Source organism: Lactobacillus sp. WILCCON 0058 (assembly GCF_057198005.1).
Genome location: NZ_JBUBHM010000001.1, coordinates 287,108 through 342,366, shown reverse-complemented (window position 1 = coordinate 342,366; position 55,259 = coordinate 287,108). Strand labels below are relative to the sequence as shown.

General features: G+C 47.9%; 57 protein-coding genes, 1 pseudogene and 1 riboswitch (1 of these 59 cut by a window edge). Of the genes and pseudogenes, 28 read left to right on the top strand and 30 right to left on the bottom strand.

Annotated features, from left to right (window positions below):
• Nucleotides 1–146: 146 nt before the first annotated feature.
• Together ACYVUU_RS01630 and ACYVUU_RS01625 are read left to right on the top strand one after the other, a co-directional pair.
• Nucleotides 147–917 (top strand): NUDIX hydrolase, encoded by a 771-nt coding sequence (locus tag ACYVUU_RS01630; protein WP_439776022.1) that lies wholly within the window; start codon nucleotides 147–149, stop codon nucleotides 915–917.
• Nucleotides 918–999: 82 nt separating this feature from the next.
• Nucleotides 1,000–1,266 (top strand): DUF1294 domain-containing protein, encoded by a 267-nt coding sequence (locus ACYVUU_RS01625; protein ID WP_484499776.1) that lies wholly within the window; start codon nucleotides 1,000–1,002, stop codon nucleotides 1,264–1,266.
• Here the strand turns inward: ACYVUU_RS01625 and ACYVUU_RS01620 are convergent.
• Entirely contained in the window at nucleotides 1,259–2,134 is an 876-nt protein-coding gene (locus tag ACYVUU_RS01620; protein ID WP_484499775.1) for a hypothetical protein, read from the bottom strand. The genes ACYVUU_RS01625 and ACYVUU_RS01620 overlap by 8 nt on opposite strands.
• A 251-nt stretch (nucleotides 2,135–2,385) precedes the next feature.
• On the opposite strand from ACYVUU_RS01620, the gene ACYVUU_RS01615 reads away from it, so the two are divergent.
• Together ACYVUU_RS01615 and ACYVUU_RS01610 are read left to right on the top strand one after the other, a co-directional pair.
• Nucleotides 2,386–2,940 (top strand): cysteine hydrolase family protein, encoded by a 555-nt coding sequence (locus ACYVUU_RS01615; protein WP_484499774.1) that lies wholly within the window; start codon nucleotides 2,386–2,388, stop codon nucleotides 2,938–2,940.
• A 68-nt stretch (nucleotides 2,941–3,008) separates the two neighbouring features.
• Complete coding sequence (locus ACYVUU_RS01610) at nucleotides 3,009–4,445, top strand: nicotinate phosphoribosyltransferase (protein WP_439776018.1); 1,437 nt, start codon at nucleotides 3,009–3,011, stop codon at nucleotides 4,443–4,445.
• Between the two features lie 70 nt (nucleotides 4,446–4,515).
• Here the strand turns inward: ACYVUU_RS01610 and mscL are convergent, their stop codons facing one another.
• The 7 genes from mscL to mmuM all read right to left on the bottom strand — a co-directional run bounded on the left by mscL (nucleotide 4,516) and on the right by mmuM (nucleotide 9,476).
• Complete coding sequence (gene mscL / locus ACYVUU_RS01605; protein ID WP_484499773.1) at nucleotides 4,516–4,992, bottom strand: large conductance mechanosensitive channel protein MscL; 477 nt, start codon at nucleotides 4,990–4,992, stop codon at nucleotides 4,516–4,518.
• Nucleotides 4,993–5,076: 84 nt separating this feature from the next.
• Nucleotides 5,077–5,907, bottom strand: coding sequence for a Cof-type HAD-IIB family hydrolase (locus tag ACYVUU_RS01600; protein WP_484499772.1), 831 nt, complete (start codon nucleotides 5,905–5,907; stop codon nucleotides 5,077–5,079).
• Nucleotides 5,908–6,012: 105 nt separating this feature from the next.
• Nucleotides 6,013–7,020, bottom strand: a complete 1,008-nt coding sequence (locus ACYVUU_RS01595) for an asparaginase (protein ID WP_484499771.1) — start codon at nucleotides 7,018–7,020, stop codon at nucleotides 6,013–6,015.
• The gene (locus tag ACYVUU_RS01590) at nucleotides 7,010–7,462 is read right to left on the bottom strand and encodes a MarR family winged helix-turn-helix transcriptional regulator (protein WP_439776014.1); all 453 of its coding nucleotides are present in this window, start codon (nucleotides 7,460–7,462) and stop codon (nucleotides 7,010–7,012) included. Before ACYVUU_RS01590 ends, ACYVUU_RS01595 begins: the two co-directional genes overlap by 11 nt.
• Before the next feature lie 61 nt (nucleotides 7,463–7,523).
• Nucleotides 7,524–7,787 (bottom strand): chorismate mutase, encoded by a 264-nt coding sequence (locus tag ACYVUU_RS01585; protein WP_484499770.1) that lies wholly within the window; start codon nucleotides 7,785–7,787, stop codon nucleotides 7,524–7,526.
• Between the two features lie 239 nt (nucleotides 7,788–8,026).
• Nucleotides 8,027–8,488: a YbaK/EbsC family protein gene (locus ACYVUU_RS01580; protein WP_439776012.1), complete on the bottom strand. Its 462-nt coding sequence runs from the start codon at nucleotides 8,486–8,488 to the stop codon at nucleotides 8,027–8,029.
• A gap of 55 nt (nucleotides 8,489–8,543) precedes the next feature.
• Complete coding sequence (mmuM, locus tag ACYVUU_RS01575) at nucleotides 8,544–9,476, bottom strand: homocysteine S-methyltransferase (RefSeq protein WP_484499769.1); 933 nt, start codon at nucleotides 9,474–9,476, stop codon at nucleotides 8,544–8,546.
• A gap of 78 nt (nucleotides 9,477–9,554) precedes the next feature.
• Here mmuM and ACYVUU_RS01570 point away from each other — a divergent pair, with 78 nt between their 5' ends.
• From ACYVUU_RS01570 to ACYVUU_RS01560, 3 genes and pseudogenes are all read left to right on the top strand, one after another.
• On the top strand, nucleotides 9,555–10,949 hold the full coding sequence (locus tag ACYVUU_RS01570) for an amino acid permease (protein ID WP_484499768.1): 1,395 nt from the start codon (nucleotides 9,555–9,557) through the stop codon (nucleotides 10,947–10,949).
• A gap of 150 nt (nucleotides 10,950–11,099) precedes the next feature.
• A complete protein-coding gene (locus tag ACYVUU_RS01565) occupies nucleotides 11,100–12,065 on the top strand; it encodes an ATP-binding protein (protein WP_484499767.1) in 966 nt (321 codons plus the stop codon).
• Between the two features lie 94 nt (nucleotides 12,066–12,159).
• Nucleotides 12,160–13,425, top strand: a pseudogene (locus ACYVUU_RS01560) (carboxylate--amine ligase).
• Nucleotides 13,426–13,504: 79 nt separating this feature from the next.
• On the opposite strand, the gene ACYVUU_RS01555 reads toward ACYVUU_RS01560, so the two are convergent.
• The 3 genes from ACYVUU_RS01555 to ACYVUU_RS01545 form a co-directional block, all read right to left on the bottom strand.
• The gene (locus ACYVUU_RS01555) at nucleotides 13,505–14,269 is read right to left on the bottom strand and encodes a nucleoside phosphorylase (protein WP_484499766.1); all 765 of its coding nucleotides are present in this window, start codon (nucleotides 14,267–14,269) and stop codon (nucleotides 13,505–13,507) included.
• A gap of 120 nt (nucleotides 14,270–14,389) precedes the next feature.
• Nucleotides 14,390–15,277 carry a mucin-binding protein gene (locus ACYVUU_RS01550; protein WP_484499765.1) on the bottom strand — a complete coding sequence of 296 codons (888 nt, stop codon included), beginning with the start codon at nucleotides 15,275–15,277 and terminating at the stop codon, nucleotides 14,390–14,392.
• A gap of 788 nt (nucleotides 15,278–16,065) precedes the next feature.
• On the bottom strand, nucleotides 16,066–16,911 hold the full coding sequence (locus ACYVUU_RS01545; protein WP_439776005.1) for a helix-turn-helix domain-containing protein: 846 nt from the start codon (nucleotides 16,909–16,911) through the stop codon (nucleotides 16,066–16,068).
• A 94-nt stretch (nucleotides 16,912–17,005) separates the two neighbouring features.
• Here ACYVUU_RS01545 and ACYVUU_RS01540 point away from each other — a divergent pair, with 94 nt between their 5' ends.
• Both ACYVUU_RS01540 and ACYVUU_RS01535 read left to right on the top strand, forming a co-directional pair.
• Nucleotides 17,006–18,238 (top strand): MFS transporter, encoded by a 1,233-nt coding sequence (locus tag ACYVUU_RS01540; protein ID WP_439776004.1) that lies wholly within the window; start codon nucleotides 17,006–17,008, stop codon nucleotides 18,236–18,238.
• 158 nt (nucleotides 18,239–18,396) lie between these two features.
• Entirely contained in the window at nucleotides 18,397–19,350 is a 954-nt protein-coding gene (locus ACYVUU_RS01535) for an Rpn family recombination-promoting nuclease/putative transposase (protein ID WP_484499275.1), read from the top strand.
• A gap of 49 nt (nucleotides 19,351–19,399) precedes the next feature.
• Here the strand turns inward: ACYVUU_RS01535 and ACYVUU_RS01530 are convergent, their stop codons facing one another.
• Nucleotides 19,400–20,872 carry a glycoside hydrolase family 1 protein gene (locus ACYVUU_RS01530; RefSeq protein WP_484499276.1) on the bottom strand — a complete coding sequence of 491 codons (1,473 nt, stop codon included), beginning with the start codon at nucleotides 20,870–20,872 and terminating at the stop codon, nucleotides 19,400–19,402.
• A 138-nt stretch (nucleotides 20,873–21,010) separates the two neighbouring features.
• Here ACYVUU_RS01530 and ACYVUU_RS01525 point away from each other — a divergent pair, with 138 nt between their 5' ends.
• Nucleotides 21,011–21,853, top strand: a complete 843-nt coding sequence (locus tag ACYVUU_RS01525; RefSeq protein WP_439775287.1) for a helix-turn-helix domain-containing protein — start codon at nucleotides 21,011–21,013, stop codon at nucleotides 21,851–21,853.
• 34 nt (nucleotides 21,854–21,887) lie between these two features.
• Here the strand turns inward: ACYVUU_RS01525 and ACYVUU_RS01520 are convergent, their stop codons facing one another.
• The 3 genes from ACYVUU_RS01520 to guaB form a co-directional block, all read right to left on the bottom strand.
• Nucleotides 21,888–23,498, bottom strand: coding sequence for an ATP-binding cassette domain-containing protein (locus ACYVUU_RS01520; RefSeq protein WP_484499764.1), 1,611 nt, complete (start codon nucleotides 23,496–23,498; stop codon nucleotides 21,888–21,890).
• Nucleotides 23,499–23,647: 149 nt separating this feature from the next.
• Entirely contained in the window at nucleotides 23,648–25,201 is a 1,554-nt protein-coding gene (gene guaA / locus ACYVUU_RS01515; protein WP_416724746.1) for a glutamine-hydrolyzing GMP synthase, read from the bottom strand.
• Nucleotides 25,201–26,358, bottom strand: coding sequence for an IMP dehydrogenase (guaB, locus tag ACYVUU_RS01510; RefSeq protein WP_484499763.1), 1,158 nt, complete (start codon nucleotides 26,356–26,358; stop codon nucleotides 25,201–25,203). The genes guaA and guaB overlap by 1 nt, the downstream gene beginning before the upstream one ends.
• A 189-nt stretch (nucleotides 26,359–26,547) precedes the next feature.
• Nucleotides 26,548–26,645: riboswitch (purine riboswitch) on the top strand.
• 73 nt (nucleotides 26,646–26,718) lie between these two features.
• On the opposite strand from guaB, the gene ACYVUU_RS01505 reads away from it, so the two are divergent.
• Both ACYVUU_RS01505 and ACYVUU_RS01500 read left to right on the top strand, forming a co-directional pair.
• The gene (locus tag ACYVUU_RS01505; protein WP_484499762.1) at nucleotides 26,719–27,288 is read left to right on the top strand and encodes a xanthine phosphoribosyltransferase; all 570 of its coding nucleotides are present in this window, start codon (nucleotides 26,719–26,721) and stop codon (nucleotides 27,286–27,288) included.
• A 29-nt stretch (nucleotides 27,289–27,317) separates the two neighbouring features.
• Entirely contained in the window at nucleotides 27,318–28,610 is a 1,293-nt protein-coding gene (locus ACYVUU_RS01500) for a nucleobase:cation symporter-2 family protein (RefSeq protein ID WP_484499761.1), read from the top strand.
• Between the two features lie 65 nt (nucleotides 28,611–28,675).
• Here the strand turns inward: ACYVUU_RS01500 and ACYVUU_RS01495 are convergent, their stop codons facing one another.
• The 3 genes from ACYVUU_RS01495 to ACYVUU_RS01485 form a co-directional block, all read right to left on the bottom strand.
• Nucleotides 28,676–29,035, bottom strand: a complete 360-nt coding sequence (locus ACYVUU_RS01495) for a hypothetical protein (RefSeq protein ID WP_484499760.1) — start codon at nucleotides 29,033–29,035, stop codon at nucleotides 28,676–28,678.
• Nucleotides 29,028–30,335 (bottom strand): Y-family DNA polymerase, encoded by a 1,308-nt coding sequence (locus tag ACYVUU_RS01490; protein ID WP_484499759.1) that lies wholly within the window; start codon nucleotides 30,333–30,335, stop codon nucleotides 29,028–29,030. The genes ACYVUU_RS01495 and ACYVUU_RS01490 overlap by 8 nt, the downstream gene beginning before the upstream one ends.
• A gap of 140 nt (nucleotides 30,336–30,475) precedes the next feature.
• Entirely contained in the window at nucleotides 30,476–31,468 is a 993-nt protein-coding gene (locus tag ACYVUU_RS01485; protein ID WP_439775280.1) for a GMP reductase, read from the bottom strand.
• A gap of 185 nt (nucleotides 31,469–31,653) precedes the next feature.
• On the opposite strand from ACYVUU_RS01485, the gene ACYVUU_RS01480 reads away from it, so the two are divergent.
• The 4 genes from ACYVUU_RS01480 (at nucleotide 31,654) to ACYVUU_RS01465 (ending at nucleotide 34,542) form a co-directional block, all read left to right on the top strand.
• Nucleotides 31,654–32,943 (top strand): adenylosuccinate synthase, encoded by a 1,290-nt coding sequence (locus tag ACYVUU_RS01480; protein ID WP_484499758.1) that lies wholly within the window; start codon nucleotides 31,654–31,656, stop codon nucleotides 32,941–32,943.
• Nucleotides 32,944–33,078: 135 nt separating this feature from the next.
• Complete coding sequence (locus ACYVUU_RS01475) at nucleotides 33,079–33,549, top strand: hypothetical protein (protein ID WP_439775278.1); 471 nt, start codon at nucleotides 33,079–33,081, stop codon at nucleotides 33,547–33,549.
• A gap of 168 nt (nucleotides 33,550–33,717) precedes the next feature.
• Nucleotides 33,718–34,278: a hypothetical protein gene (locus ACYVUU_RS01470; protein WP_484499757.1), complete on the top strand. Its 561-nt coding sequence runs from the start codon at nucleotides 33,718–33,720 to the stop codon at nucleotides 34,276–34,278.
• Between the two features lie 54 nt (nucleotides 34,279–34,332).
• On the top strand, nucleotides 34,333–34,542 hold the full coding sequence (locus tag ACYVUU_RS01465; RefSeq protein ID WP_484499756.1) for a hypothetical protein: 210 nt from the start codon (nucleotides 34,333–34,335) through the stop codon (nucleotides 34,540–34,542).
• Nucleotides 34,543–34,584: 42 nt separating this feature from the next.
• On the opposite strand, the gene greA is transcribed toward ACYVUU_RS01465, so the two are convergent.
• Nucleotides 34,585–35,049: a transcription elongation factor GreA gene (greA, locus tag ACYVUU_RS01460; RefSeq protein WP_484499755.1), complete on the bottom strand. Its 465-nt coding sequence runs from the start codon at nucleotides 35,047–35,049 to the stop codon at nucleotides 34,585–34,587.
• 232 nt (nucleotides 35,050–35,281) lie between these two features.
• On the opposite strand from greA, the gene ACYVUU_RS01455 reads away from it, so the two are divergent.
• The 9 genes from ACYVUU_RS01455 to ACYVUU_RS01415 all read left to right on the top strand — a co-directional run bounded on the left by ACYVUU_RS01455 (nucleotide 35,282) and on the right by ACYVUU_RS01415 (nucleotide 40,268).
• Nucleotides 35,282–35,707, top strand: a complete 426-nt coding sequence (locus tag ACYVUU_RS01455) for an Hsp20/alpha crystallin family protein (RefSeq protein ID WP_484499754.1) — start codon at nucleotides 35,282–35,284, stop codon at nucleotides 35,705–35,707.
• A gap of 206 nt (nucleotides 35,708–35,913) precedes the next feature.
• A complete protein-coding gene (locus tag ACYVUU_RS01450) occupies nucleotides 35,914–36,072 on the top strand; it encodes a bacteriocin (RefSeq protein WP_484499753.1) in 159 nt (52 codons plus the stop codon).
• A gap of 7 nt (nucleotides 36,073–36,079) precedes the next feature.
• Entirely contained in the window at nucleotides 36,080–36,337 is a 258-nt protein-coding gene (locus tag ACYVUU_RS01445; RefSeq protein ID WP_484499752.1) for a glycosyltransferase, read from the top strand.
• A 6-nt stretch (nucleotides 36,338–36,343) separates the two neighbouring features.
• A complete protein-coding gene (locus ACYVUU_RS01440; RefSeq protein ID WP_484499751.1) occupies nucleotides 36,344–37,270 on the top strand; it encodes a glycosyltransferase family protein in 927 nt (308 codons plus the stop codon).
• A 16-nt stretch (nucleotides 37,271–37,286) separates the two neighbouring features.
• Nucleotides 37,287–37,508 (top strand): hypothetical protein, encoded by a 222-nt coding sequence (locus ACYVUU_RS01435; RefSeq protein ID WP_439775271.1) that lies wholly within the window; start codon nucleotides 37,287–37,289, stop codon nucleotides 37,506–37,508.
• Between the two features lie 73 nt (nucleotides 37,509–37,581).
• A complete protein-coding gene (locus ACYVUU_RS01430; protein ID WP_484499750.1) occupies nucleotides 37,582–37,749 on the top strand; it encodes a bacteriocin in 168 nt (55 codons plus the stop codon).
• A 10-nt stretch (nucleotides 37,750–37,759) separates the two neighbouring features.
• Nucleotides 37,760–39,112 (top strand): GHKL domain-containing protein, encoded by a 1,353-nt coding sequence (locus tag ACYVUU_RS01425; RefSeq protein ID WP_484499749.1) that lies wholly within the window; start codon nucleotides 37,760–37,762, stop codon nucleotides 39,110–39,112.
• A gap of 2 nt (nucleotides 39,113–39,114) precedes the next feature.
• Nucleotides 39,115–39,876, top strand: coding sequence for a LytR/AlgR family response regulator transcription factor (locus tag ACYVUU_RS01420; RefSeq protein ID WP_439775269.1), 762 nt, complete (start codon nucleotides 39,115–39,117; stop codon nucleotides 39,874–39,876).
• On the top strand, nucleotides 39,873–40,268 hold the full coding sequence (locus tag ACYVUU_RS01415; RefSeq protein WP_484499748.1) for a cysteine peptidase family C39 domain-containing protein: 396 nt from the start codon (nucleotides 39,873–39,875) through the stop codon (nucleotides 40,266–40,268). Before ACYVUU_RS01420 ends, ACYVUU_RS01415 begins: the two co-directional genes overlap by 4 nt.
• Nucleotides 40,269–40,331: 63 nt before the next feature.
• Here the strand turns inward: ACYVUU_RS01415 and ACYVUU_RS01410 are convergent, their stop codons facing one another.
• Nucleotides 40,332–40,562, bottom strand: a complete 231-nt coding sequence (locus ACYVUU_RS01410; RefSeq protein WP_484499575.1) for a hypothetical protein — start codon at nucleotides 40,560–40,562, stop codon at nucleotides 40,332–40,334.
• Complete coding sequence (locus tag ACYVUU_RS01405; RefSeq protein ID WP_484499605.1) at nucleotides 40,528–42,279, bottom strand: IS1634 family transposase; 1,752 nt, start codon at nucleotides 42,277–42,279, stop codon at nucleotides 40,528–40,530. The genes ACYVUU_RS01410 and ACYVUU_RS01405 overlap by 35 nt, the downstream gene beginning before the upstream one ends.
• Before the next feature lie 134 nt (nucleotides 42,280–42,413).
• Here ACYVUU_RS01405 and ACYVUU_RS01400 point away from each other — a divergent pair, with 134 nt between their 5' ends.
• Together ACYVUU_RS01400 and ACYVUU_RS01395 are read left to right on the top strand one after the other, a co-directional pair.
• Complete coding sequence (locus ACYVUU_RS01400; protein WP_484499747.1) at nucleotides 42,414–44,228, top strand: peptide cleavage/export ABC transporter; 1,815 nt, start codon at nucleotides 42,414–42,416, stop codon at nucleotides 44,226–44,228.
• Between the two features lie 115 nt (nucleotides 44,229–44,343).
• Nucleotides 44,344–45,654: a C1 family peptidase gene (locus ACYVUU_RS01395; protein WP_484499746.1), complete on the top strand. Its 1,311-nt coding sequence runs from the start codon at nucleotides 44,344–44,346 to the stop codon at nucleotides 45,652–45,654.
• A 63-nt stretch (nucleotides 45,655–45,717) separates the two neighbouring features.
• On the opposite strand, the gene ACYVUU_RS01390 is transcribed toward ACYVUU_RS01395, so the two are convergent.
• Entirely contained in the window at nucleotides 45,718–46,083 is a 366-nt protein-coding gene (locus ACYVUU_RS01390; protein WP_439775267.1) for a type II toxin-antitoxin system PemK/MazF family toxin, read from the bottom strand.
• Entirely contained in the window at nucleotides 46,076–46,258 is a 183-nt protein-coding gene (locus ACYVUU_RS01385; RefSeq protein WP_484499744.1) for a hypothetical protein, read from the bottom strand. The genes ACYVUU_RS01390 and ACYVUU_RS01385 overlap by 8 nt, the downstream gene beginning before the upstream one ends.
• Nucleotides 46,259–46,395: 137 nt before the next feature.
• Here ACYVUU_RS01385 and ACYVUU_RS01380 point away from each other — a divergent pair, with 137 nt between their 5' ends.
• Nucleotides 46,396–47,709, top strand: coding sequence for a C1 family peptidase (locus ACYVUU_RS01380; RefSeq protein ID WP_484499743.1), 1,314 nt, complete (start codon nucleotides 46,396–46,398; stop codon nucleotides 47,707–47,709).
• A gap of 69 nt (nucleotides 47,710–47,778) precedes the next feature.
• Here the strand turns inward: ACYVUU_RS01380 and ACYVUU_RS01375 are convergent, their stop codons facing one another.
• The 7 genes from ACYVUU_RS01375 to ACYVUU_RS01345 all read right to left on the bottom strand — a co-directional run.
• On the bottom strand, nucleotides 47,779–48,462 hold the full coding sequence (locus ACYVUU_RS01375; protein ID WP_484499742.1) for a DUF975 family protein: 684 nt from the start codon (nucleotides 48,460–48,462) through the stop codon (nucleotides 47,779–47,781).
• Between the two features lie 169 nt (nucleotides 48,463–48,631).
• Nucleotides 48,632–49,585 (bottom strand): ABC transporter ATP-binding protein, encoded by a 954-nt coding sequence (locus tag ACYVUU_RS01370; RefSeq protein ID WP_439775261.1) that lies wholly within the window; start codon nucleotides 49,583–49,585, stop codon nucleotides 48,632–48,634.
• A 14-nt stretch (nucleotides 49,586–49,599) separates the two neighbouring features.
• A complete protein-coding gene (locus tag ACYVUU_RS01365; protein ID WP_484499741.1) occupies nucleotides 49,600–50,643 on the bottom strand; it encodes an ABC transporter ATP-binding protein in 1,044 nt (347 codons plus the stop codon).
• A 13-nt stretch (nucleotides 50,644–50,656) separates the two neighbouring features.
• Nucleotides 50,657–51,688, bottom strand: coding sequence for an ABC transporter permease (locus ACYVUU_RS01360; protein ID WP_439775260.1), 1,032 nt, complete (start codon nucleotides 51,686–51,688; stop codon nucleotides 50,657–50,659).
• A 21-nt stretch (nucleotides 51,689–51,709) separates the two neighbouring features.
• Nucleotides 51,710–52,630, bottom strand: a complete 921-nt coding sequence (opp3b, locus tag ACYVUU_RS01355; protein WP_484499740.1) for an oligopeptide ABC transporter permease — start codon at nucleotides 52,628–52,630, stop codon at nucleotides 51,710–51,712.
• 424 nt (nucleotides 52,631–53,054) lie between these two features.
• Nucleotides 53,055–54,701, bottom strand: a complete 1,647-nt coding sequence (locus ACYVUU_RS01350) for a peptide ABC transporter substrate-binding protein (RefSeq protein ID WP_484499739.1) — start codon at nucleotides 54,699–54,701, stop codon at nucleotides 53,055–53,057.
• Between the two features lie 231 nt (nucleotides 54,702–54,932).
• Nucleotides 54,933–55,259, bottom strand: the end of a protein-coding gene (locus tag ACYVUU_RS01345) for a peptide ABC transporter substrate-binding protein (protein ID WP_484499738.1). 1,308 nt of this gene lie beyond the right edge of the window; 327 of the gene's 1,635 nt are visible here — the last part of the coding sequence; its start codon lies off the right edge, out of view; it ends in the stop codon at nucleotides 54,933–54,935.

Here is a 55,259-nt window from a genome sequence, read left to right as displayed (position 1 = left end):
TTACATTCTAGCACTGTTTGTAATCAGTGGAAGAGGAAAGTTGATTATTCTTTCAAAAAGCTGCACATCTTTTCATTCCTCTTCCACATCCAGTTAATCCTCCCAGCAATGATATAATAGTAATAAAACTGAAAGGAGCCGTTTTGATGCCTGAATTAGAAAAGATAGTCGAACGCCCCTTGATCACCATCACCAACCTGATCTGGAGCTTTAACAAGGAAACCCACCGGGTTCAGCTGCTTTTAGTCAAGCGCAAGGACGAACCTTTCGTGGACCGCTGGGCCCTGCCGGAAACCCTTCTTCGGGAAAACGAAAGTGCCGACCAGGCTGCCGTGCGCTTGATCAAAGAAAAAATCGGCCTTGACCTGCCGGAATCTTCCACCGAGCAACTGGCCACCTTTACCTCACCCCACCGGACGCCTGGCGAGCGGGCCCTGGCCCTAACCTACATGACCTACCTGCCCGCCATGCCAAACCTGCGGCCCGGTTACGGAGCCAGCGATGTTGCCTGGTTCGCCTTTGAAAATTTCGGCCACAAGTATGAGCTTTTTTCCGCTGACAAGGACCTGACCTTTGAATTAGCGGAAAATTCCCACGCCCTGGCCTTTGACCATGACGAAATCATCGCCGTGGCCATCCAGCGCATCCGCAACAAACTGGACTACCAGCCCAGCATCCTGCAGATCCTTGGCCCCGAATTCACCCTCCGCGAAGCCCGCGAGGTCTACGCCCCCTTCTTCCAGACTACAGTCGATGAGATCGACAACTCCAACTTCCGCAAAACCCACGGCTCCCTCTTTACCGAGCTGGGCGTGCAAAAAAATTACCACAAGAGCGGGCGGCCCCCAAAGATCTATCGCCTTAAAGAAACGCAAAACAATATCCTCTGGGGCAAGGCTAACGACAAGCAAGGCTAACTGCCTTGCTTTTATTTTGCAAAAAGCCACCCTGCCTAAGCAAGGTGGCCTCTAATTCTATTAAAAATAACTAGGAGACGACATGAATCACTTTTGGCAAAGCAGCCTGCTGCTTATCAACTTAATCGCCTTTGCCCTCTACGGCATCGACAAGGCTAAAGCCCGGATGCACGCCTGGCGCATCCCCGAACGGCTGCTGCTTACTTGCGGCCTGCTGGCCCCTGCCGGGTCCGGCCTGGGCATGCTGCTCTTTCACCACAAAGTCCGCAAGTCCTACTTCTATTTAGCAGTCCTTACCGGCTTTATCCTCTGGGCTATTGCTACTTATCTGCTTTTAAAGCTTAGCTAAGGCTCTTAAGCATCTTAAAGGCGGTCTCCGTGCTGTGGGCCTTGAGCTGGTAAACGCTGGATCCTTTGGCCCAGGTGATTACCGTGTTCAAAGAACCCAGGCTTTCACCAACATCAACCTGTACGCTGGACTTTGCCGTCACATCCGGCAGGCCATATTGCTGGTAGAGCGATAGCAGCTTTTGCGCCGTTGGCAGCGGCTTTTGCCCCTGGACATTGCTTGCCCGGACGACAAAGGACCACTGGCCCTGGTTGAACTGCAGATAAGTCGACCCAGCCGCCCCTTCTTCTGTCCCAGTCACGTTACCAGCAATCTTAACTACCGGCAGGCCGGTCTTGGGCTCTTGGTAATTGATTAAGTTGCTGGCGTCAGCCACATTCTTATTTTCCGTTAAAACGGCATATGGCTTTTCACTGGCAATCCGGCTGTCGTTTAAGGCCAGCGGGCTATTTCCGACGCTGTAGTAGACAACATTCTGGCTGCTTGAGCTGGTGTAGCGGATATTCAAGTTGCTGCTGCCCTGGCCTAAGCCGTCAGCCGCGGGCAAAAGCATCCCCGGCAGCTTGACCCTTAATTGACTAGTTAAAGTCCCTATCCGGTTTGTGTCTGTACTTGTACTTTGACTTTGGCTGCTGGAAGCCGCGGACTTAGAACTGGCCTGGCTTGAGGAGGATTTTGCTGAACTAACGGCAGAACTGGCCGCAGATTTAGCCGCCGACTTAGAGCTGGCCTTATTTCCCGCCTTCTTCTCGCTCTTAGCCTGGCTGGATTGACTGGACTGCTGCTCACTTTGACTTTGGCCCGCGCAACCGGCAAGCAAGCTTGTCGCCAGCAGAAGCAGGGCCAAATTTTTCCTGTTCTTCTTCATTTTTTACACTCTTTCTTTATCAATAATTATCCTGCTTTTCACCCCTAATTATAGATCTTAGCCCGGCTTTTATAAAGAAAGTTCCGTTTTCCCCGGTTAAAAATTGTTTATTCCTCGTAAATTGTCTGAGAAAACTTGCAAAATAATCTTTTATGGAGTAAAGTTTACGTCAAGCGAGTAAAAGTTTATTTTACTTTTTATTTTTATCCTGTTTTAGGTAAGTTATACTTTTAACAAAAAGGAAGAAAAAGATGGAAAATGAAGCACTCTTGATCATTGACTATACCAATGACTTTGTAGATGACAAAGGCGCCTTGACCTGCGGGGCACCTGCTCAAGCCCTGGCTGACCAGATCGTCAGCTTGGCCGACCAGTTTTTGTCCGCCGGCAAGTGGGTCATCCTGCCAACCGACAAGCACTTTAAGGGCAACCCCTACCACCCGGAAACCAAGCTCTTCCCGCCGCACAACCTGCCAAATACTTGGGGCCGGGAGTTCTACGGTCCCCTGCAAACTTGGTATAATAAACATCAAGACGACGAGCACGTCCTTGTCTTGGACAAGTCACGCTACTCTGCCTTCTGTGCTACCGGCCTGGACCTGTTCCTCCGTGAGCGCAAGGTCAGCCGGGTTCACCTGGCCGGGGTCTGCACGGACATCTGCGTCCTGCACACCGCCATGGACGCCTACAACCATGGCTACGACATCACGGTGCACGAAAAGGCAGTTGCCGCTTTAAACGACGCGGGACAGGAATGGGCACTGAACCACTTCAAGTCCTGCCTGGGCGCTGAAGTCGTCGACTAACCTTTACCGTTTAAGTTTTTATTTTTACTTTTAACAGTTATATTTTTGAGAAAGCAGATTTTTACACTATGTCTTTATCACACGCGTTAATTACCGACCTGTACGAATTCTCAATGGCAAACGGCTACTTTGAAACCCTGCCAAGAGATACCGAAGCCGTCTTCGACGTCTTTTACCGGACTGTTCCGGACAACGGCAGCTTCGTCGTCTCCGCCGGCCTGGAACAAGTCGTTGAACAGCTGCGGGGCTTCCACTACACCAAGGAAGACATCGACTACTTGAAGTCCCTCAAGCTCTTCAGCGATGAATTCATTTCCTACCTGGAAACCATGACCTTCGACTGCGTCGTTTACGCGATTCCAGAAGGCACCCCGGTCTTCCCACGGGTGCCAATCCTGACGGTCAAGGGGCCGCTGATTCAATGTCAATTGCTGGAAACCTTCGTTTTGAACTTGATCAACCACCAGTCCTTGATCGCCACCAAGTCCCGCCGGATCAACCTGGCTGCCGCTGGCCGGCCAGTCATGGAATTTGGTGCCCGCCGGGCCCAAGGGCCAGACGCTTCCGTTCTTGGCGCCAGAGCTGCCGTTATCGGCGGCTGCGGGTCAACCAGCAACGTCTTGTCAGCAGCCAAGTACAACATTCCAGTTGCCGGCACCATGGCCCACGCCTGGGTTCAAAGCTACCCAACTGAACTTGAAGCCTTCGAAAAGTGGGCTGAAGTCTACCCGGACAACGCCCTGCTTTTGGTCGACACTTACGACGTCTTAACCAGCGGCGTACCTAACGCCATCAAGGTCTTCAAGCAGCTCCGTGCCAAGGGTCACAAGAAGTTCGGCATCCGGATCGACTCCGGCGACATCGCTAAGTTGTCCCGCAAGGCCCGCAAGATGATGGACGACGCCGGTTTCCCGGAAGCAACCATCACTGCTTCCAACGCCTTGAACGAAAACGTCATCCACTCGCTTCTCCAAGAAGGCGCGCCGCTTGACAGCTTCGGCGTTGGTGAACAATTGATCACCAGCTCTAGCTCACCAGTTCTGAGCGGGGTCTTCAAGCTGGCCGCTTTGAAGATTGGCGACGGGGAATGGCAGCCAAAGATCAAGCTGTCCAACTCCAAGGAAAAGGTTACCCTGCCTGGTGAAAAGAAGGCCTACCGCCTCTACCACAAGGGGACCAAGAACGCCTTCGCGGACGTCATCGCCCTGGCTGATGAAGAATTGCCAGAAGAATTCACCGGCATTAACATGGACCCAATGATGACTGAAACTGAAGCTGACTTGAAGGACTTCGACGCCGTCCTCTTGACCCAGGTCGTTGTCGGCCCAAAGGCCAAGTCAATCGAAACCGACACCTTCAAGATCCAAAAGCACATGTACGAAAAGCTGGCTGAACTGCCAGAAGAAACCCAAAGACTGCTTAACCCGGACCGCTACCCGGTCTACTTGACTCCTGCCCTGGCTGACCTACAGGCCAAGATGATCAAGGACCACAAGCTTAAGTAAGTCACCAGTTCAATTGAATAAGCAAAAAACGAAGTTGCTCGAGCAGCTTCGTTTTCTTTTGCCTTTTATTTTATTGTTCAGCCAGTTTTTCTTCCAATTGTGACGTACACATCGGACAACGGCTGGCTTCGATATCGATCTCGCTCTTGCAGTAAGGGCAGACCTTGGTCGTTGCTTCTTCTTCAGCTTCCTCTTCCTTCTTGATCAAGGACCCGGCCTGGTTGAAGGCCTTGACGATCAAGAACAGGACGAAGGCCATCATCAAGAAGTTGATGACCGCGGTCAAGAACTTCCCGTAAGCCAGGGTCACCCCGGCAAATTTCAGCGAGAACTGGTCAAAATTCATCCCGCCGACCAGACCTAAAAGAGGACTGATGATGTCACTTACCAGGGACTTGACGATGGTGGTGAAAGCACCGCCGATGATGATACCGACGGCCATATCCATCACGTTGCCCTTAGAGATAAAGGCCTTGAACTCCCCGAAGAAGCCCTTGGTAGATTCGACAGCCTGCTGGCCGTCTGGCAAATTAATTCGCTTTGGCATTTTTACTCCCAAATATAATTTAGCACTTATATTAATTAGCGAACCAATTATAGCATTCTTAGGGAACAATTAACAGTTATTTTCTTACTCATAATCCGGCAAAACCCAGCGGTCAATTGCTTCAGCTACCGCCCCCTGGTCGAAAGTCTTCTCTGTTATTTTATCGCAGTCTGCCCGCATTTCCGGGCTGACATTGGCCACCCCAACGCCGGTGCCGGCTGCCTTGATCATGGCCAGGTCGTTGAAGCTGTCTCCGATCGCCATGGTCTCATCCAGTGAATAGCCCAGCTCCTGGCACAAGGTCTTGAGGCCCAGTCCCTTGTTCACTTTCGGCGGGTTGAATTCCAGATAGCGGTTGGAGGAAAAACTCATCTCACTGACCTTTTCAAAATCCGCCAGGTCTCCCCGCAATTTTTTCAAGCGGGGAAAATCAGTGTCGACGTAGAGGATCTTGGCGAAACGAGCCCCGCTTGCCCGCAAGGCCGTCAAGTCCCCGCCCGGCAAAGAAGCGAAGTCTGCCCGGCCCTGGCAAAAATCGATCTCTTCTTGCGTAAGCCGGTAGCCATAAACCTGGTCCTCAGTGTAGATATGCATCCCCAGGCCTAATTCCTGTCCCCGCTTGAAGATTTCCTCGACCAAATCCCCGTCCATCCCGGTGAAGGAGATCAGGCGCGGCCCCTTGTTTTCAAAAACCGCCCCGCCGTTGTAACAAATCGTGTACTGGCCGGCCTGGCCCGTCTGGCCCAGTTCTTCCAAGGTCTGCTTTAATGAGTAAAAGCCCCGGCCTGTAGCAGGCACGAACTTGATGCCCAGTTCCTGGCACTTTTTAATAGCCCGCAGGTTTTCCTCCACTACCCGGTTGCCCGGCCCAAGCAAGGTCTCATCTAAGTCGCTGGCAATCAATTTGATCATCATTTTTCCTCCTGACTCATCATCTTTCTACCACCATGATAGCGTTTTTAAGAGCGGAAAGAAAAGCAAAATGGAAAAGAAAAAAATAAAAAGCTGCTTTACAGCAGCTTAATCGGTGATGGTTACCTCACCGGCAATATCCTTGTTGAAAAATGCCCGGACGTCGTCTAAGTCCATCCCCTGGCCCAGGGCCCACATCAGCTTTGTCACGGCACTTTCACTGGTCATGTCCCGGCCGCTGATCGCCCCTTCTAGCATGGCTGCCCGGCCAACCTCGTACTTGGTCAGGTCAGTCCGTTCGTACAGGCACTGGCTGCAGGCCACCACGGGCACTCCCCGCTTGATGATCTCGCCAATCGCCTTAACCATGTTCCGCCGCATGTAGTTCATGCCGCCGAGGCCATAGGCTTCGATAACGATCCCCTTGACCCCGCTGTCAACCATGGCGGACAAAACGGCCGGGTCAAAGCCTGGGAAAAGCTTGATCATGGCCACGTGGGTTTCCACCTTGGTGTTCAAAGTGCAGATGGCGTGCTCACTTGGCACGTATTCAAAGTCCTTGTGCTTAATGTCGATGCCGTCTGAGGTCACCATGGCTACCGGGTCGACATTGATGCTCTTGAAGGCGTCAAAACCGGTCGTCCGGATCTTAACGCAGCGGCAGCCCCGCATGATCTGCCGGTTAAAGGCAATATAGATCCCCGGCTTGCAGGTTGCCGCCGCGGCAAAAGCAACCCGGAGGTTGTCTGGCGCGTCGCTTAAGATGGCCTGCATGGGCACCTGGCTCCCGGTTAAAACGACCGGCAGGTCAATCCCCTGCAGCATAAATGTGAGCATAGACGCCGTGTAAGCCATGGTGTCAGTCCCGTGGGAGACGACAATGCCATCAAAGCCCCGGCGCAATTTGTAAATCTGTTCGGCGATAAAAGCCCACTCTTCCGGCTGGATATTGGAAGAGTCCAAAGACAAAATGTCCTTGACCTCGACTTCATAAGGCAGACCGCCCAGGGTATGGAGCAGCTCCGCCCCTGACTGGCCTGGAATCAGCCCCTCTTCTGACGCTACGGACGCGATTGTCCCCCCAGTCGACAGCAGCAAAATTTTCTTATTGGTCATCTTTTTCCTCACTTGCTTCGCGGTCTTCCTCGGCCAAAAGCTCATACAAACGGTCCAGGTACTTTTCCAGCTGGCTTAATTCCTGCCGGCTGTAGAGCCGCTCCACCTTTTCCTGCAGCTTGTGCATCCCTTTTTTAGCGCTCATGCAGATCTGCCGGCCTTCCTCGGTCAAGCAGACGATCTTCACCCGCTTGTCGCATTCAGCCAGGTGGCTTCTGACGTAGCCCTTGCCTTCCAGGCGGCCGACAATCCCGGCCATGGTGGCCTGGGCCACTTCAAAGTGGTTTTCCAGCTGCTTTAAGGGCGCCTGGCGGCCTTCACATTTGTCCAGATAAACCAGGCAGTGAAACTGTGAGAAGGTCAAGCCCAGCTTCTTGAGCTCGCAGTTGCCCCTTTTTGCCATCAAATCATTGATCTTCTTGACTCTTAACCCTAAATCCATCGTTTACTCGGCTCCTAATCTACCAACGATACCTAAGAGCCTATTTTACCATTTTTGCCGGTTAAAAGTCCTCTTCCAGCCGCTTGGCCTGGTCCATGATCTCCTGGTAGACCGCCCTTAAGGCTGCTTCATATTCCGGCCGCTGGGCCAGGCCCGTCACCTTGTCTAAAACCTGCGCTTCTCTTTTCGGGTCAAAAACCGCCTGCCCCTTTTCCCGCTTGAGCCGGCCAACTTCCATGACCAGGTCGTATCTTTTGACCAGAGCCTTGACCAGGTCTTGATCCGCCTGGTCGATTTGCTCTCGCAGCTTGCTTAAATCTGCCATCGTTTTTCCTCAAAAGTCCCCTATTTTCCAAGTATTTTTAAAAAAAGCACCCTTAGTACTTTACGAGATAAAATGAAAGTATTATCATAAAGATGAAAAAATTACGATTAGGTTGAGCGTCACACCAAACGCTGAACTTTATCTGTGGTAAATTGTTATTGTTATCAGTGTAATTTTTCACATCACAGAGAACGCGAACCAGCCGGTTCGCGTTTTTTGTTTCTCTGTTTCTTTGTCTTTTAAGCTGTCTTGGTCACGTCCACCCAGGCCGTGTAGTCGGAGTATTTTTCCAGAGCCGGGATAGTCAAGCGGACAGCGCTGTTGCTTGAGCCAGCTGCCGGGTAGACCTCAGCGTGGCGCTTGAGGGACTCGTCCAAGTAGACCTTGACGCCTGGCTTAACGGCAAAGGGGCAAACCCCGCCTGGAGCGTGGCCGATATAGTCTTCCACCTGGTCAAAAGGAATCATCTTGGCCTTCTTGTGGAAGGTGGCCTTGTACTTGTGGTTGTCAGTCCTGGCTTCCCCCGCCATAACGACTAAGATCGGGGCATCGTCGACCAAAAAGGACAGGGTCTTGGCGATCTGGTCCGGTTCGGTATCCAGAGCCTGGGCGGCCAAAGCCACGGTGGCTGAAGACTCGGGAAGTTCAATTACCTTAACGTCAGTATCTTTGAAAAAATCTTTTACTCTTTCAACTGCCATTGTTTAACCTGCTTTCTCTGCTCAAAAAGCTGATGAATCTAAGATTAGAAATATTTTAAAAAGCAGTATAAACCTTTTTGACCGCGGCGGCAAGCCCGGCGATATCTTCCGGCATCGTCGTGCAGCATCCCCCGACCAGTTTTGCCCCGGCAGCCAGCCAGTCACTCCCTGCCTGGCCAAAGTCCGCGGCTTCTGGCGGATAGACCCACTTTTTAACAGAAGGATCGTATTCCGCCCCGGAATTAGGGTAAACGACGATTGGCAATTTGGAAGCGCGGAGATTTTTCACCACATCGACAGTCCAGGCCAGCTTGAAGCAGTTGGCTCCGGCCGCGAAGACTTGAGGATAGCTGCCAACTTCCTGGACCGCTTCAGCTAAAGGCAGGCCCTCGCTGATAGTGGCCGGGTCTTTTAAGGAAAAGCTGACGTAGACCGGCAGGCCCGGGTAATTAGCCGCCAGATAGTCCAGAATGGCTCTGACTTCGCTCAGCTTGGGCTGGGTCTCAATGGCCAGGCAGTCCACCCCGCCGGCAACCAGTTCTTCAATTCGCGGGGCATGGAAGTCCACGTATTTCTCATGGCTTAAGCCGTAGTCCCCCCGGTATTCACTGCCGTCAGCCAGGTAGGCCCCGTAAGGGCCGACTGAACCGGCCACGTAGTTATGGATGCCGGTCTCTTTCTCAAAGTCGTCTCTGGCTTTAATGGCTATGGCAGCTGACTTCCTGATTAGGGCGCGAGCCGCGTCCTCACTTAATCCGTGCTTCATGAAGGCCGGCAGGCTGGCCTGGTAGCTGTCGGTGATCGTAACCCGGGCACCGGCCTTGAAGTACTCCTGGTGGACCCGGTAGACCAGGTCGGGGTTGTCCTGTAGGGCCCGGGCGGTCCAGAGGTCAGAATTGGTGTCTTCGCCCCAGGCTTCTAAGGGCGTGGACATGGACCCATCCAAAGTCACCGGGCCTTGGGCCAGAAGAGTTGGTAAATCTGCCATCGTTTTTTCCTCCATCATGTGCTATCATGTTACTGTTTATTTTAATAAAAAACTAATCTGTTTTGAAGAGGTATTTTTATGGCTCAACAAGAAAAAGTCGACCACCTCGAGCGGAAGATGGAGGCCCGGCACATTCAGATGATCTCCCTGGGCGGGGTCATCGGGACCGGTCTCTTCTTAAGCTCGGGCTATACCATCAGCCAGGCTGGCCCAATTGGCACGATTATTGCCTATTTCTTCGGGGCAATCCTGGTTTACGCCGTCATGCTCTGCTTAGGTGAATTGTCAGTGGCCATGCCCTACACGGGTTCCTTCCACGTTTACGCTAAAAATCTGCTTAACCCGGCCACCGGCTTCACGGTCGCCATTCTCTACTGGCTGACCTGGACTATTGCCCTGGGCAGCGAGTTCACCGCGGCGGGGATCATCATGCGGCACTGGTTTCCAAGCGTCCCCGTCTGGATCTGGAGCCTGGTTTTCATGATTTTGATTTTCCTCTCCAACTTCTTCTCGGTCAAGATTTTCGCTGAAAGCGAGTTTTGGTTCGCGGCCGTCAAGGTAACCGCCATCGTCGCTTTTATCATTTTAGGGGGACTGGCAGTCGTTGGGGTTATTCCTTTAAAAGGCAGCCAGGGGGCGCCAGGCTTGACCAACCTGACTAAAGACGGCTGGTTTCCGACTGGTTTTGGTGGAGTTTTTACCACCATGCTCACGGTCAACTTCGCCTTCTCAGGAACAGAACTGATCGGGATCACGGCCGGGGAAGCCAAGGAGCCGGAAAAGACCCTGCCTAAGGCCATCCACACCACTTTATGGCGGCTGATCATCTTCTTTATCGGTTCCATCTTCATCATGGCCTGCCTTATCCCCTACAAGCAGGCCGGCGTTACCGAAAGTCCCTTCGTCCACGTCTTTAACATGATGGGGATTCCTTTTGCCAGCGATTTGATGAACTTCGTCGTTTTGACGGCCATCATCTCCGCCGGCAATTCCGGCCTCTACGCCTCAACCAGAATGCTCTGGTCCTTGGGCAATGAGGGAACTATCCCGGTTGTTTTCGCCAAGACCAACAAAAGAGGAATCCCGGCTGTCGCCTTGCTGGTAAGCATGCTGGGCGGGGTCTTCTCCCTTTTGACCAGCGTCTACGCGGCTGACACGATCTACCTGGTCCTGGTTTCCATCTCCGGCTTGGCGGTGGTCTTCGTCTGGATGGCGATCGCCCTGTGCCAGCTCAAGTTCCGGCAGAAGTGGCTGAAAGAAGGGCATACGGAAGGCGAGCTCAAGTTCAAGACTCCTCTCTATCCCTTCACGCCTTGGTTTGCCTTTATCGCCAGCCTGGCCTCCTGCCTTTTGATCTGGTTTGACCCTTCCCAGAGGGTAGCCTTGTACGCGACGATTCCTTTCGTCATCTTCTGCTACATCGCCCACCACTTCTATGCCAAGTATCAGGAGAAAAAGCAGACCAGCCTTTAACAGAGCGCCTTCGGGCGCTTTTCTTTTTGCCCGGGGAATCGAATCAAATCAAGTCAATCAAATCAAATCTAATCAAATCACATCATTGACGAGATTGACGCGATTCGCTAAAATATGATTAGATTCAAACTAGTAAAAAGGAGGACCGCCATGCTTACACCAAACGATTCCAGCAGCTTTGAAAACCAGCTTTCTCCCCGGCAGGACTTGACCTTTAACTCCCTGCAGGCCCTTTTTGACCAGCAGGGTCTGCCCTTTACCCCGCCGTCCAGCCAGTTTGGCATCCTCCAGTTCAGTAATTTCGACCTCCTGGTCTCTGACCAGTGCCCTTATACGATCAAGTGCGCTGTTTTTAAGGGACGTGACCAGGATGAATTCCTGGACCGGCAGGAGTTTACCGGGTCCCTGGCGGCCCAATTCCAGCAGGTCTACGCTTTTTTGGAAAAGCACAACCCCGTAGAGAGCCAGATCAAGGGCCTTTACCGGGAAGACCGGCCAGCCTACCCCAAGCAAGCCTTAAGAGAAGCCTTGATGAACGCGATTATCCACAGGGACTACAGCAATCCGGCCAGCAGTCTGATCAACTTATACACAGACCGGGTGGAATTCATTTCTTTTGGTGGCCTCATGCCCGGGATTACCCTGGAAGACATCCAGCTGGGCCTGTCAGTTTGCCGGAACAAGCGCCTGGCTGACCTCTTTTACCAGCTGAAGCTGGTGGAATCTTACGGAACAGGGTTAGCCAGAATCAAGAGTGCCTACAAGGGCAGCCGCCTTGCGCCCCAGATTTTGGCCGCTCCCAGCTCTTTTAAGGTAGTCCTGCCCCATTACGAGGCGGCTGTCAAAGCGGCCCCCAAGCCGGTCAAAAAGGCGGCTGGGCCTGCCCCCTCCCCTAGCCCAGCTCCCAAGCCAAAGGCCAGGGCAAGCGGCAATGAAGAAGCCGTTTTGGCTTTTGGCAAAGAACATGGGGAATTTATCAGAAGCGACATTGAGGAGCTCTTAGGGGTCAGCCCGGCTACGGCGACCCGGCTCTTGCGGCAGATGGAAAACAGCGGCTTGGTCCTCAAGCGGGGCAAGGCCAAGGCCATCCGCTACCGGATCAGCGAAAATTCCTAAGCAAACAGTTCAGTTCCTGCCTAAACGTGCTAACATAGGTAGGGACTTTTTTCATCCAAAAAATTACAATCCATATAGAAATCTGGCAATAATCATGCAACAATTTACTCCGATTCTTTTAGGCAGCGACATCAACGTTTACGGGATGGCCCGGTCCTTCCATGAGGCTTACGGGATCAAGGTCCAGGCCTGGGGCGCGTCCACTTTGGCCCCGACCCGGTATTCAAAGATCGTTGACATCGAGGTTCACCCCGGCTTTACTGAAGACCCGGAATTCATCAAGGTCATGCGCGAGAAGATCAAGGAATACAAGAATCACCCGGAACCGGTGATCTTGATCTCTTGTGGGGACGGCTACTCAGAGCTTTTAGCCAAGCACAAGCAGGAGCTGGAAGAGGCCTTCATCGTTCCTTATATCGACTACTCCCTCTTAGAGAAGCTGATCTCTAAGGAGGGCTTCTACGAGGTCTGTGAAGAATACGGCCTGCCTTACCCGAAGACCAAGATCATCACTATGGCCGCTTACAAGGACGGTTCTTACGCCGACGTGCCTTTCCCCTTCCCGGTCGCTTTAAAGCCGGAGGACCCGGTTTCCTGACTGGACGTCCAGTTTGAAGGGCGGAAGAAGGCTTTTGTCATCAAGGACATGGCGGAATTCAAGGATATTGTGGGCAAGATCTACAAGAATGGCTATAAAGCAGACTTGATCCTGCAAGACTTTATCCCAGGCGACGACTCCAACATGCGGGTCTTGAATGCTTATGTGGATAAAAACCACAAGGTCAAGATGATGTGCTTGGGCCACCCGCTCTTGGAAGACCCGGACCCGATCGCTATCGGCAACTACATGGTGATCGCGCCGGACTATGACGAGAAGCTCTACCAGACTGTCCAGGCCTTTTTGGAAAAGATCAACTACACGGGCATGGCCAACTTCGACATCAAGTACGACGTCCGCGACGGCCAGTACAAGTTCTTTGAAATCAACCTCCGGCAAGGCCGGTCCAGCTTCTACGTCACTTTGAACGGCTACAACCTGGCCAAGTGGTATGTGGACGACTATGTGGAAGACTCACTTAAAGACCAGCCAGTTGTTTACGGCAACCATGATCCGGCCAAGCACAAGCTCTGGTTAGGCGTGTCAGCTAAGATTTTTGAACAATACGCGGTCGACTCCCTGGCCAAAAAGGAAGCATTGGCGCTTCTCCGGGCCGGCAGAGTGGGCACCACGGTCTTCTATAAACCGGACATGAACGTCAAGCGCTGGCTCTTGATGAAGCACATGTACCACAACTACTACAAGGATTACCAGAAGTACTTCAGGGTCAATAAAGAACAGTACTTCGAGAAAAAGAAGTAAGAAGCATAAACTTATGCACAAGAAAAAGAGGAAGCTCACTTGAGTTTCCTCTTTTTTGCATGATATTTTTCTGTCCTGTTTAAAAGCTGTGGATAATCCGCAGGCAGATGTGCAGGGCTTTTGCTTGGGAATCTTGGCCCCAATCGCGGTCATCATAGGCCTCTACGTTAGCCAGGGAATCAGCCGTGTAAAGCAGCTGGCCGAATTCAACGCCGCGTTTGGCGCTAACAGCGGCCATTGAGGCGCACTCCATCTCTACCACCTGGCAGCCTTCGCTGCGCCGGTATTCAACCATGTCCTTGGTTTCCCGGAAAAAGCCGTCAGTCGTCCAGGTCGTGCAGTGTTCAAAGGGCAGTCCCTGCTCTTTTAAGCCTTGGCCGATTTTTTCAACAGCTGCTGGATCAAGGTCCACGTAGCGGCTGGCTGGCAGGTACTTGTAAGAAGTGCCTTCATCTCTTAAAGCCCGGGTCGGGATCAAGAAGTCGTTTTCCTTGATGTCCACCAAGGTCCCGCAAGAGCCAACAGCCAGAAACTTTCGGCAGCCAAGGGCGATCAAGGCATCCATGAACTGCGCCGCCGCGGGACCGCCTAATGGCGCCCGGCATAAGCACAGCTGCTCACCTTGGTTCTCAATGACATAGATCGGCCGCAGGCGGTCAATCGTAATAAAGTGGTCAGCCACTGTTGCCTTAACTTGCTCGGCATACTTATCGACTTCGTCTCCTAAGAAGGCAAAGAGGCATTTTTCCGGCAGCCTTACGCCTTCATTATCATGGCCTGGTTTCAGAACCTCCTGGGAAACTGGGTCGTATTCCAAAATCGGCAATTCGTTTTTCTCGATCATAATCTAGTCCTTTCCAGTTTAAGCAAGTTAAAGTATAGCAAATTTTTGCCAAAAGAAAGGAGTCAGTTCCGGATTGGAACTGGCTCCTTTTTGGATGCAGAGATTAAGTTGAGATGATGACTAAGCGTGGAATTCGATTACGATGCAAACCATAGCGTTGCTGCCAGTGCCGTAGTGGCCTACGCCGATGTAGGCAGTGTGGTTGCCGGAGTCGACCATCATCGTGTAGTGTTCGTAAGTACCGCTGATGTTGGTGATGTTCTTTCTAGTCTTCTTAACGACGATTGCTTGGTAGTCATCCTTTTCTGCCTGCATGTTTTCAGTGAAAGTGCTGGTCAGGCTGGACTTCATTTCAGCCGTAGCGTCGCCGCTTTGCGCGTTGTAGTAGCAAGCGTGCAGGGTTTCGCCGCCGTGGTAGATGATCTTGCCGTTAACGATCGGGTAGGTGTTGAGGTAGCTTGGCAGGGAGTTGTAGCCGGAGTGGTCGTAAGTCCCGGTAGTAACGTACTGCTTTGCCTTGGCAGTAGCCCGCTTGTCAAGAACGGCGTTGTACTTGGAGCTCATCTTGACTGCCTTGACGCCTGCCTTAGCCCGGAAGCTGTTGACAACGTTCAAAGCTGCCTGACGGAGTTGGCTTTGGCTGCTCAGACTGCTGTCGGTGCTGGCCTTAACGGCTGCCTTCTTGGTGTTGTTAGCCTTGTAGGTGATGTTAACAGTCTGGCTCTTAGTCTTTGAGCTTACCTTGACTGCCTTGACAGTCTTGGTGCTGGCCTTGTAGCCGGCAGCCTTAGGAGCCTTGTAGGACTTCCAGCTGGAAGTGGTCCACTTGCGGCCCTTCTTCTTTAAAGTAGCAGTTTGCTTAACCTGGCTGTACTTGCCTGGCTTGTAAACCTTGATGGTCCGGGTAACCTTCTTGGTAGTGGTCTTAGCGTAAACCGGATTCGTGGTCGTGGTTGCCAGCCCGAGGAGGGCTGCCAGAGCTGCTAAAACTGTGATTTGCTTTCTCATAATAGATCACCTATTTCCACTTAATTTCTGCTATTAGTTATCTCTTATCTTTCAACTAGAATTATAGCAGGGTTTTAAGGAAAAAGTTATAGTTTCTTGGTATTTTTTATAAGCTTTTACTTATCAGTGTAAAAATGAGGCTTCTTTCTCAGTATTCAAGAATCTATAACCGTTGATTTATCAAACTTTAAGCCCACTAACTTATCCAGCTGCTCTAAAGCACTGATTTAAAGCCAATGTAAAGGGATGCAAGATTTATTTTTGAATATTTCTAATTAGTTTAAACTTATCAAAAATATAATGATTAACCTAACACATTTTCTAACCAGCAAAACCGTCAAGTTATCACTATAACCATAATCTTAAAAGTTGCATTTACAGGCCCACTATAACTATTAGCTGAAAATTATTATTTAAAACTAATGAGATAAACCGGATACAACAGCGGTTTGATTATCTAAAAGTTATTATCATAATCTGCCGACGCTTTTTAAGGCAAAAAAACAGGCCGCTGCTTATCTTTTTTAAGCAACAGCCTGTGGCACATTATTTTTGCAATTAAAACTCAATGTCAATATGAATCTTGATTCTGCCTTGAATACTCATAAAACTCACCTCCTAAGCTATTTATCTGCTTGTTAATGCCGCCAAACTTCATCTCCAAATACAATTCTATTCATTCAAGAACCACCTCTTCTTTATCAACTTTTGTATTTTAGTATAGCCAGCTAGAAAAGACATATAAGCAAAAAGTCAGATCTGCAAGTGAAATTGCAAATCTGACTTTCTCACATATGTTCCTGTAAAAACTTCTCAACTTCCTGCCCGTACTCCGGCATCCCCAGCAAGTAGCAGTTTTTAACAGCCAGCCGGCAATTTTCCAGCCTTTCTTCCTTAGGCTCCGCTTGGTAAGCCAGCAGATTTTCAAAAAATAGCAGGGAGTTCTTATAGAAAAACAGCTCCGGCCTGGTCGGAATCTGCTTGCCGGCCTCGATAAAGTACTCCGCCCCACTGGACTGCCGCAGGTCCGCGAAATCAGACAAGAGATTGTCGATGATCGCCAATAGCGCTACCTGGATATCCACATCCCTGGTCTGCCGGTACTTTTCCACAATTTGCCGGCTGAGATAACGATTGCTGTCCAAGTCATAGAAATCCATGAAATTGCAGTAGAGCATCAGCTTCTTTTTATCAAAGCTGGCGATGTTAAAAATCTTCTCCTTAATTCTTTGCCGCAGGGCTTCATCACCATCTTTATCGTCTTTCACCGTTTCCATCCAGCCCGCGACGATCAAAAGCTGCTCTTCCTTGTCCGGGAAATTGCTGGCTTGCACCTCTTGAAACAGTTCCTGAAAATCGGCCTGGCTGCCGTGGTAGTAAGCCTGCATCAGCCTGGCCCGGAGGTCCTTCTCCCACTTCTTCTGCCGGCCGGCTTCTACCTCCAGGTGACTAAAGAACTCCCACAAGGGAATCTGGTTCGCCTCCAGCAATTTCAACAGGTCTTCCGCGCTAATCCGGTTCAAGCCCTTCTCAACTTTTGAATAAAAAGAAGGACTGATCACCTCTCCCGCCCATGCCTTCTGCGTTTTCCCCTGCTCCAGCCGGTATTTTTGCAATAATTCCCCGATTTTCATCTTTTTCCTCCAAAGTCAAATATGCCATTTTCCGTTGCCCAGCCGCCAGTCCCCTATCATTGGTAAAAAACTATTTACGAAAGCTGGTTCAACGATGAATTCTTTTCTCAAAAATAAAAATTTCCGCCGCTTCGCTACAGGTGGTCTTCTGTCTGCCGCTGGCGATGTCTTCTTCTACCTTGCCTTCATGACTTACGCCAGTCAGCTGCGCAATTACTCCCTGGCCATCTCACTGATTGCCATTTCTGAAGCCGTGCCAAAATTTCTGGAAATCTTTGCCGGATACCTGGCAGACAAGACCCGGCACAAGTTCCGCAATATCGTGCTGACCGCGCTTTTCCGCTGCCTCTTTTACGCCCTGGCTGCCCTCTTGCTGGCTTCCAGGGCTGACCAATGGAAGCTCCTGCTGGCCATCATCACCATCAACTTTTTGTCTGACCTTTGCGGCTCTTACTCTTCAGGGCTCATAGTTCCGCTTGTGGTCGACCTGGTCGGAGAAGATGACTTTGGTGAAGCTGAAGGCTTTGTCAGTGGCTGCAAGCAGATCATCGACATTCTGGCCCAGTTTGCCGGCGCGGGCCTCATTTTGGTCCTTTCCTACGCTGCTTTAGCCTGGATCAACTCGCTGACCTTTTTGCTGGCCGCCATCCTTTTTGCCTTAGTTGGCCGGCAAGCCGCCCCGGTTCAAACCGAAACAGCTGAAACTCCAGCTTTTTGGCCAGCCATGCGGCAGGCCTACCAGCAAGCCAAAAAGCAGACAGGACTCTTAACCGTAGTCCTTGTATTAGCAGTAATCAATGCTTCTTTAACCGCGATTGAGCCCCTGTTTTCAATCACTCTGGCTGCTCATAAAAGCAGCATGGTCATCTCCAGCTACAGCTTTACCCTGGCCTTGACCAATGTGGCCGCGGCAATTGGAGCGGCCAGCGGGAGCCTTTTTGGCCAAAAAGTATTCCACTCTATCAGCATTTTCCCTTTAGCCAGCTGGACTGCCTTGTGCAGCCTACTGACAACGCTGAGTTTGTTTTGCCAAAACGGCTGGTTGACCGCTCTTCTTTTCGGACTCTTGGCCGCTTTAGCCAGTGCTGTTTCCATTAAAATGACCCAATGGCTGGTGACCAGCGTCGACCGGCAGATTTTGGCTTCAACCGTTGGCCTATTGAACACTATTTTAATGGCCGCCAGTCCCTTGATCACCACTCTGATCACAAGCATTTCCAGCATCAACCTGGCCTGGGCAATTATCAGCCTGCTGGCCTTGGAAGTCGCCGCCTTAGCGGTACTGCTCATTCTCAACCAGCGGCAATTATTTAAAATCTCTGCTTAACAGGTGTCCATTAACTTGGACGCCTGTTTATTTTTTGCCTCTTTAGTCATCAATTATATCTTAAAAACAAAAGTGTAATCTGCAAAATAAAAAATTTGGCACTTTTTCTTGTATTAGTAAGTGGAGGGAAAAACTGACCTCCTAGTTAAGGAGAAACCATGGCAAAAAGAAAATCACAGCAGACTCATGGCACCAATGACCTGGTTGAAAAAATTCTGCTGGACAAGAATGAAGTGTTCGCTGACGTATTAAATGGCTTCATTTTTAATGGTAAGCAGGTCATCAAGCCAGGGATGCTGGCAAACACCAACACGCTTAGCTACTACAAAGCTAGCGGGAAGATTCACAGCCAAGACCGAGATGTGGCCAAGCTGCTGACGATCGGTAAGAAGAAGTTTGTTATTTCGCTAATTGGCATTGAGAACCAGACCCGGCCGGACAAGAACATGCCGGCGCGGGTGATGAATTATGATGCCGCGGCCTACCGCTACCAGCTCACCAAAAGCAAAAGGCTCTACCCCGTGCTCACACTGGTGGTATACTACGGGAAAGAAGCTTGGAACTACAGCCGAAATTTGCTGGGGAACATCAATATGAAGAAGCTGCCCGAAGAGATTCGGCCACTGATCAGCGATTACGAGATCAAAGCTTTTTACCGGATCAGTGATTTGTCTGCGCAAGAGCTGGACAAGCGCTTCAAGAGTGCCTTCTTCTGCCTGGCAGAATACTTCATCCAGACCAATGCTGGTGAAGAATACCACCCAAGCGCCAAAAAGCTGTCAGTAGAAGATATCATGCTTCTTTTGGACATGATGAATGCCCTGTCGGGCACGCATGCTTTTGATGATTTAATCAAGGAACTGGAAAAAAGAGATAAGAACGAGGTGACTACCATGACTGAAGTAATGCCACAATTTATCCAGGTCAAGCTTGACCAGGCCAAGAAGGAAACGACTGAAGAAGTGACTAAGGAAACGACCGAGAAGGTAACGCAAGACTACTTGCGCAACATTTTGAACACCACCAACTTAACTCCAGACGGAGCCATGGACCTCCTGGGCATCCCCGAGGCAGACCGGCCGATGTACAAGAAGCTGCTCAAGAAGAAGTAAGCAAAAAAGCGGACAAGTTTGCCTTGTCCGCTTTTCTTACGCATTTATTTTATAATTCATCGCCGTTTGAAGCGATAACCTTTTGGTACCAGTAGTATGAATCCTTAGGAAGACGCTTAAGCGTACCTTCGCCCTTGTCATCACGGTCAACATAGATGAAGCCATACCGCTTGGACATTTGACCAGTCCCGGCAGAAACGCAGTCAATGCAGCCCCAGGTCGTGTAGGCACGCAGGTCAACCCCATGTTCAACCGCCTTGTCCATCGCCTTGATGTGCTTTCTCAAGTAGTCAATCCGGTAATCGTCATGAACAGTACCATCTTCCAGCTTGTCAACGGCACCAAGACCATTTTCAACAACCATCATCGGGATGCCATAACGGTCATACATCTTTTCCAAGTACAGTTGCAGGCCGTCTGGGTCAGTTGACCAGCCCCATTCAGAGTATTCAAGATATGGGTTCTTAGCGCCAGCAGCGAAGTTACCCTTAGCCTTTTCGCCAACATCATGGGTGGTAACCATGTTTGACATGTAGTATGAGAAGGTGTACATGTCAACTTTACCTTCCTTCATGATTTCAAGGTCGCCATCTTCAATCTTCAAGTGAACATTGTGTTCATCCCATAAGCGCTTGGCAAAACTTGGGTATTCACCCTTAGCTTGCGCGTCAGCACAGTAAAGCTGGGCCAATTCTTCTTCGTAGCGGGCAGCTATAGCATCCTTTGGGTCAGGCGTGCCTGGGTAGTAGACAGAACCGGCGATCATGTTCCCGATCATGAAGTCTGGGTTGATCTTGTGGCCTGCAACAACTGCCTTGGCAGAAGCAACGAATTGGTGGTGCAGCTTTTGGTAAGCCTTTTGGTAATCTTCATCAGATGCGTTGCCATCGCCCACCATCTTCAAGAACATCAAGGATGAGTTGATTTCGTTGAAGGTCAGCCAGTACTTAACCAGGTCCTTGTATTCCTTGAACAAGGTCGTTGCGTACTTGACATAGAGGTCAATCATCTTGCGGTCTTGCCAGTCGTTGTACTTTTCACCTAAAGCCAATGGGTCTTCATAGTGGGAAATAGTAACTAATGGTTCAATCCCGTTCTTCTTCAGTTCTTCAAAGACTCTGCGGTAGAAGTCAAGGCCTTCCTGGTTTGGCTTGTCTTCTTCGCCAGTTGGGAAAATCCGCGTCCAGGCAATGGAGGTTCTGAATACCTTAAAGCCCATGTCGGCAAACATCTTGATGTCTTCCTTGTAGTGGTGGTAAAAATCAATCGCTACATGGTTCGGGTAGTATTCATTGTCAAAAATCTTACCCTTGGCGCCCTTTGGCAAGGAGCTGGCAAACATCCCGGCTACCTTGCCGTCCTTGCCATCCAGGGTATAAGTCAAGTAGCGCGGGCTTTCCAGAGAGCCGGCCGTGGTGATGTCAGTCACTGACAAGCCCTTGCCGCCTTCGTTGTATCCACCTTCAACCTGGTTGGCCGCTACCGCGCCGCCCCACAAAAAGTCTTTTCTGAAATGAGCCATTATTTTTTCCTCCTAAATTGTAAGTTCAGGTTTATTGCCGTCTAAATATTTTTCCTACAAGCAGTATGGTATCATAGGAGAAAGCGATTACGCCCCATTTCTTAAAGCACTTAGGGACGATTTATAAAGGAGAAAAACATGCCCATTGCTTACGAAGAAGTCGACAACCTCACCCGCCTCCCCTTCAAATTTTTTAAAAAATCAAGTTATGCGCCTAAATCACCCACCCACTGGCATACCGGGATCGAAATTGATTATCTGGTATCTGGGGAAGACTTCAAAGTTGTCATTGCCGGCCAGACCCACCATTACAATTCCGGTGATATCTGGGCTATTGACCGCTCACAGATTCATGCCGCGACGGGGCACAAAGACCGGTCTTATTATGTTATGGGGATGATTATTGACAATAACTTTTTAGAAAAAGAATATCCTTCCAGTAAGAATTGGCGGATCAAAATGGGCCATATCAGCCGCGATACTGCCAGCTACCGGCAATTGAGAAAAAATCTGATTGCCATCGCTGAACTCGTCGACCAACCGATCAGTGACAGCATCCGTTTTTTAATTTTGAGCGAATTTTTTCAAATGATAGCCCTGATCGACAGCGAATATACTGAAAAAACGGACATCACCACCCCGCCCAACCAATCATTGGCTGACACGGTGATCGCCTACATCGCCAACAACTCTTCCACCAATATCACGGCCCAAAGCATCGCTGAACATTTTAGGGTTTCGCAAGTGACTTTAAATAAAGAATTGAGCCAAGTGACAAAACTTCCTTTAGGCAAATACTTAAAGCAAGTCCGGCTCATGCATGCCAGATACCTCTTGCTGAGCACGAACTATTCCGTCGCCTACATTGCCAATTACTGCGGCTTTTCTTCGGCCAAAGTTTTGGAACGCAATTTTAAAGCCTGGAAAGAAATGACCCCCAGCCAATATCGCAAGGCCTTCAGCAAATATTTCAATGAATGAAAAAACGGGCAAGCCAAACTTGCCCGCTTTTTGTTTAACCTGCAGTATTGCTTAAATGAATCTCCCGGTCAAATAACTGCCGCATCTCTTCAGTCAAGTTGTGCGCGATAAAAATAATCGTTGCGTCCGTTTGCAGCAGATTCTGCAAAATTTCCAAGCCATTATGCGCATCAATGGCTGAAGTGCCTTCATCAATGAAAATCAGCTGGCTGTCATGGATTTGTGCTCTGGCCAAAACCACTTTTTGCCGCTGGCCGCCAGACAGGGCATGCTTGCCTTGATCGAGTTCCGTATCTACTCCTGCCGGGAATTTAGCCAGATCTTTTTCCAAATTCACCTGCTTAACAAAGTGCATTACCCGGTCATTCAGCTTGGAGTTGAACATTGTAATATTTTCCTTGATTGTACCCGGAAAGAGAACCGGATCTTGCGGAACATAGCCGATTTGAGACAGGTCTGGCTGTTTGATTTCCTGACCAGCTTCGTTTTTAAAACAAATCTTTCCAGTTGCCAATGGCAACTCCTGCAGGATCAGTTTAAAAAGCGTAGATTTTCCAGTCCCACTGTCCCCTGACAATAAGATTTTTTCTCCCCGCTTGATTTGAAAATCCGGATAAGTGATTTTTTCTTCATTGCTAAAAGCTACAGACAAGGCTTGAACTGACAATGACTGAAAGTGGTCCAAACTTTCTATCTTTTCTGAGTGGTCAGTCTGGACTGCAAGCTGCTCTCTGAGCTTGGCGTTTAAAGTTTTGCTTGACTGCAAAACAGTATATTGGTTGACCACTACCCCCAGTTCAGTAAAAATCGTGCTGGCAAAGTTGCCAATGCTAAAGAAGACACCGAAATTCATCCGGCCAGTAATAATCAAGACACCTGACACCAGCAAAATTAAAGCTTGTGACAGCATGTTTGCGGCATTGTTGACGCCGCTGGCAAATTGCATCTGGCCAGACCGTCTGACATTGGCATCTTCAAGTTGCTTTCCTTGAGCTGTCGTCACTGCCAAAAGCTTCTGCTTGACATGATATCTCTGCAAAACGCTCAAACCGCTAAACCATTTTTCCAGCATATCGAGATAACGCTTGTTTTTATTAGAAATATCATCGGTAGCCTTTTGCAAAGCTGGAGATAAAAAACGTGGCATAAAAAACATCAAGACTGCAAGAAGCAGAATTACCAGCAATAAAAGCCAGCTGTAGGTAAAGACGATGATTGAGGAAAGGACTACATCCAATCCACAAGCGGCAATTTTCAGCCATGGAGCCAGAAAATTTTCCCCCAGCATATTTAAATCTTGGGTCAAACTGTTTTGAACGCTAGAAACTTTCGGTGCCTTGTTACCACTGTTGTAGATTTTTTCCACTTCAGCAGACCGAAGCTTGTGGAAATACTCTTGGGTCTGTTTATCATACAAATAATTGGCTCTATAAGACAGGCCGCTGCCGATAGCATCAACCACAAAATTGATCCCGATAATTGACACGAAAAGCAGCAGGTTTCCTTTGCGCAAGCTGTCCCCCAGCAGCGTCAGCAAGGCATTGTTGCCGGCAAGAAGCGCGCTGCCGCCAATAACTAAAAGAATAATCGCGATAAACCTAACTCGATTGCCCTTGATAAAATCTGAATAATACAAAACACTCACAACCTTTTTAAAGAATTCTCCCCCATGTTTTCATGCGTTAAGTATATATTAAAAAATAAAAAAGTTAAGTACATTTTTTCATTTTTACAACAAAAAAACTACCCGGCAATAACCAGGTAGTTTCCTCGGCGGAGAAAATTCCGCTTATTTTATTCGTATTCGATAGTTGCCGGCGGCTTGCTCGTCACGTCGTACAGTACGCGGTTAACCTGCTTGACTTCGTTGACGATCCGCACGGAGATCTTCTGCAGAACATCCCATGGAATCTGGGCAAAGTCAGCCGTCATCCCGTCAATTGACGTAACAGCCCGGATGCAGACAGCGTAGTCGTAAGTCCGGCCGTCGCCCATAACCCCGACGCTCCGCATCCCTGGCAGAGCAACAAAGTATTGCCAAATGCTTTCCTGCAGGCCAGCGTTCTTGACTTCTTCCCGCAAGATCGCGTCCGCGTCCCGGACGATCCGCAGCTTCTCTTCAGTGATCTCCCCGATCACCCGGATAGCCAGACCAGGACCTGGGAACGGCTGCCGCCATACCAAGTCGTGTGGCAGGCCCAGCTTTTCACCCAAGACCCGGACTTCGTCCTTGAACAATTGCCGCAGCGGTTCAATCAGCTTGAACTGCATGTCTTCCGGCAAGCCCCCGACATTGTGGTGGCTCTTGATCGTGTGGGCCGTGTCGGTCCCTGATTCAATCACGTCAGTGTACAAGGTCCCTTGGGCCAGGAACTTGGCGTCCTTGATCTTCTTGGCTTCATCGTTGAAGACCTGCACGAATTCGTTGCCGATGATCTTCCGCTTCTTTTCAGGGTCGGTTACCCCGGCCAGCTTGGACATGAAGCGGTCCTTGGCATCAACTCTGACGATGTTCACGCCCAACCCTTCCTTGAGGGCGGCCATAACTTCATCGCTTTCGTTCTTTCTAAGCAGGCCGTGGTCGACAAAAATCGCCGTCAATTGGCTGCCAATTGCCTTGTGCAAAAGGGTAGCCGTAACGCTGGAGTCAACCCCACCGGAGATCCCAAGGATCACGTTAGCGTCGCCGACTTCTTCTCTGATTGAGTCAACAGACAGCTTGATAAAGTCGTCCATGGTCCAGTTGTCCTTGGCCCCGCAGACGTCAAAAGCAAAGCGGCGCAAGATGTCCAGGCCGTATTCTGAGTTGCGGACTTCTGCGTGGAACTGGATGGCGTAGAACTTCCGGGCTGGGTCAGCCATGGAAGCGATCGGGCAGTTCTTGCTTGAAGCCAGAACTTCAAAGCCTTCTGGCACCTTGGTTACCAAGTCGCCGTGGCTCATCCAGACAACCTGCTTTTCTGGCAGGCCCTTGTAAAGCGGGCTGTCAGCTTCCTTGACTTCAATGTGGGCTGAGCCGTATTCAGCTTCACCGGCCTTTTCCACCGTCCCGCCCAATTTTTGAGTCATCAATTGCATCCCGTAGCAGATGCCCAAGATTGGAATCCCCAGTTCAAAAATTTCCGGATCAACATCCAGGGCATTTTCATCATAAACTGAGTTCGGGCCGCCGGAGAAGATGATCCCCTTAGGAGCGATCTTCTTCACTTCTTCTGCCGTAATCGTGTGCGGCAACAGTTCTGAGTAGATGCCAAAGTCACGGATCCGGCGGGTGATCAATTGGTTGTACTGGCTGCCGAAGTCCAGGACGATGATCTTGTCAAAATTGCTTAAGTCGATTTTTGCCATTAGAAGTCGATACCTCCGTAGTTAGGTGCGGCCTTGCTCATCATAACGTCGTGCGGGTGAGATTCACGCAGGCCGGCGTTTGAGATGCGGACGAATTGGGCGGTTTCAATCAGCTTGTCGATGTTTTCAGCCCCGCAGTAGCCCATACCGGACCGCAGGCCCCCAAGGATCTGGTAAACAACGTTGCTTACCGTACCCTTGTAAGAAACAACAGCTTCGATGCCTTCTGGCACCAGCTTGTTGGCTTCGTTCACGCCGCCTTGGAAGTAACGGTCGCTTGAGCCGTGCTGCTGGGACATGGCGCCAACTGACCCCATACCCCGGTAGGACTTAACCAGACGGCCGTCAGCGCCTTGCTGCACGTCCCCTGGAGCTTCTTCAGTGCCTGACAGCATAGAGCCCAGCATAACCGCGTTGCCGCCGGCTGCCAAAGCCTTAACCACGTCACCTGAGTACTTGATCCCGCCGTCAGCGATGATTGGCTTGCCAAATTCCCGGGCTACGTCAGCCGCGTCGTAAATAGCAGTCAATTGCGGCACGCCGACACCAGCAACCACTCTGGTGGTGCAGATTGAGCCAGGCCCGATACCAACCTTGACTACGTCAACGCCAGCTTCAAACAAGGCCCGGGTGCCTTCGCCAGTAGCCACGTTACCGGCAATCAAAGTGTTGTGCGGGAAGTGGTCGCGGATTTCCTTAATCTTGCGCAAAACGCCGGCTGAGTGGCCGTGGGCCGTGTCGATAACGATCGCGTCAGCACCGGCTTCAAACAGGGCTTCTGCTCTTTCAAAAGTGTCGCTGGTTACGCCGACAGCAGCTGCTACCAAGAGCTTGCCATCCTTGTCAACGGCAGCGTGAGTGTCTTCGGCAGTTACCGGAGTGTTCTTGGCCAGACGAACTTCATCGGCTTGCGCTTGAATTGAAAGGTTCTTGTGGACTACCCCAAGGCCGCCCATCTTAGCCATGGCTGCCGCCATCTTGCCTTCGGTCACCGTGTCCATCCCAGCGGAGATCAAAGGAATGTTCAGCTTCAAGTTTGGTGCCAGCTGGGTTGACAAGTCGACTTCGTTCGGCAGAACGTGACTTTCAGCTGGAATCAAGAGCACGTCGTCAAAAGTAATACCTTCTTTAGCAAATTTGGTTTCCCACAAAGACATGATTTCATCCTTTCAAACAATCGTTGATACTTTTTAATTAATCAACTTTACACGTTTTTCGCCGCCAGGTCAACAAAAAGCGAATCATTCACTTATTTTTTTAATCTTTTAGGACTTTTTGAGCCAAATTAACAATTTTTCAGCGAATCTGATTGAATTAATTCGGTTTTTGCTGTAAGATTTAGCAATAACTTAACAAATGTTTCTACTTATATATCGCTGCGATACGGGCAGCAGTCTCTACCCGGAGCCGTAAACTCCGGACTATAGGTAAAGAAGGGCCGGCTATTGCCGGCGCGGCTTCTTTTGCCTAGTTTTGGTAAAAGGAGCCTTTTTCTTTTTTGTTTTGGAAGGAGTCACATGGAACTTTTAGAAAAACGCATTAAGAAGGATGGCGTCGTTTTACCAGGCGACGTCTTGAAGGTCAACTCATTCTTGAACCACCAGATCGATCCCCAATTGATGATGACCTTGGGCCAGGAATTTGCCCGCCTCTTCAAGGACGCTGGCGTCACCCGGGTCCTCACCGCTGAAGCCAGCGGGATCGCTCCCGGCATCATGGCCGCCTACTGCTTAGGCGTGCCGATGGTCTTTGCCAGAAAGAAGAAGCCTTCAACCGTCACTGACGAGGTCTACACCGCGGAAGTCTTCTCTTACACCAAGCAAGTTACCAACACCATTTCCGTTGAAGCCAAGTTCCTTGACGCAAATGACCGCATCCTGGTTATCGATGACTTCCTGGCCAACGGCGAAGCAGCCAAGGGCTTGATCTCCCTGGCTGAACAAGCCGGCGCTGAAGTAGTCGGCGTGGGCGTTGTCGTGGAAAAGGCCTTCCAGGGCGGCCATGACTGGCTGGTCAACCATGGCTACCACCTGGAAGCTTTGGCCAGCATCAAGGAATTCGCCGACGGGCAAGTCATTTTCAACTAATTTTTGACAGTGGGAGTTATCAAATAAAAATGGATCAAACACAAGAACCTTCACAAGGCCGCTCTTTCGTCCTGGGCCTGCAGCACCTTTTGGCCATGTACTCCGGGGCTGTGGCTGTCCCGATCTTGATCGGCAATGCCCTGCACTTTAACTCAGAGCAATTGACCTACTTGGTCTCCATCGACATCTTCATGTGCGGCCTGGCCACCCTCTTGCAGCTGATGCGCAACCGCTACTTCGGGATCGGCCTGCCAGTCGTTTTAGGCTGCGCCATCCAGGCTGTTGCTCCTTTGGAAATGATCGGGCAGAAGTACTCCATCGGCACCATGTACGGGTCGATCATCGTGGCCGGGGTCTTCGTCTTCCTCATCGCCGGGGTCTTTTCAAAAATCAAAAAGCTCTTCCCGCCAGTTGTCACCGGGACCTTGATCACCACGATCGGTCTGACCTTGATTCCAGTCGGCATCCAGAACCTGGGCGGCGGGTCCGCCACTGCCAAGGACTTCGGTGACCCCAAGAACCTCCTGGTCGGCTTCGTCACTATCTTAGTGATCGTGGCCCTGCAGGCCTTCGCCAAGGGCTTCATCGCCTCAATTTCCGTCTTGATCGGCCTCATCGTTGGCACTCTCCTGGCTGCCTGCCTTGGTATGGTTTCCCTTACCCCAGTTTCCCAGGCAGCCTGGCTGCACTTCCCGCAATTCTTCTACTTTGGCTTGCCAAAGTTTGAATGGTCATCCAGCTTGACTATGATGATCATCGCCTTGGTCTCCATGGTTGAATCAACCGGGGTCTTCTTCGCCTTAGGCGACCTTTTGGGCAAAGACATCACGGAAGATGACCTCAAGCGGGGCTACCGGGCTGAAGGGTTGGCCCAAATCTTCGGCGGCCTCTTCAACACCTTCCCTTACACCACCTTCTCCCAAAACGTCGGCCTGCTGCAATTGTCCGGCATCCGGTCCAAGCGGCCGATCTACTGGGCAGCCGGCCTCTTGATGGCCATGGGCCTTTTGCCAAAAGTCGGCGCCCTGGTCACCATCATGCCAACGGCTGTTTTGGGCGGGGCCATGGTGGTCATGTTCTCCTCCATCGCCGTACAGGGGATCAAGATGCTGCTCAAGGTCGACTTCAGCGACAACCACAACCTTTTGATCGTGGCTATCTCCCTGGGTCTTGGCCTGGGCGTCTCCGTTTACCCAACCATCTTCCAGGCTCTGCCAAGCGAACTGCAGCTCTTCCTGGAAAACGGGATCGTCATCGCCTCAATTTCTTCCGTCCTTTTGAACTTGATCTTCAAGGGCAAAAAGGGCCTGGACGAAAACTAATTTTTGCTGATAATCAGACTAAAAGCTTCTTCACCAAACAAGTGAAGAGGCTTTTTATCTTGTCCTTAATCGCCTAAAAGCAGGACGCAGCGCAGGTCGTCTAAAGCAATGACGTGCTCGTCGATAACTACCTTGTCCTCCGCGTAGCCCCGGACAAAGCCAACTATTTCTTCCGGCCGTTCCCCGTTTTCATCCACTTCCTTCAGCTGGACAGCGACTGGGTGCTGATTGGCAAAGGCTGCTCCCAGCACTTTCCCGCACTCTTCCCGGCTCATCTCTGTCCGGTCTGGCACGCTTTTCTGCCTTGTCTCTTTATTGATCATGGCCGTGTGATCGCTTAGGAAAAAGCCCGCCCACTTCTTCATCCCCCGGTCCTGATAATGAGCAAAAAAATCCGTCACCCGCTGGTCAAACTCCTTACTCATAGGCGTTGCCCCCATTGTGGCCGCCAACCAGCCGGCTTCTGGCAATCGCCGTGGCCCCTGGCAAAAGGCTGGAGGCTCTGACGACACTGGCAAAGCCGTACTTCTTCCGTAATTTGTCGACTACCTGGTCCCGCTTCTGCTGCTTGATCTGCTCGGCTGGAGGCAGAAAAAAAGTCAGCTGCTGGCAGCCGGCCGGCGCTAAATTGCTGTAGGTCACCCCCAGCCGTCTGACGGCCTGCCCCCGCCACTTTCTTCTGAAAAGGGCCCAGAGCTTGGCCACCAAATCGCTGGAAATATCAGTAGGCGTGATCTTCTCTTGAATGCTGAAGCCAGCTGGATCAGCTTCATAGTCAGCGTAACCGACATAGAGGCTGACCCGGCCCGCCAGCAAATGGTGAGCCCTAATTCTGGCCGCGACCTGGTCGCCGATTTCTTGAATGACGATCTCGATTTCCCGCTGGTCCTCATAGTCCCGGTTCAAGATTTGGGAGTTTCCGTAGCTTTTGCTTTTGGGCCGGTACTTCTGCTTGATAATGCTCCGGTCCACTCCCCAGCTCATGGCAAAAAGCTGCTCGCCGATTACGCCGAACTCCTTCTTCAAAACTGCCGGATCGCTGTGGGCCAGGTCATACATGTTGTTGATCCCCAGCCGGCGCAGGCGATTGGCCGTCTTGACATTGATCCCCCAAACATCCTCCAGCTTGGGAATCTTCCAGATAGTATCGGGCACGTCAATATAGTGCCAGCAGGCAATCATCGAAGTCCGGTGCTTGGCGGAAATGTCCATGGCCAGTTTGGCTAAAAGGGGGTTCTCCCCAATCCCGCAAGTCGTGTACAGGCCCAGGCTGTCGTGAATGTCTTTTTGAATCTTCCGGGCCACCAAATAAGGGTCATCCCCAAACAAGTGCCAGGACTCAGTCATATCGATCATGCTTTCATCGATCGAATAGACATGGATATCCTCATCCGCCGCGTACTTGCGGAAAATCTGCAAAACCTCCATGCTGCGCTTGATGTAAAGATTCATATGCGGCTCAACCAGCATCAAGTCCGGGGCCTGGTCTTTAGGCGGCAAGTCCCTGGCCCGCATGACATTGCTCAGGCCGTACTTTTTCTTGGCCAAAGGCGAGGCAGCCATAATCAGGCCTGACCCCCAGTCAGTCCCCGGCTGCTGGGACACGACGGCTAAAGCGACTTCCATCGGATTCAGCCCCAGGCGCAGGGCCTCGCAAGAGGCATAGAAAGATTTGTTGTCGATCATGAAAATAACCCGGTGGGGCTCATAACGGTAATCGTACATCAAAATCCACTTCTTTCTTGAACATTTGTTCCAATAAATTATATCGAACTTTTGTTCTGAAAAGCAAGCGAACAAAAAATAAAACAGAAAATAAAAGCAAAAATAAAAAGAGGCCTCAGCCTCTTTTCCAAAAATTCAGTTTAATAGTCGCCGTTCATGATCGTGTTCTTGACGATGACGTAGTCAACCCGCTTGATTGATTCCAGGTCCCGGCCGCCGGCATAAGAGATGGAAGACTGCAGGTCTTCCTTCATTTCTTCCAAGGTGTCAGCGATGCTGCCCCGGTAAGGGACCAGCATTTGCTTGCCTTCAACGTTGCGGTAGGCACCCTTTTGCACTTCACTGGCTGAACCCCAGTACTGCTTGTAGGTCTTGCCGTCGATCTTGATCACGTTGCCCGGGGATTCTTCATGCCCGGCCAGCATTGACCCGATCATGACCATGCTGGCCCCGAAGCGGACAGACTTGGCGATGTCGCCGTTGTGGCGGATCCCCCCGTCAGCGATCAAAGGCTTTCTGGCCACCTTGCTGCACATTCTGAGGGCAGCCAGCTGCCAGCCGCCAGTCCCGAAACCGGTCTTGAGCTTGGTGATGCAGGCCTTGCCCGGGCCAACCCCGACCTTGGTAGCGTCAGCGCCGGCATTTTCCAATTCCCGGACGGCTTCTGGCGTTGCCACGTTGCCGGCCGTAAGGAAGGTGTCCGGCATTTTTTCCTTAATGTACTTGATCATGTCGATCACGTAGACTGAGTGCCCGTGGGCCACGTCGATCGTGGTGTATTCCGGGATTAAGTCCTTTTCCACCAGTTCGTCGATAAAGTCATATTCATCGTCCTTGATGCCGACGGAAATCGATGCAAAAAGTCCCTTCTCATGCATCATCTTGATGAAGTCGGCCCGCTTTTCGGGCTGGAAGCGGTGCATGACATAGTAATAGCCATTTTGGGCCAGCCAGACCGCCAGGTCTTCGTCAATGACGCTTTCCATGTTGGCGGGAACGACTGGGATCTTGAAAGTTCGGTTTCCAAACTTGACGCTCGTGTCACATTCCTTCCGGCTCTTCACGATGGCCTTGTTGGGCACCAGTTGGATATCATCATAGTCAAAAGCTTCCATGCTGAAATAATTGCTCATTCTTTGCCAGCTCCTTTTTTAAAGTACCTTTGATACTTTACTGACATTTCCCTTAAAAGTCAAGACTTATTCGAACCATTTACGAACGTTCTGAAAATATTATTCGGATTTTTTGTTGACTAATTGCCCGGTAAATGCTAACCTTTCTAACGTAAGTTCTACGAAATATTTTTTGAGGTGAAAAAATGACATCAATCGCAGTTGTCGGCAGCCAATGGGGCGACGAAGGCAAGGGTAAGATTACAGACTTTTTAGGGACGACGGCAGACCTGTCAGTTCGCGCTAACGGCGGTAACAACGCTGGCCACACGATCGACTTTGACGGCAAGGAATTCAAGATGCGCTTGATTCCATCCGGGATCTTCGCGGCTAAATTGGGCGCCGTGATCGGCAACGGGGTGGTTATCAACCCTGAAGTCCTCCTGGGCGAACTGGACAACTTGGAAAAGAGCGGGATCGACACCAGCAACTTGAAGATCTCCAACCGCGCTCACGTCATCATGCCTTACCACGTAATGCAAGACACTTATGAAGAAGAAGCCAAGGGCAGCTTGAAGGTCGGCACCACCAAGAACGGGATCGGGCCAACTTACATGGACAAGGCTTCCAGAATCGGCATCCGGGTTTGCGACCTGATCGATCCGGAAACTTTTGCGGAAAAGCTCCGCTTCAACCTGGAAAGCAAGAACGCCCTCTTCACCAAGGTTTACGGCAAGCCAGCCATGGACTTTGACGAAATCTACAACAAGTACGTTGAATATGGCAAGCGGATCGCCAAGTACGTTTGCGACACTTCCCTTTACGTCAACGACGCCCTGGACAAGGACGAAAAGGTCCTCTTTGAAGGTGCCCAAGGGATCATGCTGGACATCGACCAGGGTACCTACCCATTCGTAAGTTCTTCTAACTCAGTTTCCGGCGGGATCGCTTCCGGCAGCGGGATCGGGGCCAACCGGATCAAGACTGTCCTGGGCATCTGCAAGGCCTACACTACCAGAGTTGGTGCCGGCCCGTTCCCAACTGAACTGCACGATGAAACCGGCGACAAGATCCGGGACATCGCCCACGAATACGGCACTGTTACTGGCCGTCCGCGCCGGGTTGGCTGGTTTGACTCAGTTGCCCTCCGTCACGCTAAGCGCGTAGCCGGCATCAACGCCTTGAGCTTGAACCTGTTGGACGTCTTCAGCGGCTTTGACAAGATTAAGATCTGCGTGGCCTACGACTTGAATGGCAAGCAAATCGACTACTACCCAGCCAACTTGAAGGAAGTTGAAGCTTGCCAGCCAGTTTACGAAGAACTGCCAGCCTGGGAAGAAGACATCACCGGTGCCAAGAGCTGGGAAGACCTGCCAGAAAAGGCCCAGGCCTTCGTCAAGCGGATCAGTGAAATCACTGGCATCCCTGTCGTGACTGTTTCTGTCGGCCCAGACCGGGAACAAACCATCGTTTTGCAAGACCCATGGACTCTGTAAAAAATTAATATCTACTAAGAGCCTCGTCTTTGACGGGGTTCTTTATTTTGGCAAAAAATGTTTTATCTTGTTTTACTTGAAGAAAGTGCTACCATAGAGGCGTAAATAATATTATTTGGAAGAGATGTTTTTATCATGAAAAGCAAAAATCTTTTTCAATCCGTAAAGGATGTACTAAATGGTAAAATCGCTCTAAGTATCTTTACCTTTTCTACTACCTTCATAGCTGGTTTTGCGGCAGCGACTGTTGCCTTAGGGCTCAAGGGCGGTTATCATAACAGCTCCATAGCCGAAGCTATTATCTGCGGACTTATCCTCTTGTTCTATGGTATCTATGGCACATACAAGCTCTACAAGTTAAACAAGGTAAAAGTCAAGTTGACTACTAATAAATTTAGAGAGAGATTGTGGAATATTTTAACTGGAAAGGGAAGTTTGAGAATTATTGCGTTTTCTGATTCTTTATTTGCTGGCTTTGCAGTTGGGGCTATCGCCTTTTGGAATAGAAGCACAAGCAATTATGATCCAACCATTGAATTGGCCATAATCGCCATTTTCTCTTTTGGCTTTTCAATTGAAGAATTCTACAAGCTCAACAAAAAATAACACACAAAACCCGTCTAGCTCTAAGCCAGACGGGTTTTCCACTTTAGTTATCCACACTGGGATGATTGCCTACTTTTTCCAAAATATCCTTTCCAAAAGAGCGCTTCCTTTCCGCAATGTAAGTGCTATACTATATTTGTTGGAAATGTAATTTTTCGGAGGTAAAAAGTGAAAAAACTAAGCAAATTAATCGCAATTGGACTAGCAACTGGCCTTTCTGCTACAACTCTTTTGCAAGCAACAATTCCAACCGTGGTAAATGCATCTACTACAACAAGCAGTGTGCAAGTTACTAGTTCAACTAACAATTCTTCACAGGGATCATCAGACAACAAATGGCAAAACATAACCACAAAATCAGGAGAAACAATGCAAATCTTGCCAGATGATCCTTCAAGAATGAGCGGCAAGGTAAGATACAACGGTGAGGAACACTCTTACAAAATTACCAATGCAGATGGGATCTACACCATCTATTTAGATGGCGATGAAGTTTGCTCTATCGATATCAACAATAGCCAGGTACCGTCTTCTCAAAGTAGCAGTATTTTCAGCCCGTTTATCAACTTCAGCTACGCAAATGGCAAAGTTGCTTTTAGACATGCTGGAAGAAAATACTACTATCTAGATACTCAGAAATATAATAGCGAATCCGTAAGAAAAATAACTGAGAGTGGAAAGTTCATACTATCTACGTTGTTAACCTGCTTGGAAGACTTACACTTATAAGGATTCAGCTAGAAAACATTTGCAATCTGTAAAGTGGGTGTACAAGAAAGTACTATGAAAAAGCTGAAAGAAATTCTAGAAGGTAAAATTGCTACTAGCCTTTGTGCCTTCATTGCTAGTTTTGCAACCGGCATTACCACAACTGACATTATGTTGTGGAAAAAATATGGTTTTCTTGCTAAAGACATTTGGGAAGTAGCTCTTATTGGGATCGCTTTCTTTATTGACTCTATCTACTTCTTCTACAAGCTCAACAAAAAATAACACGCAAAAACCGTCTAGCTTAGAGCTAGACGGTTTTCCATTTTAATTTTCCACACTGAGGATGGTGACTTGGTAGTCTCCCATCGGCGCTTCAACCGTCACCACATCCCCAGCCTTGCGGTGCATGAGGGCGTGGCCCAAAGGACTGTCAAAGGGCAGCTTGCCATCGCCTACAGCCTCTTCCATCCGGCCCACGATCTTGTAGCTTTCCTCTTCCCCATCGTCTTCATAGCGGATGGTGACATTTTTTCCCAGGTTGACCTTGCCGTCATTCTTGATCTCAATGATTTCGGCATACTTGAGCTGCTTGTTCAAGTAGCGGACCCGGCTGTCCAGGTGGCGGAGTTCTCTTTTAGCGGTTGAATATTCAGTGTTTTCGGACAAGTCGCCCAGGGCCCGGGCCTCCTTCAGGTTCTGCACCCGGCGGGGCCGGTCAGCCTTCAAGGCCGCGATCTCGTCTTCAATCTGCTTGTAGCCCTCCGGGGTCATTTTTTGATAATATACCATGCTTGCCAGTCGCCTTTCACTTCTATTTTTAAATCATTATAGCCCGCCCAGATCTTTTTGCCAAAAAATTTATTTAGCAGTCAAAAAAGTTGAGTGCTAAATGCTCCATTTTTCCAAAAAGGGACTATAATATAGTTGTCGGGAAAGAAAGCGGCTCCACCGCTTCTCTTCCTGCCTCTGTTTGTAAAAAGCAGCTTGAATAGAATAATTTGTTGAAGGGAAGTTTTAGATTATGACTAATGATTTAATGAACCGTTACAACGACTTGTTCGATCACATGGGCGGCTGGCTCGACAACTCCAAGGACTTCTTGGACAGCCACGCTTTCAGAAACATTTTGCAATCAGACGTTGCTGAAGATGAGCACGAATACACCGTCAAGGTCGACGTGCCGGGGATGAGCAAGGATGACATCCACCTCTCCTACACTGACGGGATTTTGACGATTTCCGGCCACCGCAGCACTTTCAAGGATGACAGCGACAAGAAGAAGAACCTCTTGCGCCAGGAGCGCAGCGAAGGGTCAGTTTCCAGAAGCTTCAGCCTGCCGAACGTTGACAAGAAGGCCATCAGCGCCAAGCTTGACGGGGGCGTTTTGACGGTTACCCTGCCAAAGAGCGCTCCAGAAGAAAACGAAGACACGATTACTATCGAATAAGCTCAGAGTGCTTAGAGAAGCCCGCGAGGGCTTCTTTTTTTGCCAAAAATTTCAGTATAAAACTTGTGAAATTGTGAAAAGATGCCATTTAAGCATCAAAATTGACCGCTTAGGCAAATTTGGTTTCTTCTCAATTAATCGCATTATAATAACAATTGTGATCAGAAGATCATCCAAATTCAATTTGTGACCGGGAGGGTTTAACTATGGAAAAGTTACTAAAAATAATGTCCGAAGACGAATTAAAACAAGTCAAGGGCGGTAAGAAAAAGCAACCAAGTTGGGTAAAGTGGTCCAACGGAATCAGTGGACTAATTGGTGAACTAGCAGAGCCAGGTTCAATTAACTGGAAGCACCACCACTAATAATAATATGATCAAATTTAAGAGACCTGAATCCAACAATTATACAGAGTTCTATCAAACCAATTCTGAATACAATCTTCATTTAACAGGTTTAATAATGACTAAAAATCAGGAGCACAACATTCTAGAGGCACTAAGATCAATAGACAATTACTGTGACTCTATTGTAGTTGTAGACACAGGATCTACTGATAATACTATTCAGGTCGTTAAAGAAAATTTCTCTAAAGCTCATCTTTATCAAGTTCCTTGGCGAGAAAACTAGGCTTATATGAGAAACGAATGCTTAAAGTTCATTCCAGCAGGCTGGACTTTTATCATTGATTCTGACGAAGTGTTCGATAATTCACTCTGTACTAGTCATGAATTAAAAGATTTTCTATACTATCTAGATCAAACTAGTTCAGCACCTGTTTGTACTATAAAAATAAAATCATACAATGGCAATTCCTTTGTGAGGAAAAAGGTTCTATTCAAAAAGGATGACTTTATAAGGTATCATGGTTGCGTACATGAAGAGCTAATAACCATAAAAGGTAAATTAGATATCGTTGACTCCAATCTTTGCATAGTAAACAAGGGAAACAGCCCTCAAGAAATCGTAAGATTTAATAAGGCTAAAAGATACTCAAAACTACTATTGCATCAGATAGACCAAGAACCCAATAATCCACGTTGGGTTGCAATGATCTCTCAAGACTACATCGAGCTTGGATTTATATCTAAAAAATATTATATAAAGCATCTTAAAAAGTTTATATTTAGTAACGAAGCAGATAACTTTTCAGATAGCAACATTCAAGGCAGCAAATGGCTAAAATATCTTTTGGCAAGATACGCTCTTTTACTGATGTCAGATGGGAAACTTAACGAATCTATAGAATGCTCAAAGGCGGCTATGAAGAAATTTCCCTATGATGCGAACTTTTTAGCAATATTTATCTCTGCAAGCAATATATTAAATGAAACCAGAAACAGGTCTACCTTAAAATTCGTCAACAAGTGTCTAAGACAATATGAATCAAATCTTGACAAGGTAGAGGAAGAATCTCAGGGAACCGAAGATTCAGTAATACCTGCTTTAATAAAATTACTAATTAACATTGGCGAGTATTCTAGCGCCAAAAATCTTGTTGAAAATATTGATAATCCAGAGTATAAAGAGTTATTAGATAGTGAAATAGATTTTCTATTGTAAATAGGAGAACACGGTTATGGAATATGTAATTCTGTTAGTAGTTGGCTTGCTACTTATTGTAGGCGGTGCTTTTGCTTTTAAACAAACTAAGAAGTATCTTGAGTTAAAAACAAATAGTAGCAATTATTCTAATGATCAATGGTGGGGATTTGCTCTATGGAGTGGATATATTGGAGCAGGCATCTTGTCACTAGTTGGCGCTATTTTAATTATTGTTTCTGTAATTTCAATGCTATAAATTGATCATTAATAGTATTATTTAGGTAACTACCTAGGTAACGCTATTTTTTATTAGAGTGAGGAATCTTTTTATGAAAAAATTAGATAAAACAGAGCTTCAAAAAATTAAGGGCGGTACTACACAATCTCAGCTTTCTGCTTATATTACTACCAACTTTATTAACATACGGGGCTTTAATACTGATAAGAAAAGCCACCAATTATACAAGAGTTTAGTTAAAGCTTTTAGAAAGCAATGAGTAAATATCAATGAACAATACATTTGAATTATTTAGCATACTTGCCAATATTATACTAAGTTTGATTGTAGATTTATCTATTTTTACCAAAATATCTATGGTCAAGTTTACGTCATCCCAGAAAATTCTTGTCACTGCTTTTTATATTTTTTGCTTTATAGCCTCCGTATTAATCCCGTCTAATGTAGTCGTCAATATTTCGATTACAATTGTAGAAATTCTTTTCTTCACACTACTTGGTTTAAGAAACACAAAAGATAAATTTCTAATTCTAGGTGCTGCGCTTTTCCTAGGAATTTTTGACTCCATTACTATCATCCTTTCTAACTTAATTCTTTTTCTCTTTCCCATTTTGGACTCTAGTAATTTAGATTTTTTTACTAATATTGCGATTATTATTATTAGTTACCTACTACTCCTTAAAATTATTCCCAAAATCATTACTAACCTAACTAGCACCAATAAAAAAGTTTTTATTGGTGTTTTGGCGTATATATATATTAGTTCGATGGTTCTTAACGCGTATGTTTTAAGCGATACCAAACCAACCGAGGTCATCATCGTATCTTTAGCTTTATTGTTTTTGCAATCGATTTTTATTTTGATCATGTATATTTCTTTAGTCGAAATACAAAAGAAGTTGCTTTCCCATACTCAACAAAAAGAACTGCTCCAGGAAAAGCAGGAACTAGAAGAATACTCATCTTATCTAGATCAAAACGAGGATGATCTTCGCAGGTTTAAGCATGATTATCAAAACATTCTTAATAGCTTAAAAATTGACGCTCAAGAAGGCAATGTCAAAGGCGTTATTGACAAATTAAGTGAATATACAAATAGTCATTTTAACGAAGAAGCATTACGAAAGTACAAAGACTTAAATCATATTCATATAAAAGAACTTAAAAGTATAGTATTTAGCAAACTGACACAAATGTACAGTTTAGGAATTTTATATAGCTTTGGATGTGAATCCGAAATTTATGAAATTCCCCAAAATATCGATTTACTTGATTTGGTGAGAGTGATTGGTATTACTTTTGACAACGCAATTGAGGCAGAAACGGGTTATTTTAACTCCAATTTCCTTCAGAAACAAGACTTACGAATTGAAGCCATGTATTATCAAGATCATGACGACTTTGAGTTTATGATCAGAAATCGAATTCCTAATTCTGATATTACTTTGAGTCAGTTAACTGAAAAAGGATACACGACTAAAAAGCAACATCCTGGCCTCGGATTAGCAAACGTTAAGCAATTTTCTCAAAAATACGACAATGTCATAATTGACTATCATATCAAGGATACTTGGTTTATTTTCAATCTAACCATCCTGCCAATAGATGAGGTAATAGACTAGCTATGAAGTATCAAGTATTTATTTGTGATGACAATCAAGATACAATTGGTCAGCTTAAGCACATGCTATTAATCGCTGCTTTTCGATTATCTGATAACGATTCGGTAACTTTTAACGTATTTGGGCAAGCGACAACATACAAAAGTGCTATCAATATTTTACAGAAGACAATACCTACCGGTGGAATCTATTTCCTAGATGTTGAGCTTGGTAAAAATATTGGTAAAGATAACGGATTTGACTTAGCAGAATACATTAAGCAAAACGATCCAAAAGCTCAGATTATTTTCGTTACAAGTCATGCCGACCTTTCTATCATCACTTATCAAAGACGATTGGGGCCTATCGATTATATAGTAAAAAGCTCTAATGTAGCAGAGTTAACTACGCGTATTTCAGACACCTTAAAATCAGCCATTAATTATTTTGAAAACTCAAGCTCAGAATCTGCAAACTTCTTTACTTATAAAGCTGGATATGAAGTAAAGAAAATTGCTGCAGATAATATTTACTATATTTCAACTACTGGCAACTCCCATAAATTAGAACTTGTTCATACCAACGGAATTAGTCAGTTTATCGGTAGTATCAGCAAAATTGCGGAAACGGCACCTTATCTCTTGCAAATCAGTCAATCATGCTTAATTAATCCTAAAAAAGCTGAAATTGATTATCAGTCGCACAAAATCACCTTCCCTAACGGTGATATTCAATACTATTCACGAAAAAACAGTCATATGCTTAGAAAATATTTTTCAAAATGATCAGCCTATTTAATTCTATTAAGTATCATAAATCGTATATATCTCAATTGGAAGAAACTGATTGTGGAATAGCTTGTTTAGCAATGGTTTTAAAAAGCTACCATTCAGATGTAACTTTAGCCCATTTACGACATCTAGCCAAAACAAATATTGAAGGTACCACTGCACTTGGTTTGGTAAAAGCAGCAGAACAGCTATATTTAGATGTTACTGCTGTTAAAGCAGATTTATCATTATTCCATTCTAGAAATACCACATATCCACTAATTGTGCACGTAATTAAAGATAACGAGCTCCTTCATTACTATACTGTTTTAAAAGATTTGGGCTCAAAATTATTAATTGCTGATCCAGACCCAAATATCGGAATTATTGAAATTACTAAATGCTAGTTTCCCAGGATTTTACAACTCAAACCATACGGTTGGCAGATTTTCTGCTAACCGTATTTCTTTTTATGCATGACTTTCTAGAAACGCGAGGATCTCAGCTTTGGTTCTGGTACTTTTATCAATAGCTTTTAGTAATTCCTCCTGCTCTCGGTGCTTCTTGAGCTCATAGAGGGCATCAAGCTTCTCTGACGCTTTATCGCAGCGCTCTTTGAGGCGTCGGAGCTGTTCTTCTGTTTGGGAGATCTCTGCTTCAATAGTTTTAATACTCTTCGTTCTCGGCATCTTCATCATCATCTTTCTGTTCTTCTGGCATTGCGGCGTTCTTAATGTCTTTTCCAATCAGTCTTGCCTGTGCTTTGATCCATTCTTCGTCTAGCCCAAAAGCGCCTAGTATTACTTTCTGGGTAGCCGTGACTGCGTGATCGAGCTTATAGTTGCCGTTCGGCTGTCGTATCAGTTCAATCTTTTCGAGCTCTTTCAGTGCCGAAGGTACGTTCAGATAGTTAGGCTTGCCCGGCATTTCGGCTTTACGTTTTCTCAGAAGCGTGTAGATTCTTGCCCGGATTATCAAAGCAATGAACTGAATGAAGATCTTCGCTTCAGCTGCCTGGCTGCTTGCGACTCTGAATGAACGGTTGCCAAGGAAGGTCTTATCACTGCCAAACAGCTTTTCTGAGATATCGCGGCTTTTGTAAAGGTTCAAAGCTTCTGAAGCCGTCATCTTTTCAGAGGTCACAATTGCGAAATAGCCGCACAGCTGCAGCTCTCGTTCAATGACATCTTCCCGCTCCTCGTAGCCATAGAACTTGCCTTTGTGGTAGGTAAGCTTGAAGTAGTGCTCGTATCTCTTTGGAAGCTTGTATTCTCTGCCCTTTATCTTGTCCATCTCGGCTTCCATTCGGTCCAGATCAGCTTCCAGTCTAGCACGTTCGCTGGCCTGCTTCTTGGCTTTGTAGTAGATGTGGAAGTAGCGGTCAGTGTCGTCATCCGCGTACAGCTTGGCTTTAACCGTCATACCATAAGTCCGGTAAGCCTTGATTGAGCAGGCTCTCTTTGATTCGAAGTCACCCATGTGCTCCATGATCAAGCCGTGTACAAAGGAGGCTCTGCCTTTAACCATCATCACGAAATCATAGTCACATGAGTCCATGAACTGGATGTTAGCCTTACTGAAGTATCCGCGATCAAGGATGAAGCCTATCTTCTTATAGCCGTAGCCGCGAATCTTCTCCAGCATGTATTTCAGCTGCGAGACGTCAACGATACTGCCCGGGTAGCTCTCGTAAAGCAGGGGCTTCTCATTGGTCATATCGTAAGCAATCGAGTAGTTGATGATTGGCGCGCCAACGTCATTCTTGGGGTGACCGTATTCAGCCATCTCAATATCTCCAGCCTTGCAGTTCTTGTTGGTGGAGTCATAGGAAACGTAGATTTTCTCATTCTTGTCATGGGTGGCGTTCCAGCTGTTCAAGAAGTCGACCCTGTCATTGTCATCGATCTCGCGAATGAAGCGCGAGATTGTAGAGTCACTGTAAATCTTGTTCTGTGGCGTCATCAATGGATGGTTGTAGGCATAATCCGGGAAGTGCTGAGCCACGTTGCTTTCTGCGATAACAGAGTACGCGGCCAGGTCAAGGAGCAGTCCTTTTCCCCGATCATCCCAGCGCTTCAAGTGTTCAGCGAGCTTGTAGTCTTCAATAATTCGTCTGACTACAGAGAAGGCACCAATTCGGATACAGCTGCTTCTGGACTCATTGACTGGTTCAGCCGCCGTTCCTTCGGCGGGAATCTCAACATCAGGGAAGAATTTTTCGAAGTTGGGGTTAGGGAACATCATTCCCGGATGATCAGGGGCAGCTTTCCCAATGGTCGTTCTTTTGGCGACGTTGTATTTCTTCTCGGGAAGGTACTCTCTAGCATAAGTGTATTCGATGTAGGTAGTCTTGCCTCGTTTATTTCTGGAAATTTTACCAGTGTTCTTAGGAATATTTACTAGGCAGTTGTAGTACATGATGCTCTCCTTCATTGAGTATGATATCATACTCAAATTATAACATAGAAAAGCACATCAATGCAAGCAAAGATGTGCTAAAAATGTAGTATTTTTGCGGGTTTAGAGCACTTGATTAGGCGACTTGAGTTTGATTGGCCTGGGAAGTTAGCACTAAAACAAAATTTAGTCAGGAATGGACTGGAGTTGCCCTTCTTTTTAAACCGCAATCTACTTTTAAAGAAGTGCACGAAAAAAGCACTACCATTTGGTCTCTTCTTCCATCATTATATAAAAAAGAAAGTAGTTTAATTTTTAAGTTGATCACCGTATCTCTACTGGTGACCATAATTGATATTATCAACTCTCTTTTTTTACAAGAACTGATTGATACTCTTATTCCAAGAGGAAATTCCAATTTAATTACTATCTTTTCTTGTAGTTTGTTAACAGCTTATATAGCCAGTTCTATTTTTTCTTTTGAGCAAAATCTTCTATTAATTCGGCTAGAGCAAAAATTATCTAACAAGCTAAATTTCAAATACCTAGAGCACCTTTTCCAATTACCAATAAACTTTTTTACTACTCGAAAGACCGGTGAAATCACTTCACGTTTTTCTGACACTGGACATATCGTTGAAGCTTTAGCTAATTTGACCGTCTCCTTCCTTCTCGACTTAACCATCATCATTACTGTCAGCTTTATCCTATTCTTTCAGAATAGACATCTTTTCATTTTGGCTATTCTTTCAATCCCACTATTTTTGATAGCCATTATCTGCTTTAGTAAAAGATTTGATCGACTCAATAATGAACAAATGGAGAGCAATTCGGAAGTTTCATCTGCAATTATTGAAAGTATCGAGGGGATGGAGACAATCAAAGCCTTTAATGGAGAGCAACAATATTTGAAAAATCTCAGCGATAAATACCTTCATTATCTTCAAAAGAATTTTGAATATGGAAAAATGGCTGCTTATCAAAATACCATAAAAACTTTTATCGAAACTTCTTTAACTCTGCTAATTTTATGGTTTGGCTCAAGAGACATCATCGGTCATTCAATGTCAATCGGTCAGCTAATAGCTTTCAACTCTCTACTAATTTATTTTTTCGAGTCTATCAAAAACATTATAGGTCTTCAGCCTACAATCCAATCAGCTCAAGTAGCCCAAAAGAGGTTAAATGAAGTTTATGCTGTAAAACCAGAAAATTTTACTCCAACAACAATTACTGCCCGCGATCAAATTGATGGAACTATTCAGCTCCAAGACGTTTTCTATCACTACAATTTTAATAAGGATACCTTGAGAAATATCAACTTCCAAATTGAAAAGGGCGAAAAAATTACAATTGTTGGAATGAGTGGCTCAGGTAAATCTACATTGGCTAAGCTGCTCGTTGGCTTTGATTATCCAAGCAAGGGCAAATTGACATTTAATCATTACCCTATCAGGAAAATTGAACATCACTTACTCCGCAATTATATTAACTATACTCCTCAAAACTCTAACATTTTTTCGGGAACAATTAGAGACAACCTTCTACTCGGTTCACCTAATTCAATCTCAGAGCAACAATTAATAGATGCTTGTAAAGTTGCTGAAATCTTTCAAGATATTGATAACCTGCCTCTTAAGTTTGATACTCAACTTGACGAACAAGGAAAAATGCTATCCGGTGGGCAGAAGCAACGCATTGCAATTGCGCGTGCGCTTTTATCATCAGCTACTGTTTTAATTTTTGATGAAATCACGAGTGGCCTTGATACCATTACTGAATCTAAAATTGTTAGAAATCTACTCCAAATTCCAGATAAAACAATTATCTTTATTGCACACCATCTTTCTACCGCACAACAATCAGATCGAATCATAGTACTACACCAGGGCGAAATCGTAGAGCAAGGTAAGCCTAACGACTTACTTGACCAACACGGTTACTACTACAACCTAATTAAAAATTCATAGAAATGAACGCACTCCAAGTCTTGAAGTGCTTTTTTACTATTTAGCAATCATTGAAAATACGCAATATTTCCCGTAAGATTGAAGAAGATTGACTAAGAAATAGAAAGGAAAATATATGACTAAGCACGAATTAAATTCCGAATTGCTGGACCAATTTAGCCGGCAATTTAACGCCGACCCCAAAAAACAAGTCATCAGCCGGGCTGTTAGCCGGTCGGGCCTCCAAGAAGCGGCCTACAACTCTGCCGCTGAGCACAACCACACCTTTTCTTTAGAGCTGGACACTGACAATGTCACCAACCAAAAGCAGTCCGGCCGCTGCTGGCTCTTTTCAACCTTAAATGTTGTCCGCCACAACTTTGGCAAGAAGAACAAGGACAAGAACTTCACTTTTTCCCAAAGCTACAACTTCTTCTGGGATAAGATTGAACGGGCCAACTACTTCTACGACCGAATCATCAAGACCGCTGACCGCCCCTTAGACGACCAGACAGTGCGCGGCTACTTTGACTGGTGCCAAACCGACGGTGGCCAGTGGCACATGGCCGCCTCCCTAATTAAAAAGTACGGCGTCGTCCCAACTTACGCCATGCCGGAAAGCTTCAATAGCGAACACTCCGCCGTCTTAGACCAAATCCTAGCTGACAAGGAACGTAAAGATGCCCTAGCCTTGCGCGAATTAGCCCAAAAAGACGATCAAGAGGCCCTAGAAGCTGCCCGGGTGCGTTTCCTTGGCGATATCTACCAAATCATGGCTACGGCCTTGGGAGAGCCTCCTAAGACCTTTGACCTGGAATTTCGGGACGATGACCAAAATTACCACCTAGACAAGGACCTCACTCCCCTTGCCTTTTACCAAAAATACTGTGACACCGACTTAGATGACTACGTTGTCTTGGCCAACGCCCCTGACCACCCGCTAAACCGGGTCCTCCACCTGGGCTTTGAAGACAACATCCAAGGCGGCTACCCAAACCTCTTCATCAATGTGCCGATGGAATACCTGGAACAGGCCACGGTTGAGCAGTTAAAGGGCGGCGAAGCAGTCTGGTTTGGCAATGACGTCCTCCGGCAAATGGACCGGAAGACCGGGATGATGGACCTAAAGCTTTACCAATATGACGCTTTGCTTGGCATTGACACCCACTTGTCCAAGGCTGACCGCCTGCGGACCGGGATCGGCGAATCTTCTCACGACATGGCTATTGTCGGTGCCGACATTGATGGCGGCCACATCCGCAAGTGGAAGGTAGAAAACTCCTGGGGCGACAAGTCCGGGGAAAAGGGTTACTTCACCATGAGCGCTGACTGGTTCAGAGAATACACCTACGAGGTTGCCGTGCAAAAGAAGCACGTGCCAGCTGAAATTCTGGACCTGCTCAAGAGTCAGCCGATCGAACTTGATCCTTGGGATTCTTTGATTTAAATAAGCAAAAAGTTGTTAGAACTGCAAATTAGTTCTAACAACTTTTTTACTGGTCGATTTCAATTATTCTTTCTTAAATATATTTTGAACTTGCGTGAGAATATTATCAAATTGAGCCATATCATGGATATGACCTATAACTTTGCCTTTTCTAGCTAAGAAGTCATACGATAATAGCTGCAACAATAAAGCATCACCATTGGTTCTACTTGCAAAGTCAACTACTGGAAACCTAAAGGGATCCTCCCGATGTACATGCGTGAGTGCCAAACCAATTACTAAACCTGATCTTGCATTATAGACATCACGACTGACTATCAGAAAGCGCCGCCTAATGTTACCTTTTTGTGGATCATGCCCGCCCATTTCATGTCCTGCATGTGGTTCAGCATCGATGATGATTATATCTCCTTGATGAACGTCAATCATCCTTCGGTAATTCCCTTCCAACAGGCTTTAATTCACGAGGGTTATAGCCCAAATCATGATATTCTTCCGCGATCAGCTGTTCATAGTCCAGATTATCGTAGCTAGAATCTGACCAGATATCATGCTTGCTCTCTTCTTTGACCGGCTTATGTTCATTATTTGCTTTAACAACCATACTATCACCTCTACCCACAGTATAACGATAGTCATACTGATTAGCACTTATAAAGAACTGAATCCTTGGGATTCCTTGATTTAAGCAGGTATGTTAACATTGACTTATTAATATTAAAACAAAAGGAGAAAAAACACATGAGTCACGAATTAACTCTGCAGGAATTGGCGGAATTCAGCGCCAATTTCAATGCTGACCCGAAGAACCAAGTCATCGCCCGTGCCGCCGCCAGAAGCGGGGTTCTGGAAGCTTCCTACAACGAACGCGTGGCTGGCCGCCTGACCCGGGTCTTTTCAACTGAGTTGCCGACGGACAACGTTACCAACCAAAAGCAGTCCGGCCGCTGCTGGCTTTTTTCAACCATGAACATCTTGCGCCACAACTTCGGCGCCAAGCACAAGGCCAAGAACTTCACCCTGTCCCAAAGCTACAACTTCTTCTGGGACAAGCTGGAAAGAGCCAACCTCTTCTATGAAAAAGTGATCGAAACCGCTGGTAAGCCATTAGACGACCGGGAAGTCCGCAGCTACTTCGACTTCGCTGGCCACGACGGCGGCCAATGGCACATGGCCATCTCTTTGGTCAAGAAGTATGGTGTCGTACCAAGCTACGCTATGCCTGAGAGCTTCAACACTTCCGCTACGGCCGGCTTGGCCAGCGCCTTGGCTGACAAGGAAAGAAAAGATGCCCTGGCCTTGCGCCGCCTGGCTCAAGCAGGTGACCAGGAAGGGCTGGAAAAGGCCCGCAAGACCTTCTTAAACGAAATCTACCGGATGGTCGCTATCGCCGTTGGTGAACCGCCAAAGACTTTTGACCTGGAATACAGAGACGACGACAAGAACTACCACCTGGAAAAGAACTTGACTCCAGTTTCCTTCTTCAACAAGTACTTTGACGTCGACCTGGACGACTACGTCGTCTTGACCAACGCCCCAGACCACGAATACGGCAAGCTCTACCACCTGGGCGCTGAAGATAATGTTGAAGGCGGCAGCCCGATCCTCTTCTTGAACGTACCGATGGAATACCTGGAACAAGCCGCTGTTGCCCAATTAAAGGACGGGGAAGCTGTCTGGTTCGGCAACGACGTCCTGCGCCAAATGGACCGCAAGACCGGCTACCTGGACACTGACCTCTACAAGTTGGATGACCTCTTTGACGTTGACCTCAGCTTGTCCAAGGCTGACCGCCTGGCTACCGGCGTTGGTGAAGTTTCCCATGCCATGACTTTAGTCGGGGTTGATGAAGACAATGGCGACATCCGTCAATGGAAGGTGGAAAACTCCTGGGGCGACAAGTCCGGGGAAAAGGGCTTCTTCGTCATGAGCCACAACTGGTTCAAGGAATACGTCTACGAAGTTGTTGTCCACAAGAAGTACTTGACCAAGGACCAGCAGGAACTGCTCTCTTCAACTCCTGTTGAGCTTGCTCCTTGGGACTCATTGGCTTAATACTAGCTTTTTAAGCGCGAAAAAACCGCTCAGTTCTCTAACAGAACTTGAGCGGTTTTTGCTTTGAACTTAATCCTTGCTCTTGAACTGGTCACCAGCCAAAGCCCGGTAGAACTCAGCGTGAGCCGCATTGTAGTAAGGCACCAGCCAGAGGAAGCCGATCCCCAAGGACAGGACGGCTAGAATGTCCCAGCCAATAAAACTCAAGTCGAAAACAAACAGTTCCCACTTGTGCCCGTCCATCAGTTTCCGGCTCTTGGTGATCGCCTCAGTTGGCTCTGGCTCCTTGCCGGCACCCAGCATATCCTTCAAGATGTATGGCGCCATGGAGTAGCTGAGGCCCTTGATAATCCCGGGAATTACCAGCAACAGAGTCCACATGGCCGTAAAGAACATGGTCAAGAAGGTGGTTAAAAAGGTCGGCAAAAAGCGGCTGTTGGTAAAACCGGAAAAAATCCCGGTAAAGATATTAGTCTTCTCTTCCTTGTCGACCAGGTGCAGGTAGGTATAAGTTACCCCCGCAATGATCAAGGCGCTTAAAAGAGAGCCGACTACGCTCGTGCTCACTGAGACGGCACTGATGTTACTCCCCTGCACGGCCGTGAAGCCAGCTGGTACCCCGTTAAAAATCCCGGAGAAGACAGCGGTCATGAAAGTCAGACCAACTGCCCAGCCCCACTTGCCCTTTAGCTTGCTCTTGGCCGCGGCCTTCAAGGCCGGGCGGTCAATTGTTACATTTGCATCTTCCATCATAAATACCCCCGAATTCGAAAGCTGCCCTTTAGGCAGCACTGTTATCTTGTCATAATTATATCATAGCAAGGATATCCTTATCAGTTAAACAGACAAAAATGGACAAAAAATAGACGAAAGACAAAAAGAGAGCTCGCTAGAGCTCTCTTTCTTTATCTGCTTTATCAAACTACTTTTCGTAGCTTTGGGCAACCTTTTCGTAGTAGGCAACTTCATCGTCAGTACACTTAACAAAGTGGCCTGGACGGATTTCATGCATGGACCGTTGGTCGTCCTTGCCGTCGCCTTCGAACTTGCCGTATTCGTAGTCGATCCGCTTGCGTGACCGTTCGATTTCTGGGTCCGGCTGCGGCACGGCTGAGATCAAACTCTTGGTGTAGTCGTGCAGCGGGTGGTCGTAAACTTCATCAGCACTGCCGACTTCCAAAAGCTTACCGTAGTGCATAACCCCGATCCGGTCGGAAATGAACTTAACCATGGACAAGTCGTGGGCGATGAAGAGGTAGGTCAAATCGCGCTGCTTCTTCAAGTCGATCATCAAGTTGACAACCTGAGCTTGAATGGACACGTCCAAGGCTGAAATTGGTTCGTCGGCCACGATGAACTTCGGTTCAACGGCCAAGGCCCGGGCGATACCGATTCTTTGCCGCTGACCACCGGAGAATTCGTGTGGGAAACGGGAAGCGTGGTTACGGTTCAAACCAACCGTTTCCAGCAGGTCTTCAACTCGCTTGCGCCGTTCTGCCTTGTCCTTGACCAAGTGGTGGATGTCCAGCCCTTCCGCGATAATGTCTTCAACCGTCATTCTTGGGTTAAGGGAAGCGTATGGGTCCTGGAAGATCATCTGCGCGTCGCGGCGGAAAGCCAATTGTTCCTCGCGGCCATGCAGCTTGGTCACATCCTTGCCTTCAAAGAGGACTTCACCGGCCGTTGGCTTGTACAGCTGCAAAATTGACCGGCCAGTGGTGGTCTTACCAGAACCTGATTCACCAACCAGGCCGAAGACTTCACCTTCATAGATGTCGAAGCTGACGTCGTCGACACCCTTAGTGACGGTGCGCCCGTTCTTGAAGTATTGCTTCAAGTGCTTGACCTCTAAAATCTTTTTTCTTTCTTCTGGCATATTCTGCTTCTCCTTTAATCCTTGTCAGCTGCTTGCAGTTCCTTGTAGTGGGCCCAGCGACGCACGATTTCATCAGGCGGAGTAACCTTTGGCGCGTCTGGGTGCAGGAGCCAGGTAGCAGCTTGGTGGGTTTCTGAAACCTTGAAGAACGGCGGCTTCATTTGCGCGTCGATCTTCATCGCGTACTTGTTTCTCGGGGCAAATGGGTCGCCCTTTGGCGGATCAAGCAAGTCTGGCGGGGTCCCTGGGATTGATTCCAGCTTTTCACTGGTCAGGGTCGGCATGGAGTTGATCAAGCCCCAAGTGTAAGGGTGTTGCGGGTTGTAGAAGATTTCGTCAACCGTCCCCTTTTCCAAAAATTCCCCAGCGTACATAACGTTAACGCGGTCAGCCATCCCGGCAACGACACCCAAGTCGTGGGTGATGAAGATGATAGAAGTCTTGACTCTCTTTTGCAAGTCCTTCATCAAGTCCAGGATTTCCGCTTGAACAGTAACGTCCAAGGCAGTGGTTGGTTCGTCGGCCAAAAGGATTTCCGGTTCACAGATCAAGGCAATGGCGATAACGATTCTTTGCCGCATACCACCAGAGAATTGGTGCGGGTATTGGTTGATTCTTTCTTCAGCGTTCGGAATACCAACGGCCTTCATCATTTCCAAGGCCTTGGCCCAGGCTTCCTTCTTGGAAGCACCTTTGTGCTTGATCAATGGTTCAGCGATCTGCTGGCCAATCTTCATGGTCGGGTCCAAAGAAGTCATTGGGTCCTGGAAGATCATGGCGATCTGGTTACCACGGATTTGCTGCCATTCCTTTTCGGAAATCTTCAGCAGGTCCTTGCCGTGGAAGAGGATTTGCCCGCCCATGATCTGGGAGTTCTTGGCCAAAAGCCCGATGATGCTCCGGGTGGTAACAGACTTGCCTGAACCGGATTCGCCAACGATCGCTAAAGTTTCACCTTCATCAAGGTGGAATGAAACGTCACGAATGGCCTTAACTTCACCAGCGTAAGTGTGGAAGTCGATCTTTAAGTTTTTAACGTCTAAAATTCTATTTGCCATATGTTCGTCTCCCTTATCTTTGGCCCTTAGGGTCGAAGGCATCACGCAGACCGTCGCCGAGCAGGTTGAAGGCAATCATCAAAACGCAGAGGACTGCAGCTGGGTACCACATTTGGTATGGCAGGAACTGGAAGTTCTTCTGCCCTTCGTTCAAAAGCACACCCAGAGAAGTTTCAGGAGCAGAAATACCGATACCGATGAAACTCAGGAAGGCTTCGAAGAAGATGGCACTCGGGATGGTGTACATGGTTTGAATGATGATGATACTGGACAGGTTTGGAATCAGGTGCTTGGTAGCGATCTTAAAGGTTGATTCACCCAAGGACCGGGCCGCCAGAACGTATTCTTCATTCTTCAAAGACAGTGTCTCGGCACGGATCTGCCGGGCCATCGTGGTCCAGGATGAAATAGCCAGGGCCAGGATGATGGAAGTGATACCAGGCTTCAAAACAACCAGCATCAAAACAACGATAACCAGAGTTGGAATTGAAGAAATGATTTCGATGATCCGCTGCATGATGTTGTCAGTCATGCCGCCCTTCCAGCCAGAGATGATCCCGTAGGTAACACCGATGGCCAGGTCAAAGAAGGCAGCGACAATGGCAACAATCAAGGAAATCTTGGTACCATAGATGATTCTTTGTGCCAGTGACCGGCCCAGGTAGTCGGTCCCGGCAACGAAGTACTTGCCAGCTGGCACTGATGCGTAAGCGTCAGTCCAAACGCCGTTTTGCTTGATCTTACCGTTCAAGCCGTTGAGCCAGTCAAAGCCCTTCCACTTGGCAGGCAGGTTGGCATATTGCGGAGCTGACTTAACCAAGCTGGAGTTGTTGATCCAGAAGCTGGAGCCAAAAGCGATAACCACCATCACGATGATGATTACGGCTGAAATCACGGCTGCCTTGTTGCTCTTGAATCTGATCCACACGTTCTGCATGAAAGAAAGTGAGGGACCTGAAATGTGTTCCGCGCTTTGCGTGTCACCCTTTTCCACGTGTTCAAAGGATTCAGGTGTGATCTTTACGTTACTTGCATCTTGATCCATTGATTTTAACCTCGCTTTCCATTAATCAGTCAATCTGATCCGTGGGTCGATCAGACTGTAGACGATGTCAGTAATCAGCAGGATTACCACCAGGCCGAAGCAGTAAACCATACTTACGCCCATGATGGTTGGGTAGTCGTTAGTCAAGATTGACTTGGTGAACTGTTCCCCGATCCCAGGAATGTTGAAGATGTTTTCGATAACCATTGAACCAGTCATCAAAGCAACTGCGTATGGCCCGATCAAGGTAACCAATGGAATCATTGAGTTACGCAGGGTGTGCTTTCTGATGACTTCGATCCGGCTGAGGCCCTTGGCCTTGCCCAGTTCAACGTAGTCAGAACTCAAGGTATCGACCATTTCCGTTCTGATAAATCTGGCTGTTTCGGCCAGCGGCCCTACCGAGAGGGCAATTGTCGGCATGACCGTCTGTGATACTTCACCCCAGCCGGCGATTGGGAACCAGCCGAGCTTCAAACCGATGTAGTATTGAAGCAATACCGCCAGAACGAAGTTAGGAACAGACTTACCGATGATGGAAACGATCGTCGCGGTTGAGTCGATCCAAGTCCCTTGGTTCATGGCAGCGATTGAGCCGATGATGATCCCCAGGATAACCCCGACAACCAGAGCCTGCAGACCCAGTTGAGCTGAAGCGCCCAAACGTGCCCCGATCAGAGTAGAAACAGGCTGGTTGCTGTATTGGAAGGAAATCCCAAAGTCACCATGGGCGGCGCCTGCCAAGTAGGTAATGTATTGTTGGATAACAGGTTTGTCCAAGCCGTATTGCTTGTTCATAATCGCCTTTTGGGTAGCCGTCATCTTTGCTTCGTTGGCGTACGGAGAACCTGGCATCATCTTCATTAAGAAGAAGGTAATCGTCGCAACGAGGAACAAAGTGAGGATCATGTAGAAAATACGTTTTAGTAAGTATTTAGCCATAGTATTGCTCCTTACACTTTTTCGCTTTAATCAGCATTACATTTTTAATGTTTTTCTTATTATACCAAAAAATAAAGAAATTACCATACGATGATATAAAACTGTAGCCCTAAAAGTCAAGCACTACGGGCTTTTTGTCCGTTTTTTCCGTCATTTGGCAACTAACTTAAACTTTGCTTTTTTCTTTTTTGAGTCTATCTGGAACTTAGACTGTGCTTTTTAAAATAAGTGTTCGGCTAAGATAATAATGTTAGTCTTTTTTCTGCAAAAAGCTAATTTTCTTAACTTTTTGTTCCAGAAGCCCCTCGCCTGCTCCCCTCCTTTTAGTCAAAAATTTTCTATTCCCGGACATAAATCCCGAAATAAAGAAAAAGTTGAGCGTTATTGCTAACATCTCAACTTTCAATTATACCACGGTTAAATTTTAATTTTTCACCGCGTAAGTCGTCTTAAAGTCAGGGTATTCGCCATTGAAGACCAGGTTCTTGATAGTTGGTCTGATCATCCAAGCCTGGCCCATGTGGTAAAGCGGGCTGATGGCTTCCTGGTCGATCAGGATCTTTTCAGCCTTGAGCAAGGCCTTGCGGCGCTTGGTCTTGTCCATGGTCAAAGACGCTTGGACGGCCTTGTCGTATTCCTTGTTCTTCCACTTGCCGAAGTTGTAAGTCTGCCCTGACTGCATGTAAGCCAGGAAGTGGTATGGGTCTGGGAAGTCGCTGGTCAAACCGCCTAAAACGACGTCAAAATTATTGGCAATTTGCCGGGAAACCCGGGTCGTCTTTGGCAGGTTGTTGACGGAAACGGTCATCTTGCCGCCAAAAGCCTCAGTCAAGGCGCTCTGGATGAACTCAGTCTGCTTCTTGTAGCTGTCGTCGTCATCCGCCATCAAAGTGAAGGAAACCTTCTTGACGCCTAATTCCTTCAAGGCCTTCTTGAAGTAGCTGCGGGCGGACTTGAGGTCGTATTCCACGTACTTGTTCACGCTGGAGTTGGCACTTTCAGCTTCCTGGGCAAAATTCTTCCCGTCTAAGACCACATTGGTGGCTGAGAAGGTCTTGGCCTGGGTGTTGTAGGTACCGATCGTGGACAGGAGCTGCTTGCGGTTGATGGCCATGGAGATGGCCCGGCGCAGGTTGGCGTTGCGGAAGATCTTTTTCTTCTTGTAGTTGTAGCAGAGGTAAGTGGTGTTACCCAAAGTCAGAACCCGGTAGCCCTTCTTGCCTTTCATGCTTTTTGCCGCCTGGGTGTCCAGGATGGCCGCGTCCAGCTTCCCGGTCTGGTAGAGGTTGTAGTCAGTTGATGGGGTCTTCTGGACGCTGTAGTTGATGGTCTCCAGCTTAACAGCCTTTTTATCCCAGTAATACGGGTTCTTAGCCAGCTTCCAGGTCAGGTTGGACCCAGTCCAGCCCACGGACTTGAAAGGCCCGTTATAGACGGCGTAGGCGGATTTGGTCCCGTAGCGCTTGCCGTACTTCTTGACAGCCTTGGAGTCCAGGGGCTTCAAGCTGATAGCCGTAACGACCTTAAAATAAGGAATCTTCTTTTCAAAAGTCACGACCAGCTTGTACTTGCCTTCGGCCTTGACGCCCAGGCTAGACGGCTTCTTCTTGCCTTCAGAGATCTTGATGGCGTTCTTGATACCCTCATAGTTATTGACCTGGCCGGAAGCGGTCTTGGGGTCAACCTGCCGGCGCCAGGCGTAAACAAAGTCTTCTGCCGTTACCGGGTCCCCGTTTGACCACTTGGCATTCTTTCTCAAGTAAAAGGTCCAGGTCAGACCGTCTTTAGAGGTCGTGCTCTTGGTGGCCACGCCTGGAATAGTCTTGGAGTCCTTGCCCAGCCGGTAGAGGCCTTCATAAGTGTTGGCGATCTGTTCCTCACTGGCCGTGTCGTCGGCTTTGGCCGGGTCCAGGCTCTGCAGTTCAGAAGTCGTCATCCAGTTGATTGACTTTTCATAGCCGCTGCTGGACACGGGCTTGGCTGACTTGGTCGCGGTCTTGCTGCAGGCCGCCAGCAAGAAAGCGCCGGATACGGCAACAGTTGCCGTCAGAAGCTTTTTAAAATTACTCACTGTCTTATCCTCTCTCTTAGTCAAAAACTTGTTGTAAAACACATCTTTTAGCAATTCATCAGCATCTAATCATTCTCTCATTATAAAATATTTCCCAGCCTGTGACAAATCAAAAAATATAAAAAACAGGAAATAGCCAAAATAACATATAGGGAAAAAAGAAAACGGAGCCGGAGCTCCGTTTTCGTAAAAATCTGTCAACTTATTTTTGTAATTTCCAGACTACTTAAACTACTTGATGTAGGCTTCCTTAAAGTTGTAAGGAGCACCGGCACCGTTGAAGACAACGCCCTTGACGCTAGTCTTAACCAGGGTAGCTTCGTTAGTGTAGTACAGTGGAGTAACCCCTTGGTCTTCCAGCAGGGCCCGTTCAGCAGCCACCATTGCCTTCCAGCGGGCTGCGGTTGACCCGGTCGTCTTGGACAGGGAAACGTTCTTGTTGTAGGCAGTTGATTCCCACTTGCCGTAGTTGTAGGCGTTGCCCTTGGTCAAGAGGTCCAGGAAGGAGATCGGGTCTGAGAAGTCAGCCGTCCAGCCAGTAGCCACAACGTCGAACTT

Bases quoted from the DNA above. Each gene is read 5' to 3' on its own strand.
- ACYVUU_RS01630 (WP_439776022.1), top strand. From the start codon at position 147: ATGCCTGAATTAGAAAAGATAGTCGAACGCCCCTTGATCACCATCACC.
- ACYVUU_RS01625 (WP_484499776.1), top strand. From the start codon at position 1,000: ATGAATCACTTTTGGCAAAGCAGCCTGCTGCTTATCAACTTAATCGCC.
- ACYVUU_RS01620 (WP_484499775.1), bottom strand. From the start codon at position 2,134: ATGAAGAAGAACAGGAAAAATTTGGCCCTGCTTCTGCTGGCGACAAGC.
- ACYVUU_RS01615 (WP_484499774.1), top strand. From the start codon at position 2,386: ATGGAAAATGAAGCACTCTTGATCATTGACTATACCAATGACTTTGTA.
- ACYVUU_RS01610 (WP_439776018.1), top strand. From the start codon at position 3,009: ATGTCTTTATCACACGCGTTAATTACCGACCTGTACGAATTCTCAATG.
- mscL (WP_484499773.1), bottom strand. From the start codon at position 4,992: ATGCCAAAGCGAATTAATTTGCCAGACGGCCAGCAGGCTGTCGAATCT.
- ACYVUU_RS01600 (WP_484499772.1), bottom strand. From the start codon at position 5,907: ATGATGATCAAATTGATTGCCAGCGACTTAGATGAGACCTTGCTTGGG.
- ACYVUU_RS01595 (WP_484499771.1), bottom strand. From the start codon at position 7,020: ATGACCAATAAGAAAATTTTGCTGCTGTCGACTGGGGGGACAATCGCG.
- ACYVUU_RS01590 (WP_439776014.1), bottom strand. From the start codon at position 7,462: ATGGATTTAGGGTTAAGAGTCAAGAAGATCAATGATTTGATGGCAAAA.
- ACYVUU_RS01585 (WP_484499770.1), bottom strand. From the start codon at position 7,787: ATGGCAGATTTAAGCAAGCTGCGAGAGCAAATCGACCAGGCGGATCAA.
- ACYVUU_RS01580 (WP_439776012.1), bottom strand. From the start codon at position 8,488: ATGGCAGTTGAAAGAGTAAAAGATTTTTTCAAAGATACTGACGTTAAG.
- mmuM (WP_484499769.1), bottom strand. From the start codon at position 9,476: ATGGCAGATTTACCAACTCTTCTGGCCCAAGGCCCGGTGACTTTGGAT.
- ACYVUU_RS01570 (WP_484499768.1), top strand. From the start codon at position 9,555: ATGGCTCAACAAGAAAAAGTCGACCACCTCGAGCGGAAGATGGAGGCC.
- ACYVUU_RS01565 (WP_484499767.1), top strand. From the start codon at position 11,100: ATGCTTACACCAAACGATTCCAGCAGCTTTGAAAACCAGCTTTCTCCC.
- ACYVUU_RS01555 (WP_484499766.1), bottom strand. From the start codon at position 14,269: ATGATCGAGAAAAACGAATTGCCGATTTTGGAATACGACCCAGTTTCC.
- ACYVUU_RS01550 (WP_484499765.1), bottom strand. From the start codon at position 15,277: ATGAGAAAGCAAATCACAGTTTTAGCAGCTCTGGCAGCCCTCCTCGGG.
- ACYVUU_RS01545 (WP_439776005.1), bottom strand. From the start codon at position 16,911: ATGAAAATCGGGGAATTATTGCAAAAATACCGGCTGGAGCAGGGGAAA.
- ACYVUU_RS01540 (WP_439776004.1), top strand. From the start codon at position 17,006: ATGAATTCTTTTCTCAAAAATAAAAATTTCCGCCGCTTCGCTACAGGT.
- ACYVUU_RS01535 (WP_484499275.1), top strand. From the start codon at position 18,397: ATGGCAAAAAGAAAATCACAGCAGACTCATGGCACCAATGACCTGGTT.
- ACYVUU_RS01530 (WP_484499276.1), bottom strand. From the start codon at position 20,872: ATGGCTCATTTCAGAAAAGACTTTTTGTGGGGCGGCGCGGTAGCGGCC.
- ACYVUU_RS01525 (WP_439775287.1), top strand. From the start codon at position 21,011: ATGCCCATTGCTTACGAAGAAGTCGACAACCTCACCCGCCTCCCCTTC.
- guaA (WP_416724746.1), bottom strand. From the start codon at position 25,201: ATGGCAAAAATCGACTTAAGCAATTTTGACAAGATCATCGTCCTGGAC.
- guaB (WP_484499763.1), bottom strand. From the start codon at position 26,358: ATGTCTTTGTGGGAAACCAAATTTGCTAAAGAAGGTATTACTTTTGAC.
- ACYVUU_RS01505 (WP_484499762.1), top strand. From the start codon at position 26,719: ATGGAACTTTTAGAAAAACGCATTAAGAAGGATGGCGTCGTTTTACCA.
- ACYVUU_RS01500 (WP_484499761.1), top strand. From the start codon at position 27,318: ATGGATCAAACACAAGAACCTTCACAAGGCCGCTCTTTCGTCCTGGGC.
- ACYVUU_RS01495 (WP_484499760.1), bottom strand. From the start codon at position 29,035: ATGAGTAAGGAGTTTGACCAGCGGGTGACGGATTTTTTTGCTCATTAT.
- ACYVUU_RS01490 (WP_484499759.1), bottom strand. From the start codon at position 30,335: ATGTACGATTACCGTTATGAGCCCCACCGGGTTATTTTCATGATCGAC.
- ACYVUU_RS01485 (WP_439775280.1), bottom strand. From the start codon at position 31,468: ATGAGCAATTATTTCAGCATGGAAGCTTTTGACTATGATGATATCCAA.
- ACYVUU_RS01480 (WP_484499758.1), top strand. From the start codon at position 31,654: ATGACATCAATCGCAGTTGTCGGCAGCCAATGGGGCGACGAAGGCAAG.
- ACYVUU_RS01475 (WP_439775278.1), top strand. From the start codon at position 33,079: ATGAAAAGCAAAAATCTTTTTCAATCCGTAAAGGATGTACTAAATGGT.
- ACYVUU_RS01465 (WP_484499756.1), top strand. From the start codon at position 34,333: ATGAAAAAGCTGAAAGAAATTCTAGAAGGTAAAATTGCTACTAGCCTT.
- greA (WP_484499755.1), bottom strand. From the start codon at position 35,049: ATGGTATATTATCAAAAAATGACCCCGGAGGGCTACAAGCAGATTGAA.
- ACYVUU_RS01455 (WP_484499754.1), top strand. From the start codon at position 35,282: ATGACTAATGATTTAATGAACCGTTACAACGACTTGTTCGATCACATG.
- ACYVUU_RS01450 (WP_484499753.1), top strand. From the start codon at position 35,914: ATGGAAAAGTTACTAAAAATAATGTCCGAAGACGAATTAAAACAAGTC.
- ACYVUU_RS01445 (WP_484499752.1), top strand. From the start codon at position 36,080: ATGATCAAATTTAAGAGACCTGAATCCAACAATTATACAGAGTTCTAT.
- ACYVUU_RS01440 (WP_484499751.1), top strand. From the start codon at position 36,344: ATGAGAAACGAATGCTTAAAGTTCATTCCAGCAGGCTGGACTTTTATC.
- ACYVUU_RS01435 (WP_439775271.1), top strand. From the start codon at position 37,287: ATGGAATATGTAATTCTGTTAGTAGTTGGCTTGCTACTTATTGTAGGC.
- ACYVUU_RS01430 (WP_484499750.1), top strand. From the start codon at position 37,582: ATGAAAAAATTAGATAAAACAGAGCTTCAAAAAATTAAGGGCGGTACT.
- ACYVUU_RS01425 (WP_484499749.1), top strand. From the start codon at position 37,760: ATGAACAATACATTTGAATTATTTAGCATACTTGCCAATATTATACTA.
- ACYVUU_RS01420 (WP_439775269.1), top strand. From the start codon at position 39,115: ATGAAGTATCAAGTATTTATTTGTGATGACAATCAAGATACAATTGGT.
- ACYVUU_RS01415 (WP_484499748.1), top strand. From the start codon at position 39,873: ATGATCAGCCTATTTAATTCTATTAAGTATCATAAATCGTATATATCT.
- ACYVUU_RS01410 (WP_484499575.1), bottom strand. From the start codon at position 40,562: ATGATGATGAAGATGCCGAGAACGAAGAGTATTAAAACTATTGAAGCA.
- ACYVUU_RS01405 (WP_484499605.1), bottom strand. From the start codon at position 42,279: ATGTACTACAACTGCCTAGTAAATATTCCTAAGAACACTGGTAAAATT.
- ACYVUU_RS01395 (WP_484499746.1), top strand. From the start codon at position 44,344: ATGACTAAGCACGAATTAAATTCCGAATTGCTGGACCAATTTAGCCGG.
- ACYVUU_RS01390 (WP_439775267.1), bottom strand. From the start codon at position 46,083: ATGATTGACGTTCATCAAGGAGATATAATCATCATCGATGCTGAACCA.
- ACYVUU_RS01385 (WP_484499744.1), bottom strand. From the start codon at position 46,258: ATGGTTGTTAAAGCAAATAATGAACATAAGCCGGTCAAAGAAGAGAGC.
- ACYVUU_RS01380 (WP_484499743.1), top strand. From the start codon at position 46,396: ATGAGTCACGAATTAACTCTGCAGGAATTGGCGGAATTCAGCGCCAAT.
- ACYVUU_RS01375 (WP_484499742.1), bottom strand. From the start codon at position 48,462: ATGATGGAAGATGCAAATGTAACAATTGACCGCCCGGCCTTGAAGGCC.
- ACYVUU_RS01370 (WP_439775261.1), bottom strand. From the start codon at position 49,585: ATGCCAGAAGAAAGAAAAAAGATTTTAGAGGTCAAGCACTTGAAGCAA.
- ACYVUU_RS01365 (WP_484499741.1), bottom strand. From the start codon at position 50,643: ATGGCAAATAGAATTTTAGACGTTAAAAACTTAAAGATCGACTTCCAC.
- ACYVUU_RS01360 (WP_439775260.1), bottom strand. From the start codon at position 51,688: ATGGATCAAGATGCAAGTAACGTAAAGATCACACCTGAATCCTTTGAA.
- opp3b (WP_484499740.1), bottom strand. From the start codon at position 52,630: ATGGCTAAATACTTACTAAAACGTATTTTCTACATGATCCTCACTTTG.